Origin of the sequence: Serratia sp. FGI94 (genome assembly GCF_000330865.1) — a bacterium.
GTDB lineage: Bacteria > Pseudomonadota > Gammaproteobacteria > Enterobacterales > Enterobacteriaceae > Serratia_B > Serratia_B rubidaea.
The window spans coordinates 4,413,061-4,470,731 of record NC_020064.1 but is presented as its reverse complement, the minus strand read 5'-3'; the positions used below and the strand labels follow the sequence as shown (position 1 = coordinate 4,470,731).

44 protein-coding genes, 1 tRNA gene, 3 rRNA genes and 1 riboswitch (2 of these 49 only partly in view) are annotated in these 57,671 nt (G+C 61.1%); of the genes, 28 read left to right on the top strand and 20 right to left on the bottom strand.

What is annotated here, in order from left to right:
* The 8 genes from D781_RS20360 to aceK all read left to right on the top strand — a co-directional run.
* Positions 1 to 57, top strand: a 23S ribosomal RNA gene (locus D781_RS20360) (it extends 2,851 nt beyond the left edge of the window).
* A 193-nt stretch (positions 58 to 250) separates the two neighbouring features.
* Positions 251 to 366, top strand: a 5S ribosomal RNA gene (gene rrf / locus D781_RS20355).
* Between the two features lie 13 nt (positions 367 to 379).
* Positions 380 to 455: transfer RNA gene (locus D781_RS20350), tRNA-Thr, on the top strand.
* Positions 456 to 498: 43 nt separating this feature from the next.
* Positions 499 to 614: ribosomal RNA gene (gene rrf, locus D781_RS20345) — 5S ribosomal RNA — on the top strand.
* A 695-nt stretch (positions 615 to 1,309) separates the two neighbouring features.
* On the top strand, positions 1,310 to 2,239 hold the full coding sequence (gene metA / locus D781_RS20340; RefSeq protein WP_015962118.1) for a homoserine O-succinyltransferase: 930 nt from the start codon (positions 1,310 to 1,312) through the stop codon (positions 2,237 to 2,239).
* A 386-nt stretch (positions 2,240 to 2,625) separates the two neighbouring features.
* Positions 2,626 to 4,224, top strand: a complete 1,599-nt coding sequence (gene aceB, locus D781_RS20335) for a malate synthase A (protein WP_015962117.1) — start codon at positions 2,626 to 2,628, stop codon at positions 4,222 to 4,224.
* Positions 4,225 to 4,259: 35 nt separating this feature from the next.
* Positions 4,260 to 5,567: an isocitrate lyase gene (gene aceA / locus D781_RS20330; RefSeq protein ID WP_015962116.1), complete on the top strand. Its 1,308-nt coding sequence runs from the start codon at positions 4,260 to 4,262 to the stop codon at positions 5,565 to 5,567.
* 69 nt (positions 5,568 to 5,636) lie between these two features.
* Positions 5,637 to 7,382, top strand: coding sequence for a bifunctional isocitrate dehydrogenase kinase/phosphatase (gene aceK / locus D781_RS20325; protein ID WP_015962115.1), 1,746 nt, complete (start codon positions 5,637 to 5,639; stop codon positions 7,380 to 7,382).
* Positions 7,383 to 7,411: 29 nt separating this feature from the next.
* Here the strand turns inward: aceK and D781_RS20320 are convergent, their stop codons facing one another.
* The 5 genes from D781_RS20320 to iclR all read right to left on the bottom strand — a co-directional run bounded on the left by D781_RS20320 (position 7,412) and on the right by iclR (position 13,040).
* Complete coding sequence (locus D781_RS20320) at positions 7,412 to 8,053, bottom strand: bifunctional 4-hydroxy-2-oxoglutarate aldolase/2-dehydro-3-deoxy-phosphogluconate aldolase (protein ID WP_015962114.1); 642 nt, start codon at positions 8,051 to 8,053, stop codon at positions 7,412 to 7,414.
* A gap of 81 nt (positions 8,054 to 8,134) precedes the next feature.
* Positions 8,135 to 9,949, bottom strand: a complete 1,815-nt coding sequence (gene edd, locus D781_RS20315) for a phosphogluconate dehydratase (protein ID WP_015962113.1) — start codon at positions 9,947 to 9,949, stop codon at positions 8,135 to 8,137.
* A gap of 118 nt (positions 9,950 to 10,067) precedes the next feature.
* Positions 10,068 to 11,405, bottom strand: a complete 1,338-nt coding sequence (gntU, locus tag D781_RS20310) for a gluconate transporter (protein WP_015962112.1) — start codon at positions 11,403 to 11,405, stop codon at positions 10,068 to 10,070.
* Positions 11,402 to 11,941, bottom strand: coding sequence for a gluconokinase (gene gntK, locus D781_RS20305; protein ID WP_015962111.1), 540 nt, complete (start codon positions 11,939 to 11,941; stop codon positions 11,402 to 11,404). Before gntK ends, gntU begins: the two co-directional genes overlap by 4 nt.
* 268 nt (positions 11,942 to 12,209) lie before the next feature.
* Positions 12,210 to 13,040 carry a glyoxylate bypass operon transcriptional repressor IclR gene (gene iclR / locus D781_RS20300; protein ID WP_015962110.1) on the bottom strand — a complete coding sequence of 277 codons (831 nt, stop codon included), beginning with the start codon at positions 13,038 to 13,040 and terminating at the stop codon, positions 12,210 to 12,212.
* Between the two features lie 255 nt (positions 13,041 to 13,295).
* Between iclR and metH the strand changes: the two genes are divergently transcribed.
* Complete coding sequence (metH, locus tag D781_RS20295) at positions 13,296 to 16,976, top strand: methionine synthase (protein WP_015962109.1); 3,681 nt, start codon at positions 13,296 to 13,298, stop codon at positions 16,974 to 16,976.
* Between the two features lie 10 nt (positions 16,977 to 16,986).
* Here the strand turns inward: metH and D781_RS20290 are convergent, their stop codons facing one another.
* Complete coding sequence (locus tag D781_RS20290) at positions 16,987 to 17,733, bottom strand: SDR family oxidoreductase (protein WP_015962108.1); 747 nt, start codon at positions 17,731 to 17,733, stop codon at positions 16,987 to 16,989.
* 301 nt (positions 17,734 to 18,034) lie between these two features.
* On the opposite strand from D781_RS20290, the gene D781_RS20285 reads away from it, so the two are divergent.
* Positions 18,035 to 19,684, top strand: a complete 1,650-nt coding sequence (locus tag D781_RS20285; RefSeq protein ID WP_015962107.1) for a Na/Pi cotransporter family protein — start codon at positions 18,035 to 18,037, stop codon at positions 19,682 to 19,684.
* Positions 19,685 to 19,751: 67 nt separating this feature from the next.
* Here D781_RS20285 and panS read toward each other — a convergent pair whose 3' ends face one another.
* The 3 genes from panS to D781_RS20270 all read right to left on the bottom strand — a co-directional run bounded on the left by panS (position 19,752) and on the right by D781_RS20270 (position 24,344).
* Positions 19,752 to 20,675 carry a ketopantoate/pantoate/pantothenate transporter PanS gene (gene panS / locus D781_RS20280; protein ID WP_015962106.1) on the bottom strand — a complete coding sequence of 308 codons (924 nt, stop codon included), beginning with the start codon at positions 20,673 to 20,675 and terminating at the stop codon, positions 19,752 to 19,754.
* Positions 20,676 to 20,812: 137 nt separating this feature from the next.
* Positions 20,813 to 22,180, bottom strand: a complete 1,368-nt coding sequence (gene lysC / locus D781_RS20275; protein ID WP_015962105.1) for a lysine-sensitive aspartokinase 3 — start codon at positions 22,178 to 22,180, stop codon at positions 20,813 to 20,815.
* A gap of 107 nt (positions 22,181 to 22,287) precedes the next feature.
* Positions 22,288 to 22,483, bottom strand: a riboswitch (Lysine riboswitch).
* Positions 22,484 to 22,535: 52 nt separating this feature from the next.
* A complete protein-coding gene (locus tag D781_RS20270) occupies positions 22,536 to 24,344 on the bottom strand; it encodes a sodium:proton antiporter (protein ID WP_015962104.1) in 1,809 nt (602 codons plus the stop codon).
* 226 nt (positions 24,345 to 24,570) lie between these two features.
* Between D781_RS20270 and pgi the strand changes: the two genes are divergently transcribed.
* Entirely contained in the window at positions 24,571 to 26,217 is a 1,647-nt protein-coding gene (gene pgi, locus D781_RS20265; protein WP_015962103.1) for a glucose-6-phosphate isomerase, read from the top strand.
* A gap of 65 nt (positions 26,218 to 26,282) precedes the next feature.
* Here the strand turns inward: pgi and adhP are convergent, their stop codons facing one another.
* Together adhP and D781_RS20255 are read right to left on the bottom strand one after the other, a co-directional pair.
* Entirely contained in the window at positions 26,283 to 27,296 is a 1,014-nt protein-coding gene (adhP, locus tag D781_RS20260) for an alcohol dehydrogenase AdhP (RefSeq protein ID WP_015962102.1), read from the bottom strand.
* A gap of 142 nt (positions 27,297 to 27,438) precedes the next feature.
* On the bottom strand, positions 27,439 to 28,875 hold the full coding sequence (locus tag D781_RS20255) for a capsule assembly Wzi family protein (protein ID WP_015962101.1): 1,437 nt from the start codon (positions 28,873 to 28,875) through the stop codon (positions 27,439 to 27,441).
* Between the two features lie 225 nt (positions 28,876 to 29,100).
* Between D781_RS20255 and psiE the strand changes: the two genes are divergently transcribed.
* Positions 29,101 to 29,508 (top strand): phosphate-starvation-inducible protein PsiE, encoded by a 408-nt coding sequence (psiE, locus tag D781_RS20250; protein ID WP_015962100.1) that lies wholly within the window; start codon positions 29,101 to 29,103, stop codon positions 29,506 to 29,508.
* Positions 29,509 to 29,572: 64 nt separating this feature from the next.
* Here the strand turns inward: psiE and malG are convergent, their stop codons facing one another.
* Genes malG through malE form a run of 3 tightly spaced genes read right to left on the bottom strand, consistent with a single transcriptional unit; the run spans position 29,573 to position 33,312 of the window.
* Positions 29,573 to 30,463: a maltose ABC transporter permease MalG gene (gene malG / locus D781_RS20245; protein WP_015962099.1), complete on the bottom strand. Its 891-nt coding sequence runs from the start codon at positions 30,461 to 30,463 to the stop codon at positions 29,573 to 29,575.
* A gap of 11 nt (positions 30,464 to 30,474) precedes the next feature.
* Positions 30,475 to 32,055, bottom strand: coding sequence for a maltose ABC transporter permease MalF (gene malF, locus D781_RS20240; protein WP_015962098.1), 1,581 nt, complete (start codon positions 32,053 to 32,055; stop codon positions 30,475 to 30,477).
* A 60-nt stretch (positions 32,056 to 32,115) separates the two neighbouring features.
* Complete coding sequence (gene malE / locus D781_RS20235) at positions 32,116 to 33,312, bottom strand: maltose/maltodextrin ABC transporter substrate-binding protein MalE (protein ID WP_015962097.1); 1,197 nt, start codon at positions 33,310 to 33,312, stop codon at positions 32,116 to 32,118.
* Between the two features lie 404 nt (positions 33,313 to 33,716).
* Here malE and malK point away from each other — a divergent pair, with 404 nt between their 5' ends.
* The 5 genes from malK to ubiA all read left to right on the top strand — a co-directional run bounded on the left by malK (position 33,717) and on the right by ubiA (position 38,794).
* A complete protein-coding gene (gene malK / locus D781_RS20230) occupies positions 33,717 to 34,826 on the top strand; it encodes a maltose/maltodextrin ABC transporter ATP-binding protein MalK (protein WP_015962096.1) in 1,110 nt (369 codons plus the stop codon).
* A 70-nt stretch (positions 34,827 to 34,896) separates the two neighbouring features.
* Positions 34,897 to 36,189, top strand: coding sequence for a maltoporin (locus tag D781_RS20225; RefSeq protein WP_015962095.1), 1,293 nt, complete (start codon positions 34,897 to 34,899; stop codon positions 36,187 to 36,189).
* 99 nt (positions 36,190 to 36,288) lie between these two features.
* Positions 36,289 to 37,182, top strand: coding sequence for a maltose operon protein MalM (malM, locus tag D781_RS20220; protein ID WP_015962094.1), 894 nt, complete (start codon positions 36,289 to 36,291; stop codon positions 37,180 to 37,182).
* Between the two features lie 206 nt (positions 37,183 to 37,388).
* The gene (gene ubiC, locus D781_RS20215) at positions 37,389 to 37,913 is read left to right on the top strand and encodes a chorismate lyase (RefSeq protein ID WP_015962093.1); all 525 of its coding nucleotides are present in this window, start codon (positions 37,389 to 37,391) and stop codon (positions 37,911 to 37,913) included.
* Between the two features lie 14 nt (positions 37,914 to 37,927).
* Complete coding sequence (gene ubiA, locus D781_RS20210) at positions 37,928 to 38,794, top strand: 4-hydroxybenzoate octaprenyltransferase (protein WP_041411919.1); 867 nt, start codon at positions 37,928 to 37,930, stop codon at positions 38,792 to 38,794.
* 69 nt (positions 38,795 to 38,863) lie between these two features.
* On the opposite strand, the gene plsB is transcribed toward ubiA, so the two are convergent.
* Positions 38,864 to 41,332 carry a glycerol-3-phosphate 1-O-acyltransferase PlsB gene (gene plsB / locus D781_RS20205; RefSeq protein WP_015962091.1) on the bottom strand — a complete coding sequence of 823 codons (2,469 nt, stop codon included), beginning with the start codon at positions 41,330 to 41,332 and terminating at the stop codon, positions 38,864 to 38,866.
* A gap of 128 nt (positions 41,333 to 41,460) precedes the next feature.
* Between plsB and D781_RS20200 the strand changes: the two genes are divergently transcribed.
* The 3 genes from D781_RS20200 (at position 41,461) to dinF (ending at position 43,986) form a co-directional block, all read left to right on the top strand.
* A complete protein-coding gene (locus tag D781_RS20200) occupies positions 41,461 to 41,829 on the top strand; it encodes a diacylglycerol kinase (RefSeq protein WP_015962090.1) in 369 nt (122 codons plus the stop codon).
* Positions 41,830 to 41,937: 108 nt separating this feature from the next.
* A complete protein-coding gene (lexA, locus tag D781_RS20195) occupies positions 41,938 to 42,546 on the top strand; it encodes a transcriptional repressor LexA (protein WP_015962089.1) in 609 nt (202 codons plus the stop codon).
* 93 nt (positions 42,547 to 42,639) lie between these two features.
* Positions 42,640 to 43,986, top strand: a complete 1,347-nt coding sequence (dinF, locus tag D781_RS20190) for an MATE family efflux transporter DinF (RefSeq protein ID WP_015962088.1) — start codon at positions 42,640 to 42,642, stop codon at positions 43,984 to 43,986.
* Positions 43,987 to 44,009: 23 nt separating this feature from the next.
* Here dinF and zur read toward each other — a convergent pair whose 3' ends face one another.
* Positions 44,010 to 44,519 carry a zinc uptake transcriptional repressor Zur gene (zur, locus tag D781_RS20185; protein WP_015962087.1) on the bottom strand — a complete coding sequence of 170 codons (510 nt, stop codon included), beginning with the start codon at positions 44,517 to 44,519 and terminating at the stop codon, positions 44,010 to 44,012.
* Positions 44,520 to 44,728: 209 nt separating this feature from the next.
* Here zur and dusA point away from each other — a divergent pair, with 209 nt between their 5' ends.
* Together dusA and pspG are read left to right on the top strand one after the other, a co-directional pair.
* On the top strand, positions 44,729 to 45,775 hold the full coding sequence (gene dusA, locus D781_RS20180) for a tRNA dihydrouridine(20/20a) synthase DusA (protein ID WP_015962086.1): 1,047 nt from the start codon (positions 44,729 to 44,731) through the stop codon (positions 45,773 to 45,775).
* A 162-nt stretch (positions 45,776 to 45,937) separates the two neighbouring features.
* Positions 45,938 to 46,156: an envelope stress response protein PspG gene (gene pspG / locus D781_RS20175; protein WP_015962085.1), complete on the top strand. Its 219-nt coding sequence runs from the start codon at positions 45,938 to 45,940 to the stop codon at positions 46,154 to 46,156.
* Positions 46,157 to 46,456: 300 nt separating this feature from the next.
* Here the strand turns inward: pspG and D781_RS20170 are convergent, their stop codons facing one another.
* Positions 46,457 to 47,443 (bottom strand): quinone oxidoreductase, encoded by a 987-nt coding sequence (locus tag D781_RS20170; RefSeq protein WP_015962084.1) that lies wholly within the window; start codon positions 47,441 to 47,443, stop codon positions 46,457 to 46,459.
* A 238-nt stretch (positions 47,444 to 47,681) separates the two neighbouring features.
* Here D781_RS20170 and dnaB point away from each other — a divergent pair, with 238 nt between their 5' ends.
* Positions 47,682 to 49,097 (top strand): replicative DNA helicase, encoded by a 1,416-nt coding sequence (gene dnaB, locus D781_RS20165; RefSeq protein WP_015962083.1) that lies wholly within the window; start codon positions 47,682 to 47,684, stop codon positions 49,095 to 49,097.
* A gap of 24 nt (positions 49,098 to 49,121) precedes the next feature.
* Positions 49,122 to 50,201, top strand: a complete 1,080-nt coding sequence (gene alr / locus D781_RS20160; RefSeq protein ID WP_015962082.1) for an alanine racemase — start codon at positions 49,122 to 49,124, stop codon at positions 50,199 to 50,201.
* A gap of 35 nt (positions 50,202 to 50,236) precedes the next feature.
* Here alr and D781_RS20155 read toward each other — a convergent pair whose 3' ends face one another.
* The gene (locus tag D781_RS20155) at positions 50,237 to 51,241 is read right to left on the bottom strand and encodes a substrate-binding domain-containing protein (protein ID WP_015962081.1); all 1,005 of its coding nucleotides are present in this window, start codon (positions 51,239 to 51,241) and stop codon (positions 50,237 to 50,239) included.
* A 235-nt stretch (positions 51,242 to 51,476) separates the two neighbouring features.
* Here D781_RS20155 and D781_RS20150 point away from each other — a divergent pair, with 235 nt between their 5' ends.
* Positions 51,477 to 52,226 (top strand): SDR family oxidoreductase, encoded by a 750-nt coding sequence (locus D781_RS20150; RefSeq protein ID WP_015962080.1) that lies wholly within the window; start codon positions 51,477 to 51,479, stop codon positions 52,224 to 52,226.
* A gap of 28 nt (positions 52,227 to 52,254) precedes the next feature.
* Positions 52,255 to 53,871, top strand: coding sequence for an FGGY-family carbohydrate kinase (locus D781_RS20145; RefSeq protein WP_015962079.1), 1,617 nt, complete (start codon positions 52,255 to 52,257; stop codon positions 53,869 to 53,871).
* A gap of 31 nt (positions 53,872 to 53,902) precedes the next feature.
* Here D781_RS20145 and D781_RS20140 read toward each other — a convergent pair whose 3' ends face one another.
* On the bottom strand, positions 53,903 to 54,670 hold the full coding sequence (locus tag D781_RS20140) for a transporter substrate-binding domain-containing protein (RefSeq protein ID WP_041411917.1): 768 nt from the start codon (positions 54,668 to 54,670) through the stop codon (positions 53,903 to 53,905).
* 214 nt (positions 54,671 to 54,884) lie between these two features.
* Here D781_RS20140 and D781_RS20135 point away from each other — a divergent pair, with 214 nt between their 5' ends.
* Positions 54,885 to 55,352, top strand: a complete 468-nt coding sequence (locus D781_RS20135) for an Lrp/AsnC family transcriptional regulator (RefSeq protein WP_015962077.1) — start codon at positions 54,885 to 54,887, stop codon at positions 55,350 to 55,352.
* A 174-nt stretch (positions 55,353 to 55,526) separates the two neighbouring features.
* Positions 55,527 to 56,720 carry an amino acid aminotransferase gene (locus D781_RS20130; RefSeq protein WP_015962076.1) on the top strand — a complete coding sequence of 398 codons (1,194 nt, stop codon included), beginning with the start codon at positions 55,527 to 55,529 and terminating at the stop codon, positions 56,718 to 56,720.
* A 59-nt stretch (positions 56,721 to 56,779) separates the two neighbouring features.
* Here D781_RS20130 and D781_RS20125 read toward each other — a convergent pair whose 3' ends face one another.
* A protein-coding gene (locus tag D781_RS20125; protein ID WP_015962075.1) for a c-type cytochrome crosses the window boundary here: on the bottom strand, positions 56,780 to 57,671 show its 3' portion. Its footprint extends 431 nt past the window's final position; 892 of the gene's 1,323 nt are visible here — the last part of the coding sequence; the start codon falls outside the window, past its right edge — the gene reads right to left on this strand; its stop codon occupies positions 56,780 to 56,782.

Here is a 57,671-nt window from a genome sequence, read left to right as displayed (position 1 = left end):
GTAAGTGCAGCGATGCATTGAGCTAACCAGTACTAATGAACCGTGAGGCTTAACCTTACAACACCGAAGGTGTTTTAGAGAGATAGATATTTTCAGCCTGTTCTGTGATTGAAGTCCGAAGGATTTCGCGCTGAAGCAAGGCGGCAAGCGATGGCGGAGCAGGAGCATACATGAGTATGTGACTGTGACGACAGAGAGCGGCCAAGGCGGCAGCAGCGTGAAAGACACAGGACGGGTAAAAAAGAATTTGCCTGGCGGTAATAGCGCGGTGGTCCCACCTGACCCCATGCCGAACTCAGAAGTGAAACGCCGTAGCGCCGATGGTAGTGTGGGGTCTCCCCATGCGAGAGTAGGACACTGCCAGGCATCAAATTTGTGTGCTGATATGGCTCAGTTGGTAGAGCGCACCCTTGGTAAGGGTGAGGTCCCCAGTTCGACTCTGGGTATCAGCACCACTTTATTGAAGTGGGTTGAGAAGTTCGGCAGAAAAAGAATTTGCTTGGCGGCAATAGCGCGGTGGTCCCACCTGACCCCATGCCGAACTCAGAAGTGAAACGCCGTAGCGCCGATGGTAGTGTGGGGTCTCCCCATGCGAGAGTAGGACACTGCCAAGCATCAAATAAAGCAGAAAGCCCTGTGCATCAGCACAGGGCTTTTTGTTTTGTCCGCAAGTCAGGCAGGTTTCCGCTCAAATCGCTCTCTCTGCATTTCTAAAAGGGCGATGATTAATTAAAGTTAGCCCATCTGTCGATGTTCACAGGGGTGAACCTATGAAAATACGTCCTCTCTTCGCTATCTGTATGCTCCTCTCCGCCACAGCCTATGTGCCTGGCTGCCGCCGAATCAGGGTTGTTCTGACACGGTATGGAAGACGAGCAGCCGCAAGATCGTGCACAGCTGGCTGAAAATCTGGGTAAGCAATGACGGCCACCGTCAGCTGAAGATCACGGCTCGACAGGCTGAGTATCAGTTTATCGGCGGTGGCAGCGATCAGTACGGTATTTCCGTTTAGCGTACCGGCGAGCCAAATGGATGCCCAGCCGACCTCCCCACCGCCGACGGATGCTCCCTGCAAACTGAAACTGCATCGTTTAGGGGAGTATTTAATTATCACCAATGGCGAAAGCTGCGGCCTGATGAACGCTAACCCGGACGGGGTACTGCGTAAACGCTGAGTATTACCGTAGGAACGCGGACAGAAATGAAACATTTTCACCTTCCGGCTGAATGCTCGACAGCGGGTTTAAAAAACGCTATCGTCGGGCATCTAGAAGTCTAAACGTATAAACGGATGTGTGAGGATTAAGTAATGCCGATTCGTGTTCCTGATGAGCTACCTGCAGTCTGTTTCTTGCGTAATGAGAATGTCTTTGTGATGACATCCTCACGGGCAAAGACGCAGGAAATCAGGCCGTTAAAGGTTCTGATCCTTAACCTGATGCCAAAGAAAATAGAGACGGAAAACCAGTTCCTGCGTTTACTGTCCAACTCACCGCTGCAGATTGATATTCAACTGCTGCGCATCGACAGCCGCGAATCTAAAAATACGCCGGCCGAGCACCTGAATAACTTCTATTGCAACTTTGAAGATATCCAGCACGATAATTACGATGGCCTGATTGTTACCGGCGCGCCGTTGGGGCTGGTCGACTTCAGCGACGTTGCCTATTGGCCGCAGATCGAACGCATTATCGACTGGGCGAAAGAGCACGTGACCTCAACGCTATTTGTCTGTTGGGCGGTACAGGCGGCATTGAATATCCTGTATGGCATCCCGAAGATGACGCTCGACGAGAAGCTGTCAGGGGTATATCAGCACCAGACGCTGCAACAGCATGCATTGCTGACCCGGGGTTTTGATGAAACTTTCCTGGCGCCGCATTCACGCTATGCGGATTTCCCGACGGAGATTATCCGCCAGTACACCGACCTTGATATTCTGGCCGAATCCGAGCAGGCCGGCGCCTACCTGTTTGCCAGCAAGGATAAGCGCCTGGCCTTTGTGACGGGACACCCGGAGTATGATGCGCAGACGTTGGCGGGAGAGTATTGTCGTGATTACGATGCCGGCCTTAACCCTCGCGTACCCCTCAATTACTTCCCCGATGATAACCCTGATTTACCTCCAAAAGCCTCCTGGCGCAGTCACGGACACCTGTTGTTCTCCAATTGGCTGAACTATTACGTCTACCAGATCACGCCGTTTGATCTGCGCCACATGAACCCTACGCTCGAATAGTCATTTTCATTTTTTCCTGGCGGCTGAATCGAGGCCGCCACGCTTCTTTCCCCCTTTTACTTCCTCTTATCCCTGCGCGTAACTCGCGATAACACCTTTATTTACAAACGGTTAAGATCCTTTCTTTTGTTCTTTGGAATCGCTTTCCTTCATATCAATTATCACAATATTGCGTAACTTTTTGATATTTAAAATTTAAATAATTATTAATATTAAAAATGGAAATCGTTTTTGATTTTTGAGATTTGTTGGTTATTCTTAAATCACGTAGGGCGATAACTGACCAACTTACGGTGATTTTGTCCCGCAGAACCCGCGCAATATTGGGTGACCAGAGTGCGCCCGGTTAATAGCCACAGGCAGGCAAGATGGGAAGGAGCATGACGATGACGCAACAGATGGTAGGCACGGAGTTAACGTTTACTCAGGGGTTGAGTGCGAGCGACCGGCAGATACTGAGCGATGAAGCCATTGAGTTTCTGGCCGAACTGGTTGGCAAATTCACGCCGCAGCGTAATAAATTGCTGGCTGCGCGTGCGGACGTACAGGCAGAGATCGATCGCGGCGTGCTGCCTGATTTTATTTCGGAAACGGCTTCCATTCGTGATGGTGACTGGACGATCCGCGGCATTCCGGCGGACCTGCGCGACCGTCGCGTGGAGATCACCGGGCCGGTTGAGCGCAAGATGGTCATCAACGCGCTGAACGCCAATGTGAAAGTGTTTATGGCCGACTTTGAAGATTCACTGGCACCCAGCTGGGACAAAGTGATCGACGGCCAAATCAACCTGCGCGATGCGGTGAACGGCACCATCTCTTATACCAACGAAGCCGGGAAAATTTATCAGCTGAAGCCGGACCCGGCGGTATTGATTGCCCGCGTGCGCGGCCTGCACCTGCCGGAAAAGCATGTGCAATGGCGTGGTGAAGCCATCCCGGGCGGCCTGTTCGACTTTGCGCTCTACTTCTTCCATAACTACCGCCAGCTGTTGGCCAATGGCAGCGGCCCCTATTTCTATCTGCCGAAAACCCAGTCGTGGCAGGAAGCGGCCTGGTGGGGTGAGGTGTTCAGCTTTACGGAAGACCGTTTCGAGCTGCCGCGGGGCACCATCAAGGCGACCTTGCTGATCGAAACGCTGCCGGCGGTGTTCCAGATGGATGAAATCCTGTATCACCTGCGTGACCACATCGTCGGCCTGAACTGCGGCCGCTGGGACTATATTTTCAGCTATATCAAGACGCTGAAAAACCATGCCGATCGCGTATTGCCGGATCGTCAGTCGGTCACCATGGACAAACCTTTCCTGAGTGCTTACTCCCGGCTGCTGATTAAAACCTGTCACCGGCGCGGCGCCTTTGCCATGGGCGGCATGGCGGCGTTTATTCCGAGTAAAGATGCGGAAAAAAATGCCTGGGTGCTGGATAAGGTGCGGGCGGATAAACAGCTGGAGGCGGATAACGGCCATGACGGCACCTGGGTGGCGCATCCGGGGCTGGCCGACACCGTGATGGCGGTGTTTGACCAGGTGCTGGGCCAACGTCACAACCAACTGGAGGTGCTGCGGGAGCAGGATACGCCAATCACCGCCGCGCAGCTGCTGGAGCCGTGTGAGGGAGAGCGTACCGAAGCCGGGATGCGCGCCAACATCCGGGTGGCGGTGCAGTACATCGAAGCGTGGATCTCGGGCAACGGCTGCGTACCGATTTACGGCCTGATGGAAGATGCCGCCACGGCGGAAATCTCGCGCACTTCCATCTGGCAGTGGATCCACCATGAAAAATCCCTCAGCGACGGGCAACTGGTCACCAAGGCGCTGTTCCGTCAAGTGCTGAATGAAGAGATGCAGGTCATCCGTAAGGAAGTGGGAGAGGCGCGCTTTAACGCCGGCCGGTTCGAAGAGGCGGCGCGCCTGATGGAACGTATCACCACGCAGGATGAACTGATCGATTTCCTGACCCTGCCGGGTTATGAGCTCCTGGCCTGAACCATTCCTCACCCTACAACGCAAGGATAACAATTATGACCACCTCTCGTAGCCAACAGATTCAACAACTGGAACAGGAATGGAAGTCCGCACGCTGGGAAGGCATTACCCGCCCGTACAGCGCGGAAGATGTCATCAATCTGCGCGGCTCGGTAAATCCGGTATGCACGCTGGCGCAAAACGGCGCCGCCAAACTGTGGGAGCTGCTGCACGGCGGTGCGCGCAAGGGCTATATCAACTGTCTGGGGGCGCTGACCGGCGGCCAGGCGCTGCAGCAGGCCAAAGCCGGCGTGGAAGCCGTGTATCTGTCCGGCTGGCAGGTGGCGGCGGACGCCAATACCGCCTCCGCCATGTACCCGGACCAGTCGCTGTACCCGGTCGATTCCGTGCCGGCGGTGGTGGAGCGGATTAACAATACCTTCCGCCGCGCCGATCAGATCCAGTGGGCGAATAAAATCGAGCCGGGCAGTCAAGGCTATGTTGACTACTTCCTGCCGATCGTCGCCGATGCGGAAGCGGGCTTCGGCGGGGTGCTGAACGCCTTTGAGCTGATGAAGGCGATGATTGAGGCCGGCGCCGCCGGGGTACACTTTGAAGACCAGCTGGCGGCGGTGAAGAAATGCGGCCATATGGGCGGCAAGGTGCTGGTGCCGACGCAGGAAGCGATTCAGAAACTGGTGGCGGCGCGGCTGGCGGCCGACGTACTCGGCGTGCCGACGCTGCTGATTGCCCGCACCGACGCCGATGCGGCGGATCTGCTGACCTCAGACTGCGATCCTTACGACCGCGAGTTCGTGACCGGTGAACGCACCGTTGAAGGCTTCTTCCGCACGCAGGCGGGGATTGAACAGGCAATCAGCCGCGGGCTGGCCTATGCGCCTTATGCCGACCTGGTGTGGTGTGAAACCTCAACGCCGGATCTGGCGGCCGCCAGACGCTTTGCCGAGGCGATTCACGCCCGCTTCCCCGGCAAGCTGCTGGCCTATAACTGTTCGCCGTCGTTCAACTGGAAAAAGAACCTCGACGATCAAACCATCGCCCGTTTCCAGGAAGAGCTGTCGGCGATGGGCTACAAATACCAGTTTATTACCCTGGCCGGCATCCACAGCATGTGGTTCAACATGTTTGACCTGGCCCATGCGTACGCGCAGGGCGAGGGCATGAAGCACTACGTGGAGAAAGTGCAGCAGCCGGAGTTTGAATCCAGCAGCCGCGGCTATACCTTCGCCTCGCACCAGCAGGAAGTGGGAACCGGCTATTTTGACCGGGTGACCACGGTGATCCAGGGCGGCGTCTCCTCGGTTACCGCGCTGACCGGTTCCACCGAGGAGCAGCAGTTCTAGCCGATTGAAACGTTGTATCGCGTAGGGTCGGGCATCTGCCCGGCCCGACCGCGAGGGTGGGAGGACTCGATGGCAGCAAAAATGGAGTTGTTAATCGCGCAGACTATCCTGCAGGGCTTTGATGCGCAGTACGGGCGTTTTCTGGAGGTGACCGCCGGGGCGCAGCAGCGTTTCGAACGGGCGGACTGGCCTGCGGTGCAGCAGGCGATGAAACAGCGCATCCACCTTTACGATCACCACGTCGGGCTGGTGGTGGAGCAGTTGAAATGCATCACCGGGCAGAAATACTTCGACGCGGATTTCCCCTGCCGGGTCAAGGCGGTGTATACCGACCTGCTGCCGGAGTATCCGCGTTTTGAGATTGCCGAGAGTTTTTTTAACTCGGTCTACTGTCGGCTGTTTAAGCACCGCGATTTAACGCCGGAGAAGCTGTTTGTCTTCAGCTCGCAGCCGGAACGGCGCTTTCGCGATATTCCCCGCCCGCTGGCGCGCGACGTGACGCCGAACGGCGATCTCTGCGCCATGCTGCACTCCCTGCTGACCGATTTGCCGCTGCGCCTGCCTTGGGAAGATCTGGCGCGCGATATCCGCTACGTCACGGCGGCGCTGCAGCAGGCCTTCACGCCGGCGCAGCTGGCCGACGCCACCTTCCAGATCGCCAACGAACTGTTTTATCGCAATAAAGCCGCCTGGCTGGTAGGCAAGCTGCGCACCGCAGACGGCGTGTTTCCTTTTCTGCTGCCGATTCACCACAGCGAATCCGGCGCGCTGTTTATCGATACCTGCCTGACCAGCAAAGAGGAAGCCAGCATCGTCTTTGGCTTCGCCCGCTCCTACTTTATGGTGTATGCGCCGCTGCCGGCGGCGATGGTCGAATGGCTGCGGGAAATCTTGCCGGGCAAAACTACCGCCGAATTGTATATGGCGATCGGCTGCCAGAAGCACGGTAAAACCGAATGTTACCGCGAATACCTGACGTTTATGGCCCGCTCGCAGGAGCAGTTTATTATTGCGCCGGGGGTGAAGGGCATGGTGATGCTGGTATTTACCCTGCCGTCGTTCGATCGGGTCTTCAAGGTTATTAAAGACCGCTTCGCCCCGCAGAAAGAGGTGACGCCGGCGCAGGTGGTGGCCTGTTACCAGCTGGTGAAGGAGCATGACCGGGTGGGGAGAATGGCCGATACTCAGGAGTATGAGAACTTTGTCATCGACAAGGCGCGCATCAGCCCGGAACTGCTGGCGGAGCTGGTGCGGGAGGTGCCGGACAAGCTGGAGGATCTGGGTGACCGCATCATTATCCGCCATCTGTATATGGAACGCCGCATGACGCCGCTGAATCTGTATCTGGAGCAGGCCGACGAACGGCAGACGCATGACGCGATTGAAGAGTACGGCAACGCCATTAAACAGCTGGCGGCGGCGAACATTTTCCCGGGCGATATGCTGTTTAAAAACTTTGGCGTGACGCGCCACGGGCGGGTGGTGTTCTACGATTACGATGAAATTTGCTATATGACCGAGGTGAACTTCCGCGATATTCCGCCGCCGCGCTATCCGGAGGATGAATTGGCCAGCGAGCCGTGGTACAGCATCGCGCCCAACGATGTGTTTCCCGAGGAGTTTCGCCATTTTCTGTGCAGCGATCCGCGTATCCGCCAGGTTTTCGAAGCGCTGCACGGCGATCTGTTTGAAGCGGCGTATTGGCGCGGCCTGCAGCAGCGCATCCGTCAGGGGCATGTGGAGGACGTCTTCGCCTACCGTAAAAGGCGGCGCTTCAGCCAGCGCGGTGCGCCGCAGCTGTCTGCCACGGCGTAAGGGGCGCAGCCTGGCTGCGCCCGGGATGATTACGCGCCGGCGCCGGCCACGGCCGCACGCGCCAGTTCGGTAATGCGGCCGTAGTCGCCGCTTTCCAGCGCGTCCGCCGGCACCAGCCAGGAGCCGCCGATGCACAGCACGCTGCTCAGCGCCAGATAGTCGCGGTAGTTGTTCGGCGAAATGCCGCCGGTCGGGCAGAAACGCACCTGCGGGAACGGGCCGCCGATCGCCTGCAGCGCCTTCACGCCGCCGTTGGCTTCAGCCGGGAAGAATTTAAACTCGCGCAGGCCGTAGTCCATGCCCAGCATCAGTTCCGAGACGCTGCTGATCCCCGGGATCAGCGGGATGCTGCCGGCGGTGGCGGCCTGCAGCAGGGAGTCGGTCAGGCCGGGGCTGATGGCGAACTGCGCGCCGGCGTCGGTGACCGCCTGCAGCTGCTGGGCGTTAATCACGGTGCCCGCGCCGATAATGGCTTCCGGCACCTCATTGGCGATGGCGCGGATGGCCTCCAGCGCGCAGTCGGTGCGCAGCGTTACTTCCAGTACGCGCACGCCGCCGGCAACCAGCGCTTTCGCCAGCGGCACCGCATGCTCCAGTTTATTGATGACGATGACCGGGACGACCGGGCCGGACGTCAGGATCTGCTCAGCGCTTGTTTTCCAGTTATTCATAGACGGTTCCTCTCCAGAATTGACCGCAAACGGCAGACGGCGGCCGTGGTTGACGCCCCCGCCGCCGTCCGCCGCGTGCGGTTAAAATTTAATGCAGCAGGCGCCCTGTTCGGCGCCGGACAGTTGGCTACGCAGCGCGCCGAACAGTTCGCGGCCGCAGCCGATGTGTTCCGCGCTCAGATCCGGGTGATAGGCTTCACGCGCGGCCAGTTCGGCGTCATCGACCAGCAGCGTCAGCTCGCCGCTGCGGCCGTTCACGCGAATCATATCGCCGTTACGCACTTTCGCCAGCTCGCCGCCGGCGTAGGCTTCCGGCGTAACGTGGATGGCGGAAGGCACCTTGCCGGAGGCGCCGGACAGGCGGCCGTCGGTGACCAGCGCCACCTTGAAGCCGCGGTCCATCAGCACACCGAGCGGCGGCATCAGTTTGTGCAGCTCCGGCATGCCGTTGGCCTGCGGCCCCTGGAAACGCACCACCACCACGCAGTCCTTATCCAACTGGCCGGCTTCGAACGCCGGTACGATATCGTGCTGGCTTTCAAACACCACCGCCGGCGCTTCGATAATCTGGTTATCCGCCGGGACGGCGGAGGTTTTCATCACCGCGCGGCCGAGGTTGCCGGACATCACCTTGGTGCCGCCGTGGTGTTCAAACGGCTGGGCGATGCTGGCAATCACGCTGTCGTCGAGCGAGCGCTCTGCGCCGTCGCGCCAGGCCAGCTGGCCGTTGTCCAGCCACGGCTCCTGGGTATAGCGCTCCAGGCCGAAGCCGGCGACGGTATGCACATCCTGATGCAGCAGGCCATGCTGCAGCAGTTCACGCACCACCAGCTGCACGCCGCCGGCGGCCTGGAACTGGTTGATATCCGCCGGGCCGTTCGGGTAAATCCGGCACAGCAGCGGCACCGCTTCCGACAGCTCGGAAAAATCGTCCCAGTTGATGATAATGCCAGCCGCGCGGGCCATCGCTACCATATGCATGGTCAGGTTGGTGGAGCCGCCGGTCGCCAGCAGGGAGACAATGCCGTTAACCACCACTTTTTCATCCACCAGGCGGCCGATAGGCAGATAGTTGCCGGCGGTTTCGGTCAGGCGCGTCACCTGACGCGCCGCCGCGTCGTTCAGCGCGTCGCGCAGCGGGGTGTCCGGATGCACGAAAGAGGCGCCCGGCAGATGCAGGCCCATCACTTCCATGATCATCTGGTTGGTGTTGGCGGTGCCGTAAAAGGTGCAGGTGCCGATGCCGTGGTAAGAGGCGGCCTCGGCTTCCAGCAGCGCCTGGCGGTCGGCCTTGCCTTCGGCATACAGCTGGCGTACGCGCACTTTTTCTTTATTCGGCAGCCCGCTGCTCATCGGCCCGGCCGGGACGAACAGCGCCGGCAGGTGACCGAAGGAGAGGGCCGACATCACCAGCCCCGGCACGATTTTGTCGCAGATGCCGAGGAACAGCGCGCCGTCGAACATATTGTGCGACAGGCCGACCGCGGCGGACATGGCGATCACATCGCGGCTCATCAGCGACAGCTCCATACCGTCCTGGCCCTGGGTCACGCCGTCGCACATCGCCGGTACGCCGCCGGCCACCTGGCCGACCGCGCCCACGGCGTTCAGCGCCTGTTTCAGCCGTTGCGGGTAGTTTTCGTAAGGCTGGTGGGCGGACAGCATATCGTTGTAGGCGGTGATAATGGCGATATCGCTGCGCACCATATTTTTCAGCGCGGTTTTATCATCCGGCTGGCAGGCGGCGAAGCCGTGCGCCAGGTTGCCGCAGGCCAGCTGGGAGCGGTGTACGGTTTTGCAGCGTGCCGCGTCGATGCGCGCCAGATAGGCGGCGCGGCTTGGTTTGGAGCGTTCAATAATGCGTTGCGTTACACGGGATAGGGTTGAGTTAATCATACCTTCCTCACATTTTTCGTTATAGGCCCGCCGGATAGCGGGGCCCTCGCATGCGGCCGGTGGCCCAGAAGTGCAGCATGCCGAGGGCCGTTGCTGGTGTTGTGGTCAGTGTGTCGAATCAGAACAGGGTGAAGGCGATCATGCCGACAATCCCGCCGGTGGTGCCGAGGATGGTTTCCATCACCGTCCAGGTTTTCAGCGTCTGCATTTCGTTGGCGCCGGTGAACTTGCCGAACAGCCAGAAACCGGCGTCGTTAACGTGGCTCAGTACGATCGAGCCGCCGGCGATACAGATGGCCAGCGCCGCCAGCTGGCCGCCGCCGAGTCCCATCTGGCTGGTGATCGGCAGCACCAGGCCGACGGTGGTCAGACAGGCGACCGTGGCCGACCCCTGCAGCACGCGCACCAGCGCGGAAAGGGCGAAGCAGGCGACGGCGATGGGCAGGCCGGCGCCGATCATGGCGTCGCCCAGCGCCGGGCCGACGCCCGAATCCACCAGGATCTGTTTGAACACGCCGCCGGCGCCGGTCATCAGCAAAATAATCCCGGCCGGCTGTACCGCGGCGGAGCAGATGGCCAGCGTCTGTTCGTTGGTCATGCCGCGCGGTTTCGCCAGGCCGTAAATCACGATCAGACAGGCGATCAGAATGGCGGTGAACGGGTGGCCGATAAATTCCAGCCAGTCGTGCAGCGGCGTGCCCGGCGGCACCAAACGGGCGCCGATGGTTTTCATCCCGACCAGCACCAGTGGGCACAGCACCAGCGCCAGACTGAAGCCGAAGGAGGGCATCGTGCCTTTGAGTTTTACCGGCTCGGCTTCATCGGCCGGCATCTGCCAGTTGACAAAGCGGCTGATAAAGCCGCCGTACAGCGGCCCGGCGATCAGCATGCCGAGCACCGCCGCCACCAGGCCGATGGCGATCATCCAGCCGAAGTCGGCCTTCATCTGGGCGGCCAGCAGCATCGGCACCGGCCCCGGCAGCAGGAAGGAGGCGGCGGCGGCCACGCCGGCAAACAGCGGGATGGCCAGCTTGACGATATTGCCGTCGGTGCGGCGCGCCACGGCGAACACAATGCCGATCAGCAGCACGATGGCGACGTCGAAGAACAGCGGCAGCGCGCACACCAGCCCGGCGATGCCGAGCGCATAGTGCGCCTTGCTCTCGCCGAAGCGCTTCAGGAGGTAGGAGGCAATCTGGTCGAGCGCGCCGACCTCATGCAGAATCTTGCCGAACATCGCCCCCAGCGCCACGACGATCGCCAGAAAGCCCAGCGTATCGCCCATGCCTTTTTGCATGGTGTCAGCGATGGTGGTCAGCGGCATGCCGGAGAAAATACCGGCGGCGATGGAAACCAGCATCAGGGCGACGAAGGCGTGCATACGCGCCTTCATCACCAGGAACAGCAGTAACAGAACCGAGCCGACGGCGGTACCCACGAGTGTCAGGGTACTCACGCGCAGGCCTCCTGCGGCATAAAGCTGCGGATATGCTGCAGCGTATCGGCGATCACCGCTTCCAGCGGCTGGTTGATATCCACCGCCATCACGTCGCTCTCGTCCGCGCCCGGCTGCTCCAGCGCGTCAAACTGCGATACCAGCATCTGCGGCTTGAAGAAGTGGCCCTTGCGTGCGGCCATGCGCGCTTCGATCACCGAGAAGTCGCCGTGCAGATAGATAAACGACAGGTTGGCATTGCCGGCGCGCAGGCGGTCGCGGTAGTGCTTTTTCAGCGCCGAGCAGACGATGATGGAGACCTGATTGGTGCGCTGCATGGCGAAGGCGGCGTCGTTGAGCGCGGCCAGCCAGGGGGCGCGGTCGTCGTCGTTCAGCGCCACGCCTTCGGCCATTTTCATGATATTGCTGCGGGGATGCAGGAAGTCCCCGTCGAGGAAACCGGCGGACAATTGGCGGGCTGCCGCGGCGGCAACGGCGGATTTTCCGCTGCCGGAAACGCCCATGATGACGTAAATACGGTTTTGCTGATTGGTCATGGTGTAGCTCCCAAACCTGAAATTGACGTTACCGCCTTGCTGTTACCGGTAACATGTTATCGGTAACATTTTCGAGGCAAGGAGGATAGGAGGCAAACGGCTTTACCTTTGACGATCGTTAACTGTGATCGGCTTCAAGTTTTTACTTAGCAGGGAAACAATTTGTCAGCTTGATTTTACACGTGGTTAACATGTGTACGCCCTTGACGGCGGGGCATCAGCAAAAAGGCGCAGGAAACCCTCTCCTGGCGGAGAGGGTTGGAGGAGCTTAGCGGACGCCGCCGTAGGCCAGGCTGATCTCTTTGGCGGCGTGGATCACCAGCGCGCCCAGTTCGATCACCCGGTCGTCGGTAATGCGCGACACCGGGCCGGAAATGGAAATCGCGGCGAAGGCCTCACGGTGCTCGTCAAAAATACAGGCCGCGACGCAGCGCAGCCCCAGCGCGTGCTCTTCATCATCGAAGGAAAAGCCCTGCTTGCGGATCTGCGCCAGCCCTTCTTTCAGGTTATGCGGCGTCAGGGTGCGCGGCGTATAGGTATGCATCCCTTTCTGATGCAGCAGTTTGGTGACCTGCTCATCGGCCAGCGCGGCCAGAAACGCTTTGCCGGCGCCGGAGGCGTGCATCGGCAGCTTGCCGCCGATCGGCGCCGACATGCGCATCAGCGCGTTGCACTGCACCTGATCGATAATAATCGCCTGATATTCGGCTTTATCCATCACCGCCAGATTAACGGTTTCGCCGGACTCTTCCATCAGCCGGCGCAGCGTCGGGTGCACCATGGCCAACAGATTGCGGCTCTGCAGAAAGCTGCTGCCCACCACAAAGGCGTGGGAGCCGATGGTCCACAGGCCGAGATCGCCGACCTGGCGCACAAAGCCCTGCTGCTGCATGGTGGTCAGTAAACGGTGGGTGGTGGAATTGGGCAGGCCGGCCTGCTGCGCCAGATCGGTCAGCGCCACGTTGCCTTGCGCGTCAGCAATGTATTCCAGCAGTTTCAGCCCGCGGGTCAGAGACTGCACCTGGCCGGTGGCGCTGCCGGCGGCCGGCGCGGCGCTGCGGGGCTTCTTGCCGCGTTTGACGGGAACGGGTGTCGCCATGGTTACGCTTCCTTTTTCCGTATCATGGAATTTATTTTCGTTTTTTAAGTATGAATTGCAAGCGGCGTTTGCGCTCATCGGATGTGTCAACCGAACAACCTGAAAAACTCTCAACCAGCGGTCGACGCGATGCGGCGCGTTACTGTGCTAGGATGAATCGATTTTTGAGCGATTGGGTGATGGCAATATCTGCCCGACACCTGCCGGCAGGCTGTCTCTCGCCACCGGGAAAGGTCGGGGAATTAAGGGGTTACAGTGACGAATCGAGTGGAACAACTGCGCCGGCAGCTAGAGCAGCGTATTTTGGTGTTGGACGGCGGCATGGGCACCATGATCCAGAGTTACAAGCTGGAAGAACAGGATTACCGCGGTGCGCGTTTTGCCGACTGGCAGAGCGACCTGAAAGGCAATAACGATCTGCTGGTGCTGACCCAGCCGGACATCATCAGCGCGATCCATCACGGCTACCTGGAAGCGGGCGCGGATATCCTCGAAACCAACACCTTTAACGCCACCCCCATCGCGATGGCCGATTACCATATGGAAGCGCTGTCGGCCGAGATCAACCGTGAGGCCGCCCGTCTGGCGCGCCGCTGCGCTGACGAATGGACGGCGCGCACGCCGGGCAAACCGCGCTACGTGGCCGGCGTACTTGGCCCGACCAACCGCACCGCCTCGATTTCGCCGGACGTCAACGACCCGGCGTTCCGCAACATCTCCTTCAGCCAGCTGGTGGAGGCGTACCGCGAATCCACCCGCGCGCTGGTGGAAGGGGGCGTCGATCTGATCATGATCGAAACCATCTTCGATACGCTGAACGCCAAAGCCGCCGCGTTTGCGGTGGAAAGCGAGTTTGAGGCGCTGGGCGTTACGCTGCCGATCATGATCTCCGGCACCATTACCGATGCCTCCGGCCGCACCCTGTCCGGCCAGACCACCGAAGCGTTTTACAACTCGCTGCGCCACGTCAAACCGCTGAGCTTCGGCCTGAACTGCGCGCTGGGGCCGGATGAACTGCGTCAGTACGTGGCGGAGCTGTCGCGCATCTGTGAAGGCTACGTCAGCGCGCACCCGAACGCCGGCCTGCCCAACGCCTTCGGCGAATACGATCTCGATGCGCAGGAGATGGCGAGCCAGGTGGGCGAGTGGGCGCGGTCCGGCTTTCTGAATATTATCGGCGGCTGCTGCGGCACCACGCCGGCACATATCGCCGCCATGGCCAAAGCGGTGGAGGGCGTTGCGCCGCGTCCGTTGCCGCAGCTGCCGGTTGCCTGCCGCCTGTCCGGTCTGGAGCCGCTGAACATCGACGCCGATACGCTGTTCGTCAACGTGGGCGAACGCACCAACGTCACCGGTTCGGCCCGCTTCAAACGGCTGATCAAAGAGGACAAATACGCCGAGGCGCTGGAAGTGGCGCTGCAGCAGGTGGAAAGCGGCGCGCAGATTATCGATATCAATATGGATGAGGGGATGCTCGACGCGGAAGCGGCGATGGTGCGTTTCCTGAATCTGATCGCCGGCGAGCCGGATATCGCCCGCGTGCCGATTATGATCGACTCCTCGAAATGGGAGGTGATCGAGAAAGGGCTGCAGTGTATTCAGGGCAAGGGCATCGTTAACTCGATCTCGATGAAAGAGGGCGAAGAGGCCTTTATTCACCACGCCAGGCTGGTGCGCCGCTACGGCGCCGCGGTGGTGGTGATGGCGTTTGACGAAGTCGGCCAGGCGGACACCCGCGAGCGCAAATTTGCCATCTGCCGCCGCGCCTATCAGATCCTGACTGAGAAGGTCGGCTTCCCGCCGGAAGATATTATCTTCGACCCGAATATTTTCGCCGTGGCGACCGGCATCTATGAGCATAACAACTATGCCGTCGACTTTATTGAAGCCTGCGGCGACATCAAAAAGCATCTGCCGCACGCGATGATCTCCGGCGGCGTGTCCAACGTTTCATTTTCCTTCCGCGGCAACGATCCGGTGCGCGAGGCGATCCACGCGGTATTTCTTTACCACGCGATCCGCAACGGCATGGACATGGGCATCGTCAACGCCGGGCAGCTGGCGATCTATGACGATCTCTCCGATGAACTGCGCGAGGCGGTGGAGGATGTGATCCTCAACCGCCGCGACGACGGCACCGAGCGCCTGCTGGCGCTGGCGGAAAAATACCGCGGCAGCAAAGATAAAGACGCCGATATTCAGCAGGCGGAGTGGCGCGGCTGGCCAGTGGTGAAGCGGCTGGAATATGCGCTGGTGAAGGGCATTACCGAATTTATCGAACAGGACACCGAAGAGGCGCGTCAGCAGGCGGAGCGGCCGATCGAAGTGATCGAAGGGCCGCTGATGGCCGGCATGAACGTGGTGGGCGATCTGTTTGGCGAGGGTAAAATGTTCCTGCCGCAGGTGGTGAAGTCGGCGCGCGTAATGAAACAGGCGGTCGCCTATCTTGAGCCTTATATTCAGGCCAGCAAGCAGCAGGGCACCACCGCCGGCAAGGTGCTGCTGGCGACGGTGAAGGGAGACGTGCATGACATCGGCAAAAATATCGTCGGCGTGGTGCTGCAGTGCAACAACTATGAAATTATCGACCTCGGCGTGATGGTGCCGACCGAAAAGATCCTGAAAACCGCGCGTGAAGAGAACGTCGATATTATCGGCCTCTCCGGCCTGATCACGCCGTCGCTGGATGAGATGGTCAACGTGGCGAAAGAGATGGAGCGTCAGGGCTTTACCCTGCCGCTGCTGATCGGCGGCGCCACCACCTCCAAGGCGCACACCGCGGTGAAGATCGAGCAAAACTACAGCGGGCCGACCACCTACGTGCAGAACGCCTCACGCACCGTCGGGGTGGTGGCGGCGCTGCTGTCGGCGACGCAGCGCGACGAGTTCGTCGCCCGCACGCGCAAAGAGTATGAAACCGTGCGCATCCAGCACGCGCGTAAAAAGCCGCGCACGCCGCCGGTCAGCCTGAAGCAAGCGCGCGACAACGCCACCCGGCTGGACTGGGAAAGCTACACGCCGCCGGCGCCGCAGCGTCTCGGCGTCTTTCCGGCGCAGGCGGATATCGCCACCCTGCGGCCGTATATCGACTGGACGCCGTTCTTTATGACCTGGTCGCTGGCGGGCAAATACCCGCGCATTCTGGAAGACGAGGTGGTGGGGGAAGAGGCCAAACGGCTGTTCCATGACGCCAACCAGATGCTCGATAGCCTGGCAGCCTCCGGCCGTCTCAATCCACGCGGCGTCTACGGCCTGTTCCCGGCCAACCGGGTCGGCGACGACATCGAGATTTACCGCGATGAGCAGCGCGACGCGCCGCTGGCGGTGAGCCATCACCTGCGCCAGCAGACCGAAAAAACCGACTTTGCCAACTACTGCCTGGCGGACTTTATCGCGCCGAAAGATAGCGGCAAAGCGGACTACTTCGGCGCGTTCGCCGTCACCGGCGGCCTGGAGGAGGATGAACTGGCGGCGGCCTACGACGCGCAGCATGATGATTACAATAAAATCATGGTGAAGGCGCTGTCGGACCGCCTGGCGGAGGCGTTCGCCGAATACCTGCATGAACAGGTGCGCAAGCTGCACTGGGGCTATGCCGCGGATGAGAACCTGAGCAACGAAGAGCTGATCCGCGAGAACTATCAGGGCATCCGTCCGGCGCCGGGCTATCCGGCCTGTCCGGAGCATACCGAGAAGGCGCAGATCTGGCAGCTGTTGGACGTGGAGCGCCATACCGGCATGAAGCTGACCGAATCGTTCGCCATGTGGCCGGGCGCGTCGGTCTCCGGCTGGTACTTCAGCCATCCGCAGAGCAAGTATTTCGCCGTGGCGCAAATTCAGCGCGATCAGGTGGAAGACTATGCGGCGCGTAAAGGCATGAGCGTCGGTGAAGTAGAGCGCTGGCTGGCGCCGAACCTGGGGTACGACGCCGACTAGAGCTGCCGGGCTACTGCGCGGTGTAGCCGCCGTCAATCACCAGTTCCGTGCCGGTGGCGAACGCCGATTCATCGCTGGCCAGGAACAGCGCGGCGTTGGCGATATCCCGGGCTTCGCCCAGATGGCCGATCGGGTGCAGCGCCGTGAGCTGGCGCAGCATCTCCGGGTCATGGCCGATCATCGGCGTATGGATATAGCCGGGGTGCAGGCTGTTGATGCGGATGCCGTAGCGGCTGCGGGCGGCATGCAGCGCGGCGGACTTGGTCAGCAGGCGCACGCCGCCTTTGGCGGCGTTGTAGGCCGGCAGATTGGGGTCGCCCACCAGTCCTTCAATCGAGCTGATATTGATAATGCTGCCGCCGTGCGGCTTCATCGCCATAATGCCCTGGCGGGTGCCGAGAAACACGCCGTCCAGATTGACCGCCAGCATCTTTTTCCACTCCCGGTAGGAGGTCTGCTCGATATTCTTGTACAGGCTGACCCCGGCGTTGTTGACCAGAATATCCAGACGGGGCGCCCATTGCTGCAGCTGCGCAAACACCGTCTGCCACTCTTTTTCGCTGGTGACGTCGTGCGGCAGGAAGCGGACTTTTCCGCCGTAGGCGGCAAGCTGCGCCAGCGCCTGTTCCCCGCGGCGCGGGACGATGTCGGTGATGATTACCTGCGCCTGTTCTTCCAGAAAGCGCTGGGCGATAGCCAGGCCGATGCCCGATGCGCCGCCGGTGATCAGCGCGGTTTTATTCTCCAGTCTGCTCATCTTTCATCCTTGTTGTTGGTGGTGGTCGCTCTTCATAAGCGAGCCTTATATCCAGCCTGATAGTAAGGGCTTGTCGCCGGCTGCGCCAGCGCAATCGCGCCGCCTGCCGTTGAAGGGCGGTTAATTGATCTGCACGTTGAATCTGTTACATTACGGTAAGTTGCAGCATTTTCTCCGGGCCAGGGAAGCTGGCGCTGATCGCCTGGCGGATGTGGCCCGTCGCCGTTTTGCTGTCCTGCCTTTTTCACGCCCGGCAGGCAGGATGGCCCAGCTTGCCGGACGTTAAGGGAGCGTTCCTTCCGTGTTGACCCTTCTTCACCTGCTTTCCGCCGTGGCGCTGCTGGTGTGGGGCACCCACATCGTGCGCACCGGAATTATGCGGGTCTACGGCGCCAACCTGCGCCGTATCCTGAGCGACAGCGTAGAGAAAAAACCGCTGGCGTTCGTGTCCGGCATCGGCGTGACCGCGCTGGTGCAGAGCAGCAACGCCACCGCGCTGCTGGTCACCTCTTTTGTCGCCCAGGGGCTGGTGGGGCTGGCGCCTGCGCTGGTGATTATGCTGGGCGCCGACGTCGGCACCGCGCTGATGGCGCGGGTGCTGACCTTCGATCTCTCCTGGCTGTCGCCGCTGCTGATTTTCGTCGGCGTGATTTTATTCCTCAGTCGCAAACAGACGCGCGTGGGGCAGGTGGGGCGCGTGTTTATCGGCCTTGGCCTGATCGTGTTGGCGCTGGAGTTGATTGTGGCGGCGGCGACGCCGATCACTCAGGCGGCCGGCGTCAAAGTGCTGTTTTCCTCCCTGACCGGCGACGTGATGCTGGACGCGCTGACCGGCGCGCTGTTCGCCATCATCAGCTACTCAAGTCTGGCTGCGGTGCTGCTGACCGCCACGCTGACCGCCTCCGGCGTGATTTCGCTGAAGGTGGCGCTGTGTCTGGTGATTGGCGCCAACCTCGGCAGCGGCCTGCTGGCCACCATCAACAGCAGCGGGCAGAACGCGGCCGGACGGCGCGTGGCGCTGGGCAGTCTGCTGTTCAAACTGCTGGGCAGCGCGCTGCTGCTGCCGTTTGTCACCTATCTGGCGGACTGGATGGCCAGGCTGCCGGTGCAGGGCGAAGAGCTGGTGATCTATTTCCACGTGTTCTACAACCTGATCCGCTGCCTGCTGTTTATTCCGCTGGCCGATCCGATGGCGCGGTTGTGCCGCATGCTGATCGCCGATGCGCCGGAAGAAGATCCGCGCCTGCGCCCGCGCCACCTCGACAGCAGCGCGCTGGATACGCCGTCGCTGGCGCTGGCCAATGCGGCGCGCGAGACGCTGCGCATGGGCGACGTGGTGGAACATATGCTGATCCTGCAGCACGAGGTGCTGCACGGCAAGCTGGGGCAGGACAAAGAGGTGCGCCGGCTGGATGATGACGTCGATGTGCTGTACACCGCGATCAAACTCTATCTGGCGCAAATTCAGAAAGAAGATCTGGGCGAGGAAGATTCGCGCCGCTGGGCGGAGATTATCGAGATGGCGCTGAACCTGGAGCAGGCCGGCGACATTATCGAACGGATGACCGGCGACGTGGCGGGCAAGTCCCACGCGGCGCGGCGCGCGTTCTCACCGGAGGGGCTGGCGGAGCTGGACGCGCTGCACGAGCGGCTGGTGGCGAACCTGCGCCTGAGCCTGTCGGTATTCCTGTCGGCGGATCTCACCAGCGCCAAGCGCCTGCGCCGTTCCAAGCATCGTTTCCGCATTCTGGACCGGCGCTACGCCCACGCGCACGTCGATCGCCTGCATCAGCAGAACGTGCAGAGCATTGAGACCAGCTCGCTGCATCTGGGGCTGCTGGGAGATATGAAGCGTCTGAACTCGCTGTTCTGCGCGGTGGCGTACAACGTGCTGGATCAGGACGAGCGTGATGACGAGCGCGACTGGGAAGATACGCCGAGAACGCTATAGCGGCAAAAAGCGGGGCGCGGCGGCGCCCCCGTCACTGATTAACCTGATGTCGGCGCTTGCGCCGACATTATTTTTTTGCCGGTTTAATCGGCTGTCCGGACCAGTAGCCCGCCAGCAGCGAGCCGGAGAGGTTGTGCCACACCGAGAACAGCGCGCCCGGCAGGGCGGCCAGCGGCGTAAAGTAGATTTTGCCCAGCGTCGCCGCCAGCCCGGAGTTCTGCATGCCGACTTCAATCGCCAGCGTGCGGCAGGTGGATTCGTCAAAGCCGAACAGCTTGCCGCCCCAGTAGCCGCTCAGCAGGCCGATGGCGTTGTGAAGAATCACCGCGATAATCACCACCAGACCGACGGAGGCGATATGGCTTTGGCTACCGGCCACCACGGCGCTGATGATCGCCAGAATACACACCATCGACAGCGGCGGCAGCAGCGGCTCAAGACGTTTGACGGCGTTGCTGAACAGATGGTGGACGATCAGGCCGAGGCCGATTGGGATCACCACGATCTGCAGAATGCTCAGCAGCATGCCGACAATATCCACGCTGATATCGGCGTCAACGTACAGACGCGTCAGCAGCGGCGTGGCGAATACGCCGACCAGGGTGGAAACGGCGGAGATGGTTACCGACAGCGCCACGTCCCCTTTGGCCAGATAGATCATCACGTTGGAGGCGGTGCCGCTGGCGACGCTGCCGACCAGCACCATCCCGGCGGACAGGTCCGGCGGCATATGAAACAGCATCGCTAGCAGCCAGGCCGCCAGCGGCATAATCAGATAGTGCAGAAAGATGCCGGCCGCCACCGGGCCGGGGCGAGCCAGCACGCGTTTAAAATCGTCCAGCCGCAGCGTGACGCCCATGGCGAACATAATCAGCATCAGCAGCGGACTGACGTAAGGGCTGATGCCGGTAAAGGTAGCGGGGGTGTAGTAGGCGGCGACGGAGAGCAGCACCGCCCACAGCGGGAATAATCGGGTGAAGGTTGCCAACATGATTCGGGTTTTCCTTGGGCCAAATAACGCGGATGATTGTTGTGTTGTGTTGTGTTGTGTTGTTTTAGTCAGGTAGCAGGCAGGCGGGTAGTCAGCCGTGGGCGCCGCCTGCCGCGCCCACGGCCTGTCAGTATGGCTTATTCGAACAGGTTATGGTGCAGGGTGCGCACCACCTGCTCGGCATCGGCGCCCGGCACCAGGAAGCACAGGTTGTAGTTGCTGGCGCCGTAGCAAATCATGCGGATATTGAACGGGTCCATCACGCCGAACACCTCTTTGCCGACGCCGCAGGCGCGCGACAGCTTATTGCCGATCAGCGCAATCAGCGCCAGATCTTCTTCCACTTCCACCCGGCACAGCGAGGAGAGCTCGGTCAGCAGCGCGGTGGTCAGCAGGCTGCGGCCGCTGGAGGTGGTGCCGGTGGTGTCCATGGTCAGCGCGATGCTGACTTCAGAGGTGGTGATCAGATCGACCGAGATATCGTGGCGCGCCAGAATGCTGAACACTTCCGCCAGGAAGCCGCGGGCGTGCAGCATGTTCAGGCTGTGCAGCGTCAGCAGTGTCTGCTTGCGGCGCAGCGCCAGCGCACGGAACAGCGGCGGGTTTTCGGTGGTGTTGCATACCAGCGTGCCGCCGGCGGCCGGATCTTTGCTGGAGCCGACAAATACCGGAATGTCGCTGCGCACCGCCGGCAGCAGGGTGGCCGGGTGCAGCACCTTGGCGCCGAAGGTGGCCATCTCCGCCGCCTCTTCAAAGGCGATTTTGTCGATGCGCTTGGCGGCCGGCACCACGCGCGGGTCGGTGGTGTAAATGCCGGGCACGTCGGTCCAGATATCCACCCGGCTGAGGTTCAGCGCTTCGCCCAGCAGCGCTGCAGTGTAGTCGCTGCCGCCGCGGCCCAGCGTGGTGGTGCGGCCTTTCGCCTCGCTGCCGATAAAGCCCTGGGTGACTACCAGCGACGCCTGCAGGCGCGGCTGCAGTAGCGTCTGTGCCAGCTCTTTCAGCACCGCGCCGTCCGGCGTCGCCCGGCCGAAGTGGTCGTCGGTGTGCATCACCTTGCGCACGTCGAACCATTCGGCCTGCGCCTGACGCTGGCGCAGGATCTCCACAAACAGCAGGGTGGACATCAGTTCGCCGTGGCTGACCAGCTCATCGGTCAGCGCCGTGGAGGTGGCCAGCGCGGCCGCTTCCGACAGCATGGCGATATTTTCCAGCATGCGATCGATCTCCTCGCGGACGACCGAAGGGTTGTCCAGGCGATCGAGAATGGCGTATTGGATACGGCGGATTTCATCGAGCTGGTAGCTGCGCTGCTCGCTTTCGCTGCCTGCGGCCAGCGCCACCAGCAGATTGGTGACGCCCGCCGAGGCGGAAAGCACCACCAGGCGTACGTCAGGGTTGCCCAGTACCACGTCGGCGCTGCGGTTCATGGCCTCAAAATCGGCGACGCTGGTGCCGCCGAACTTTGCCACCACATGGGAAGATTGGGGTGCTGCTTGATTCATGTAAAAAAACCTCGTGTCAGGGATATCGTATCTGACGACTCTATCGCTAATAAGCCTTGGCACGGGGAGAGCGGTAAACAGGGAGCAGACGTAGAGGTGGCTACGATACACCCAGAAGCGCCCCACCTTGCCGACCGTCCGTTAGGGACGATCATGGTGACAACCCAGGGGATTCAGCCCCTGTAGCCGACACGTCGCTTAGCCGAATGGGCGACATACCTCGGCGTCGCTCCCCCTCCAGTGCCGTCATGGGATAACGGCTCCTCCGACACTGTACCTGGGCGACGCGCCTCTTCTGGCTTGCGCACCGGGTGCGCAAGTTGGCTGATAGGAATAGCCGGTTTAACCGCTGCTGTCAACGGCCGGGCGCTGAGGGTTTTTCATCTTGCACCAGCGCAATCAGCGTACAGGGCATAGTTGGCGTAGAACCTGCACCTATCGGCTGCAAACTGCCGTCTTCTCGCTGATAAAAAAGCGGGATGACGCCGCGGTTTTTCTCCAGGTATTCCGGCCAGCCGAAGTTGTCGTTCAGGCGGGTCACCTTAATGACGGCGCCTTTGGCGATCAGGCTGCTCAGGCGGGCGTAGGTCGCCTCGTGGTTGAACAGCACTTCATGACGGCGGAAGCGGGAGCTTTCCGCGCTGTTGGCGCGCCCCTTCAGCGGCGCCCCGGAGCGGATGGCGAACACGTGATCGTCGCCGAAGAGATGGCCGAAATGGTACACCGCCAGCGCGTTTTGATGGCGGTTGGGCGACAGCGCCAGCACCTGGGCGGTGTCGCTCAGGTCGAGGGTGTTTTCGGCGTGTTCCGAGTAGGCATGGCCGTAGTAGGCGGGAATGCCCTCCATCCGCGCCTGGCGGTAATACTCCCAGCTGCTGTCGGTGACCATCACCGGCACGTTCATTTTCATCAGCGCCTGCGCCAGCGTGCGCGCCACGCTGTTGGCGCCGACGATCAGCACGCCGCGCGGCTTCTGCTGCTGCACCCGCAGCCAGCGGGCGATCATGCCGCTGGTCAGGCTTTGCAGCACCACGGTGCCAATAATAATGGCGAACACCACCGTCACCAGCCGGTCTGCGCCCTGATAGCCGCTGCGCTGCAGGGTCAGCGCAAACAGCGAGCTGACCGCCGCCGCCACGATGCCGCGCGGCGCAATCCAGCACAGCAGCAGGCGATCGCGCCAGTGCAGGCTGGAGCGCCAGGTCGACAGCGCAATGCACAGCGGACGGGCGATAAACTGCACCACCAGCAGTAAAAGCAGCAGCGGCCAGCCCATCTGCCACAGCGCCTGGATATCCAGCCGGGCGGCCAGAATAATAAACAGCGCCGAAATCAGAATTGCCGACAGCTCTTCCTTAAAGGCCAGAATATCGCTGGTATCCACGTCGCGCATGTTGGCCAGCCAGATGCCCATCACCGTGACGGTCAGCAGGCCGGACTCGTCGGCCAGCGCGTTGGATAGGCCAAACGCGGTAAGCATAATCGCCAGCACCGCCAGGTTCTGCAGATAGCGCGGCAGCCAGACGCGGCGCAGCGCGATGCCCAACAGATAGCCGAACAGCGCGCCGACGATCAGGCCGACGGCGGCGGTGACGCCCAGCGTCCAGAGCAGATGGGTATACGATTCGGCGTTCTGCCGCAGCACGATAAATTCAAACACCAGCAGGGTAAAAATGGCGCCGACCGGGTCGATCACAATCCCTTCCCAGCGCAGAACCTGGTTAATTCTGGCGTTCGGCCGCACCACGCGCATCAGCGGGGCGATCACCGTGGGGCCGGTGACCACCGTCACCGCGCCGATCAGCGCCGCCAGCTCCGGCGGAAAGTCCAGCAGCCACCAGCAGGCGACGCCGATGGTGACAAAGGTCGCCAGCATGCCGACGGTGACCAGATTACGCACCACGCCGCCCAGCCCGCGGATCTCCTCCACCCGCAGCGTCAGCGCGCCTTCGAACAGGATGATCGCCACCGACAGCGACACCAGCGGAAACAGCAAATCGCCGAATAGCCCGTCCGGCTGCACCAGATGCACCACCGGGCCCAACACAATGCCAAACAGCAACAGCGGCAGTATTGCCGGCAGCCGCAATAACCAGGCCAGCCACTGCGCCAGCAGCGAGCTCAGGCCGATAACCACCAACATCAACGGGGCGGAGAGTTCCATGAGTGCGATCCCTTTCAACAACGACAGGTCAACAATGACACAATTTGATGACAACCAGATCGGCCTGATAACAGACCGTTAGCTCAATTATAGGGAAAAAGCTGAAACGATGCGGCTGCGCGTTGACAGTTAACGCCTATCGCAAGAAAAGAGATCATAATCACGGTCTAACAGGCTACAATCGGACAATCACGTCAAATTCATTCTCATGCATAAGAGCGTTGCTATGAAAAATATCAATCCTAGTCAAACCGCTGCTTGGCAAGCCCTGCAGCAACATTTTGAACAAATGAAAGACGTACAGATCGGCGATCTGTTTGCCCAGGATAGCGAGCGTTTTTCCAAGTTCTCCGCCACCTTCGACGACCAGATGCTGGTGGATTATTCCAAAAACCGCATCACCGCAGAGACATTGGCAAAGCTGCAGACGCTGGCGCAAGAGACGGATTTGCAGGGTGCGATCAAGGCCATGTTCTCCGGCGAAAAAATCAACCGCACGGAAGATCGCGCGGTGCTGCACGTGGCGTTGCGCAACCGCAGCAACACGCCGATTGTGGTTGACGGCAAAGACGTGATGCCGGAAGTGAACGCGGTGCTGGCCAAGATGAAGCAGTTCTGCGAGCGGGTGATCGGCGGCGCATGGACCGGCTATACCGGCAAACCGATTACCGACGTGGTCAACATCGGTATCGGCGGCTCCGATCTGGGCCCGTATATGGTGACCGAGGCGCTGCGTCCGTATAAAAACCACCTGAACATGCACTTTGTCTCCAACGTGGACGGCACTCATATCGCCGAAACGCTCAAGCCGCTGAACCCGGAAACCACCCTGTTCCTGGTGGCCTCCAAAACCTTCACCACTCAGGAAACCATGACCAACGCCCACAGCGCGCGCGACTGGTTCCTGCAGGCGGCGGCCGATCAGCAGCACGTGGCCAAACACTTCGCCGCGCTGTCGACCAACGCCAAGGCGGTCAGCGAGTTCGGCATCGACACCGCCAACATGTTCGAGTTCTGGGACTGGGTCGGCGGTCGTTACTCCCTGTGGTCCGCCATCGGCCTGTCGATTGCGCTGTCCATCGGCTTTGACAACTTCGAGCAGCTGCTGAGCGGCGCGCATGCGATGGACAAACACTTCGCGCAGACGCCGGCGGAGCAGAACCTGCCGGTACTGCTGGCGCTGATCGGCATCTGGTACAACAACTTCTTCGGCGCCGAAACCGAAGCCATTCTGCCGTACGACCAGTATATGCACCGTTTTGCCGCTTACTTCCAGCAGGGCAATATGGAATCCAACGGCAAGTATGTCGACCGCAACGGCAACCCGGTGGATTACCAGACCGGCCCAATCATCTGGGGCGAGCCGGGCACCAACGGCCAGCATGCGTTCTATCAGCTGATTCACCAGGGCACCAAACTGGTTCCTTGCGACTTTATCGCGCCGGCGGTCAGCCACAACCCGCTGAGCGACCACCACGCCAAGCTGCTGTCGAACTTCTTCGCCCAGACCGAAGCGCTGGCGTTCGGCAAGTCGCTGGAAACGGTTGAAGCGGAATTCGCCGCCCAAGGCAAAAAGCCGGAAGAGGTGCAGCACGTGGCGCCGTTCAAGGTGTTCGAGGGCAACCGTCCGACCAACTCCATCCTGCTGCGTGAAATCACGCCGTTCAGCCTGGGCAGCCTGATCGCGCTGTATGAGCACAAGATCTTCACCCAGGGCGCCATCCTGAATATCTTCACCTTTGACCAGTGGGGCGTGGAGCTGGGTAAGCAGCTGGCTAACCGTATCCTGCCGGAACTGGCGGGCGGTGAGCAGGTCAGCAGCCACGACAGCTCCACCAACGGCCTGATCAACCGCTTTAAAGCGTGGCGCTAAGGCGCACCGGCTGCGGTTAATGATAAAAAAACCCGCCGCGGCGGGTTTTTTCTTGCTTGCCGCACTCAGCGGGACTGGAAGTCGATCACCATGCGGCCTTTAATCTTGCCCTGTTCCATCTCCTGGAAAATGGCGTTGATATCCTCTACCGGACGCTTGGTCACGGTGGGCACCACCTTGCCCTCGGCGGCAAACTGAAACGCCTCTTTTAAATCTTCGCGGGTGCCGACCAGCGAGCCGACCACCTGGATACCGTCCAGTACCAGCCGTGGAATATTCAGGCTCATCGACTCCGGCGGCAGCCCGACGGCGACGATGCGGCCGCCGGCGCGCATGGCGTCCACCGCCGAGTTAAACGCCGCTTTGGCGACCGCGGTGACCACCGCGGCGTGCGCGCCCTGAACCTTATCCTGGATAATCTGCGCCGCGTCTTCCGTGCGGGAGTTAATCACCAGATCGGCGCCCATTTCGCTGGCGAATGTCAGTTGGGCGTCATTGACGTCAATGGCGATCACCTTGGCGTTAAAGACGTTTTTCGCATACTGCAGCGCCAGGTTGCCGAGGCCGCCCAGGCCGTAAATGGCGATCCACTGGCCGGGCGCAATGCCCGATATTTTCACCGCCTTGTAGGTGGTGACGCCGGCGCAGGTAATGCTGCTGGCGGCCGCCGGATCCAGCCCGTCCGGCACTTTTACCGCATAGTCGGCCACCACGATGCACTCTTCCGCCATCCCGCCGTCCACGCTGTAGCCGGCGTTCTTCACCGCGCGGCACAGGGTTTCATTGCCGCTGTTGCAGTATTCACAGTGCCCGCAGCCCTGGTAAAACCAGGCGACGCTGGCGCGGTCGCCAACCTTCAGCGAACTGACGCCGGGGCCGACCGCTTTTACCACACCGATGCCTTCATGCCCGAGGATAACGCCGGTCTTGTCGCCGAAATCACCGTTTTTGACGTGCAGATCGGTATGGCAGACGCCGCAGCACTCCATGCTGAGCAGCGCCTCGCCGTGCTCCAGCGGGCGCAGCTGTTTATCCACGATGCCGACCGAGTGATCCTGATTAACAACCGCAGCTTTCATTTTGAGCCTCCTGAACGATCGCAAATTTAAAAGATAGCGCAGAATCGGCGCGGCAGCCGGAGGCAGGGCGAAAGAAAGCGGGATAAAAAAATGCCGGTCGGTGAGACACCGGCCGGCAGGATAACGCGGAGAAGATCGACGCTTACAGGTTGATTGGCACTTCCAGGCTGATGCCGGCGCCAACGTCGTCTGCGGTGCTGTTGTTGTTATCGGTGTACCACAGGCTGGTATCGAATTTCACCTGCGAATCGAAGTCATAACCCCAGCCCAGCTGCACGCCTTTCAGCGTATCCGAACGCGGGAAGGCCTGGTTGATCGACATATTCAGCGGGTTAACTTTGGCGTACACCAAACGGGTGCTCCAGCGCTGGCCGTCGTCCAACACCAGCTCTACGCGGCCGGACAGCATCTGACCGTCGCCGCCCATCGCGTGGCCCAGCGGGTAACCCTGCTGGTAGTAACCGCCGCGGTAGGTATAGTGGTTGTATACATAGCCTTTACGATCGCGGTCTGCGCGGGTGTCGGCGCCTTCGATATACCAGTTGATGGTGTTCGGGCCCCACTCAGGGTGGCCTTCCAGGCCCAGCAGGTAGGTATTTTTCGACGGCAGCAGGCCGGCTTCATCTTCACCGATCAACTGACCGTACAGGCTGACCGGCAGGCCGATCAGCGGCTGCATTTTCAGTTTGAAGTCGAAGCCTGCCAGCTGGTTACCCGGATCGTTGCCGCTGCCGGAGTCATCGTTATCTTTACCGGTAAAGCCGTCCCAGAATGAGCTCCAGGACTGAGGACGTCCTTTGCCGCCCCACTGCATCACGCGGGAGGCGCCCAGCTCGACAAAGTCGGTCGGCATCATAGTGAAACGCCCGCCAATCAGCTTGGTGTGCGGTACTGAAGTGTATTGGGAGAGCTGGCCGGCGGTAATCTGGTACTGCCAACGGCCAATCCAGGACAGCCACGGGGTTTCAAACGGCGACTGGTCGGCGCGCTGCATCATAAAGCCGGTCACCGGACGCGCGGCGTCGGAACGGATCAGGCTGCCGTCGTAGCCCGGGCCCCACCATTGAGAGACTTCACCGAAGGAGATCCACTGGTTCCACACTTTCAGCGCGCCGTAAGAACCCTGCATATTGAAGTTGGAGCCGTCGCTGACGCGCTGGTCGCCTTCCACGGAACCTTGCAGACGCACATCCCAGTATTCGCCGCTGCCGCCGACGCCGACGGTCAGGCGATCGTCCGCATACTCATTCTGGCCGAAGCCCTGCGGGGTGCCGGGTTTATCGGTGGAGGCGTAGCCGCTGATGCGGATATTGGCTTTCAGTTCGCCGACGCGGCGCTGAACGCGGTCAATCACGTTCTTTTCGGTATTGGTGACCGGTTTGGCCTGCGACAGAACGGAGTTGATCTCTTCCTGGCTGAGCGGCCAGGTGGACAGACTGACGTTGATCACGCCGCGATCGGACAGCCAGGCCAGATCGTTGCGCAGATCGTTATCAGGGGTGACCAGACCGCTGGCGTGGCTGGTCAAGGCACAGGTAAACAAGCCTGCGGCGACCAGTCCATTGAGTTTAGCGCGCATAAAAAGTTCCTTTCCTGAGTCAGGGAATTGTAGATTTTATGTAAAGTTCTGTGCCCCATGATAGATGACATTTCAATTTGCTACAAATATATCCAACGGCGAGAGTCTGTTGTAATTTATTGTTATTTATGGACTTATATTGCGTGGTAGCATTGGGGCAATTTTTAAGATAATACCTATATTTAGATGCGGTTCATTCTTTTGGGGTTTAGGTTGGAGAGAAATATGGCAAAGACGTCGCGGTCGATAGCAATCGCTAAAGGCTTACAGCGGGTACTGAACGTCGGGCTGCTGCTGCTGGCGGCGATCCTGGTGGTGTTCCTGGTGAAGGAAACCATACATCTGGCGAAGGTGTTATTTATCAACAACGAGGAGTCTTCATCGTATCTGCTGATTGAAGGCATTGTGATCTACTTCCTGTACTTTGAATTTATTGCCTTGATTGTTAAATATTTTGAGTCGGGCTACCACTTCCCGCTGCGCTACTTTATCTATATCGGCATTACCGCGATTATCCGGCTGATTATCGTCGATCATAAGAATCCCTTTGATACCTTGATTTATGCCGGCGCGATTCTGCTGCTGGTGGTGACGTTGTATCTGGCCAATACCGATCGGCTCAAGCGCGAATAGCGGCCTAAAAAAGGCGTCCCGTCAGGGACGCCAAAGACACAGGCACAGCGTGAATCCTCTTGCGTTATCCCTTTACCCCGCCGGCGGTCAGCCCGCCTACCAGCCAGCGCTGCGCCAGCAGGAACACGGCGGTGATCGGAATCGCCGACAGCACCGCCGCCGCGGCAAAATCCCCCCACAGATAGTTCTGCGGATTCAGGTACTGCTGCATGCCCACCGCCAGCGTGTAACTGTTCACATCGCGTAGCAGCAGCGAGGCGACCGGCACTTCGGTGATGGCGGCAATAAACGACAGAATAAACACCACCGCCAGAATCGGCACCGACAGCGGCAGCAGCACCAGGCGGAAGGCCTGCCACGGCGTCGCACCGTCCAGCGCCGCCGCCTCCTCGAGCGAATTGTCGATGGTTTCGAAGTAGCCCTTGATGGTCCAGACGTGCAGGGCGATGCCGCCCATATAGGCGAAAATCACGCCGCCGTGGGTATTGAGGCCGATAAACGGCAGGTATTGGCCCAGCCGGTCAAACAGCGCGTACAGGGCGACCAGCGACAGCACCGCCGGGAACATCTGAAAAATCAGCATGCTTTTCAGCAGGGCGCTTTTGCCGCGAAAGCGCAGGCGCGCAAAGGCATAGGCGCAGGTGGTGGACAGCGTAACGATGCCGATGGCGGTGATCGCCGCCACCTTTACCGAGTTCCACAGCCACAGCAGCACCGGGAAGGGCGGCGGCGTGACGCTGCCGTCGGCGTGGGTGACGCTCAGGCCCAGCGCCAGCCGCCAGTGGTCGAAGGAGACCTGATCCGGGATCAGGCTGCCGGTGGCGAAGTTGCCGGCGCGCAGTGAAATCGCCACCACCATCAGCAGCGGAAACATGATCAGGGCGATAAAGCACAGCATTGCCAGATGGGTCAGCCACAGGCGCAGACGCTGGGATTTTGGTTGGACCATAGCCATGGGTGTTCTCCCTAATCAAAGTTCATTTTGCTGGCTTTCAGATTCAGGATCGCCAGCGCGCCGACCAACAGGAAAATCAGCGTGGCGATGGCGGCCGCCAGCCCGAAGTCCTGCCCGCCGCCGCCTTCAAAGGCGATGCGGTAGGTATAGCTGACCAGCAGGTCGGTATAGCCGGCCGGCGTGGTGGTGCCGATCATGTCCGGGCCGCCGTTGGTCAGCAGCTGGATCAGCACGAAGTTGTTAAAGTTGAAGGCGAAGCTGGCGATCATCAGCGGCGTCAGCGGTTTGATCAGCAGCGGGAAGGTGATGCGGAAAAAGTTCTGCAGCGGCCCGGCGCCGTCAAGCGCCGAGGCTTCATACAGATCGTCCGGGATCGCCTTGAGCAGGCCCATGCACAGGATCATCATGTAGGGGTAGCCGAGCCAGGTGTTGACGATCAGGATCATGCTCTTGGCGGTTAGCGGATCGCTGAACCAGGCCGGCTTGATGCCGAACAGCGTGCTGAGCATCATGTTGATTTCGCCGAAGCTCTGGTTGAACAACCCCTTGAAGATCAGGATGGAAATAAACGACGGCACGGCGTAGGGCAGGATCAGCAGTACACGGTAAACCGCCTTGCCCTTCAGCGCCTCCCACTGCACTACGCAGGCCAGCACCATGCCCACCGCGACGGTCAGCGCCACTGACAGCAGCGAAAACACCAGGGTCCAGACAAAGATCGAAATAAACGGTTGCTTGATGCCTTCATCCTGCGCCACCCGCAGGAAGTTTTTCCAGCCGCTGACCACGGTATAGCCCGGGCTGAGAGTTTCCTGTCCCCACTGGCCGTCGGCGTTTACCGCCTGATAGAAGCCGGTGTTGTCGTTTGGCCGGTACTGCACCTGGGTCTGGTTGTTGGTCAGCGTTTTGCCGTCGTCGGCCAGCGTGTACAGCGGGCCGGTGCCGGAGAACTGGCGCAGCGAACTCATGCGCAGTATGCCGCCGTCCGGCAGTTGGGCGGAGAGTTGGCTTAACGCCTGACGGTGCTGGGTAATCACGCGCAGCGTAGCGCGTTCGCCGGCGGGCGCGGTGGCGTCGGCCGTCAGCGTCACCTGCTGCGGCGCACCGCCGTTATTCAGGCTGAAGGGGGCGGAAAGCAGTGACTCGCCGCTGTCCGGGTGCGTCAGCAGCAGCTGCCACTGCCGGTCGGCCGTCGGATAGAGGCCGAAGGTAAAGGTTTTGCCGGTTTGGAACTGGCGCTGCATCAGCACCGACTGCGCGCGCTCAAAGGTGAGCTGGTTGGTGCTGCTGTAGTTGGTAAAGGCGATGGCGATGGTGCAAATCAGCGGAAACAGGACAAACAGCCCCATGCCGGCGATACCGGGATAGACGTAGCGCCAGGCATAAGCGCGGCGGTTGGCGAAAATATACAGGCCGGCGCTGACCAGGATCAGCGTCATAATGGCGAAAAGATATTCCCCCTGTGCATACATCAACACAATCAGATAGCAGCTAATCAGGCTGAACAGGCCGATCGTCAGCCATTTCAGCCCGTCATGCTGCCACCACTTCGATTTCTGGCGCGTCGGCAAGCCGGCGTGGGCGAATTGCATAGGGTGTTCCCTCAGTCTACGTAACCTACTCCCTCTCCCGCGGGGAGAGGGAGGCCGGGCTTATTTATTGATGCGGGTCTGGGCGTCTTTCAGCGCGGCGTCCACCGTCTGGCGGCCGCTGATGGTGTTGAGCACGGCGCTGCGCATCGCATACCAGAAGGCGCTCATCTGCGGAATATTCGGCATGATTTCGCCGTTCTGCGAGTTCTGCATGGTGGCGGCGATTTTTTCATCCTGCGCCAGCTGCTGCTGGAAGGACTTCAGCGCCACCGCGCCCAGCGGTTTGTCTTTGTTGACGTCCGCCAGCCCCTGGTCGGTCAGCAGATAGTTTTCCAGGAACTCGGTCGCCAGTTCTTTATTCGGGCTGGCGGCGTTGATGCCGGCGGTCAGCACGCCGACGAACGCCTTCGACGGCTTGCCTTTGAAGGTCGGCAGCACGGCGACGCCATAGTTGATTTTGCTCTGGTCGATATTGCTCCAGGCCCACGGACCGTTGATGGTCATCGCGGTCTGCCCCTTGTTAAAGGCGGCTTCGGCGATCGAGTAATCGGTATCGGCGTTGATGTGCTTGTTCTTCACCAGATCGACGATAAACTGCAGGCCGGCCCGCGACCCGGCGTTATCGACGCCGACGTCTTTCAGATCATATTTGCCGTTAAGCTGCTTAAAGGCATAGCCGCCGTCGGCGGCAATCACCGGCCAGGTGAAGTAGGGCTCCTGCAGGTTCCACATGATGGCGCTCTTGCCTTTGGCACGCAGCTGCTTATCCAGCGCCGGGATCTCTTCCCAGGTTTTCGGCGGCTGTTTGATCAGGTCTTTGTTATAAATCAGCGACAGCGCTTCCACGGCGATCGGGTAACCGATCAGTTTGCCGTCGTAGCGCACCGCATCCCAGGTGAACGGGAAGATCTTGTCCTGCAGCGCTTTGGAAGGGTGGATCTCCGCCAGCAGGCCGGACTGCGCATAGCCGCCGAAACGGTCGTGCGCCCAGAAGATAATGTCCGGGCCGTCGCCGGTCGCCGCCACCTGCGGGTATTTTTCTTCCAGCTTGTCAGGGTGTTCGACGGTGACCTTGATGCCGGTGTCCTGCTCAAATTTTTTGCCGACCTCGGCCAGGCCGTTATAGCCTTTATCGCCGTTGATCCAGATGACCAGTTTGCCTTCTTCGATTTTGGCGAACGCCGAGGATGAAAGCGCCAACGTCGTCAGCGCCGACAGCACCAGCGTGCGGGCGGCGGTAGTCATAGTACGAGTCATAGTCCAATCCTTCTGTAGGCACTGCGGTAAGTTGGCAAATAGTGGGCCACAACCGGCGTGCCGCTCATCCTCCTGCGCTCTACGCCCCACGGCTGAGTTATGTGATCCAGTTAACACTACGTTCCATTCTGTGGCCTCAGACACAAAAAATGCCGGCCGTTTTTGCCAAATAGATCACAGATTTGTCTGACCCGCGCCGCGGCTCCTCCCCGCGTTGCTTTCCTCATCCTCCCGCCTCCTCCCCCATGAAAAATCCGGTTGCGGATGATTACCCGCGGCGGTGATTCGCCCACCATCGCTGCATGACTTTGATTAGCCGGGAACATCCCGCACGGCGCGGGGGGACGGAGCTCGCTTCGTCATTTTCACCCGGCACAGTAACTGCGAAAGCAGGGGAGTTACGCATGGCTAGCGTCACACTGCGCAGCGTTTATAAGGCCTTTGGCGAGGCCGTGATCTCCAGGGACGTCAACCTGACCATCGACGACGGCGAATTTGTGGTGTTTGTCGGGCCGTCGGGCTGCGGCAAATCGACGCTGCTGCGCATGATTGCCGGGCTGGAGGACATCACCTCCGGCGATCTGCTGATCGGCGAGCGGCGGATGAACGAGGTGCCGCCGTCGGAGCGCGGCATCGGCATGGTGTTTCAGTCTTATGCGCTGTATCCGCACCTGTCGGTGGCGGACAACATGTCGTTCGGCCTGAAGCTGGCCGGCGCGAACAAGGGGCAGATCGGCCAGCGGGTCAACCAGGTTGCGGAAGTGCTGCAGCTGGCGCATTTGCTGGATCGGCGGCCAAAGGCGCTGTCCGGCGGCCAGCGGCAGCGGGTGGCGATCGGCCGCACGCTGGTGGCGGAGCCGGAGGTTTTCCTGCTTGATGAGCCGCTGTCCAACCTCGACGCCGCGCTGCGGGTGCAGATGCGCATTGAGATCTCCCGCCTGCACAAGCGCCTGCGGCGCACCATGATTTACGTCACTCACGATCAGGTCGAGGCGATGACGCTGGCGGACAAAATCGTGGTGCTGGACGCCGGGCGCGTGGCGCAGGTCGGCAGGCCGCTGGAGCTGTACCACTATCCGGCCAACCGCTTCGTCGCCGGCTTTATCGGCTCGCCGAAGATGAACTTCCTGCCGGTGAAAGTCACCGCGGTGGAGCCGCAGCAGGTGCAGGTTGAGCTGCCTAACCGGCAGTGGGTCTGGCTGCCGGTGGACGGCGAGCGGGTGGAGGTCGGCGCCAATATGTCGCTCGGCATTCGGCCGGAACACCTGCTGCCGAGCGGCGAGAGCGACGTGCAGCTCAGCGGCGAGGTGCAGGTGGTGGAGCAGCTCGGCCACGAAACGCAGATTCATATCCAAATCCCGGCAATTCGTCAGAACCTGGTTTACCGCCAGAACGACGTGGTGCTGGTAGAAGAAGGCGCCACATTCGCCATCGGCTTGCCGCTACAGCGCTGCCACCTGTTCCGTGAGGACGGAACCGCCTGCCAGCGCCGCTATCGCGAGCCGGGCGTTTAAAGCGCCACGCCCCCGGCCTGTCCCGCGCGTGGTCGCTGCGGGCGCCGGTCTGTATAACAGGAGAATAATGATGACTACTCTGCGCAAACTTCCTCTGGCGTTGGCTGTCGCCGCCGGCGTGCTGACCACGCAGGCAATGGCGGTCGATTTTAAAGGCTACGCCCGTTCCGGCATCGGCTGGAGCGGCAGCGGCGGGGAGCAGCAATGCTTCCAGGCCACCGGCGCCGGCAGTAAATACCGCCTTGGCAACGAATGTGAAACCTATGCCGAGCTGAAGCTGGGGCAGGAAGTGTGGAAAGACGGCGATAAAAGCTTCTACTTCGATACCAACCTGGCCTATTCGGTGTCGCAGCGCAGCGACTGGGAAGACACCACGCCGGGCTTTCGTGAAGTGAACGTGCAGGGTAAAAACCTGATTGAATGGCTGCCCGGCTCCACCCTGTGGGCCGGTAAGCGCTTCTATCAGCGTCACGACGTCCATATGATCGACTTCTACTACTGGGATATCTCCGGCCCGGGCGCCGGTCTGGAAAACGTCGATCTGGGCTTCGGCAAACTGTCGATGGCGGTGACCCGCAACGGCGAATCCGGCGGATCTTACGGCTATCTGTATAACGAGTGGGATGAGCGTCCGACGGTTAACGACGTGTTTGACGTGCGGCTGGCCGGGCTGGAAACCAACCCCGGCGGTACGCTGGAGTTAGGGGTGGACTACGGCCGCGCCAACGTGCAGGACGGCTACCACCTGGCGGACGGCGCGTCGAAGGACGGCTGGATGTTCACCGCCGAGCATACCCAGAGCATCCTGAACGGCTACAACAAGTTTGTCGTGCAGTACGCATCCGACGCCATGAGCTCGCAGAATAACGGCCGCAACGAAGGCTCTTCGGTTAACAACAACGGCAATATGTTCCGCGTGCTGGATCACGGTGCCATCGACTTTAACGATAAATGGGCGCTGATGTATGTGGCGATGTATCAGGACGTCGACCGCGATAACGACAACGGCAGCACCTGGTACACCGTGGGCGTGCGGCCGATGTACAAATGGACGCCGATCATGAGCACCCTGCTGGAAGCGGGCTACGACAACGTGAAATCCCAGCGCACCGGCGACCGCAACAGTCAGTACAAGATTACCCTGGCGCAGCAGTGGCAGGCGGGCGACAGCATCTGGTCGCGTCCGGCGATCCGCCTGTTCGCCACCTATGCCAAGTGGGATGAGAAATGGGGCTACGCCACCGACGATTCCGGCGCGGCTTACACCTCCGGCACCGCCTACCGCGACAGCAGCGCGCACACCTTCAGCCGCGGCAACGACGATGAAGTCACCTTCGGCGCGCAGATGGAAATCTGGTGGTAATGAGCGTACGTGGGGAAGGGGCTGCCGCCTCTTCCCCTCTCTGATTACCGGCGGCGCGGCGCTTGCCTGCCGACCGCCGGAAAGTATGGGGATATAACAATGAACAAAACGCTGTTGTCATTTTATCTGTCCGCCGCGCTGGCCGTCAGCCTGTCGCCGATTGCCAAAGCGGCTACGCCCGCCGATGTCGCCGTCGCGCCGGCGGTGAGCGCCGCCACGCTGCAAAATCTGCCCTGGCAGCCGCTGGTGCCGCCTGCGACGCAGCAGGTGACGCTGAATGAGGCCAGCCCGCAGATTCACCAGGGCGATATCCAGGGCGCGGTGGCGGCGTATACGCTGCCGGCCGATCGCGGCTCGCTGGAGATTACCCTGAGCAGCATCGCCCGGGATAATACGCTGTATGCGCCGAGCGTGCTGGTGCTGGACGAGCAGCGGCGTCCGGCAGCCTACTACCCCAGCAGCTATTTTCCGTACCAGCCGCCGGGCGTAATGTCGGCGGACCGGCTGGAGGGCACCATGAAGCTGACGCCGGCGCTGGGGCAAAAACAGATCTATCTGCTGGTGTACACCACGCGGCAGGACTTGGGTAAAACCACGCAACTGACCAATCCGGCGAAGGCCTATGCGCGCGGCGTCGGCAACGCGGTGCCGGATATTCCCGATCCTGTCGCCCGCCATACCGCCGGCGGCCAGCTGAAGCTGAAGGTCAGCGCCGAGCAGGGCAGCGGCAATATCATGATCGGCATGCTGCCGAGCGCGCCGAGCACGCCGCCGGTTACGGTCGGGGCGCAGCCGCAGCCGGCCAGCGTGGCGCCGTCAACACCGGCGGAGCCGATGCTGAACGACACCGAAAGTTACTTCAATAACGGCATCAGACAGGCGGTGAAGGCGGGAGATATCGATAAAGCGCTGAAACTGATGAATGAAGCGGAAAAATTGGGTTCCACCACTGCGCGTAACACCTTTATCAGCAGTGTGAAAGGCAAGGGGTAATCCCCACGCTGCCGATGCTGGCTCGATGATTGGTGCGCTGCGGCGCACCTTTTTTCGTTTGGCGGCGGCGCGTTCTCCCGCCGGCGGGATACCACGAATCATTCTGCCGCTTTTAATTTTCTGCGTTACAATGGCCGCCTGTTAACCGTTTGTAGTGTCGATGATGTACGTTGTTGACGTATGTTGCCGACCGTTGGAGTAGAACAATGCCAGGCAATAGCGAATCCATTTTGCCCCCGCTGGAATGGCTCACCGAGCAACATCCTCCCGTACCCGCCGCGATCAACGACTGGCTGATGGAGCTGGGATCGATGACCCGGCGTTTCGAGCAGCACTGCCGCTGCGTGCGGGTTGAACCGCAGCGCGAGGGCTTTGTCAGCCGCGAGGAGCTGGGCGAAGAGGCGGATCACCTGCCGGAGAGCCAGCGTTACTGGCTGCGCGAGATTGTGCTGTTGGGTGACGACCAGCCCTGGCTGCTCGGCAGAACGGTGATCCCGTTGGAAACCCTGACCGGCCCCGATCAGGCGCTGGTGGATCTGGGCACCGTGCCGCTGGGGCGTTACCTGTTCAGCAGCGATGCGCTGACCCGCGACTATATCGTGGTCGGCAGACAGGAGCAGCAGTGGGCGCGCCGTTCCCGCCTGCGCCTGGCGGGCAAACCGCTGCTGCTGACCGAACTGTTTTTACCCGCTGCGCCGCTGTATCAGGCGGACGGCAGCGCACCGGCCTGAGGGGGAAAGCAAACTTGGAAGGAAGTATGAGCCAAAGTAAGTGGCGGGCCTATTGCCACCTGATGCGCATTGATAAACCCATTGGCACGCTGCTGCTGCTGTGGCCGACGCTATGGGCGCTGTGGCTGGCGGGCGAAGGCGTGCCGTCGTTCCCTATTTTGCTGGTGTTTGTGCTGGGCGTCTTTTTGATGCGCGCAGCGGGCTGCGTGGTGAATGACTTTGCCGATCGCGCCTTCGACGGCCATGTGAAACGCACCGCCAACCGTCCGCTGCCCAGCGGCCGGGTCTCGGAGAAAGAGGCGAAGGTGGTGTTTGTGGTGCTGGTGCTGCTCTCTTTTGCGCTGGTGCTGACGCTCAATACCATGACCATCGCCCTGTCGCTGGCCGGGCTGGCGCTGGCGTGGATCTATCCGTTTATGAAGCGGGTGACGAATCTGCCGCAGCTGGTGCTGGGCGCGGCCTTCGGCTGGGGCATCCCGATGGCCTATGCCGCGGTGAGCGAGTCGCTGCCGCTGAGCTGCTGGCTGCTGCTGCTGGCGAACATCTGCTGGACGGTGGCGTACGACACGCTGTACGCGATGGTGGACCGTGACGACGATCTGAAGATCGGCGTGAAGTCCACCGCGGTGCTGTTCGGCCGCTTCGACAAGCTGATTGTCGGCCTGCTGCAGTTCGCCACGCTGCTGCTGCTGTTATGGATTGGCTATCTGTCGCAGCTGGGCGGGGCGTTTTACTGGTCGCTGCTGCTGGCGGGGGCGCTGTTTATTCATCAGCAACAGCAGATCGCCGGGCGCGACCGCGACGCCTGTTTCCGCGCCTTCCTGCACAACAACTACGTGGGGCTGGTGGTGTTTATCGGCGTGGCGCTGAGCTTTATCTGATGAGGCGGCGGCAACGCGCATAAAAAAGGCACCCGATTGATGGGTGCCTTTTTCGTTATGGCGGGCGGGTTATCCGGCGCTGTTGCCGTCTGCTTCCGCCTTGGCCGGCAGCGCTTCAGGCTCCGCCGGCGTGCTGACGCTTTCAATCGTCAGCTTGATCTCCGGGGTGATCAGGTCGCTCAGCATGGTGTAAACCTCCATGGTGTGCTCGCGGATCGCATCGCCGATATCGTTGATATAGCCCTCTTCACGCAGCGTCGCCACCAGGGTGGAGAACACCGCCTTGTCGAAGAACTCCGGCGCGTTGATGCCGTGCAGCACCGACAGGCGCTGGGCCATAATCCGGCTCTCTTTTTCCAGCGCGCCGCGGTTGATGCTCGGGTTGGCGCTGAGGATCGACATGGTGATAGCGTAGCGCTGCAGGGTTTCGCGCACGCCGGCCGCCAACAGCTGCAGCGGACGGATGCGCCCGGCGTTGAGCGACAGCTCGTCGCCGTTGACGCAAATCAGCGCCTGACGCGCCATTTCGTCGGTTAGCGTTTGCAGCACCTCCGGCAGCTGTTCCTTGTCGTAGTGCAGGAACAGCTCGGCCTTCAGCATCGGATAAATCAGGCCGATCTGGCGCAGCAGTTCGGCGCGCGAGACGTGGCGGTGATGCATCACAATGCTGGCGATCAGCGACGGTAGCACCAGCAGGTGGTGAATGTTATTACGGTAATAGGTCATCAGCACCGCCTGCTCGCGCGGCAGAATGATGATATCGCCGATATTGTCCTGCTCCACCTCGAACTTATCCATATTGAGCGCGTGGTCCAGCAGCTCGCCCGGCGTATGGTCCGGCACCGTCACGTCGTCGGCGTACGGCGCGTTGCGCATCAGCTGCAGGTAGCAGTCCAGCTGCTCGATCAGCTGCTCGCGGGTCAGCGAACGCTGGCGCGAGGCCAGCAGCGCGGTTGAACACAGGTTCATGGCGTTGGCGGCGGCGGCGTTGTTGATGCGCACCATGATCTTGCCGGCCAGATCGTTCACCGTCGGCGTCAGCCAGCTCGGGCGCTGCGCTTCGATCGGGTCGATGGACTCGCGCCACTGCGGCACGTGCTGGTTCAGGTAGGCGGTCAGCGGCAGCGGTTCGCCGAAGTTGACATAGCCCTGGCCCAGATTGCGCAGCTTGCGCAGGCCGCGCATCATCTGCAGCAGGTTCTCTTTCTCTTTGGTCGCGCCGCGCAGCTCTTTGGCGTAGGTGCCCACTTCCATCACGTGCTCGTAGCCGATGTAGATCGGCACCAGGGTGATCGGCCGGGTGCCGCCGCGCAGCATCGCCTGAATGGTCATCGACAGGGTGCCGGTTTTCGGCTCCAACAGACGCCCGGTGCGCGAACGGCCGCCTTCGACGAAGTACTCCACCGAGTAGCCGCGGGTAAACAGCTCGCCGAGGTATTCGCGGAACACCGTGGAGTAGAGCTTGTTGCCCTTGAAGGTGCGGCGGATAAAGAACGCCCCCAGCCGGCGGAAAATCGGCCCGGCCGGCCAGAAGTTCAGGTTGATGCCGGCGGCGATATGCGGCGGCACCAGGCCCTGGTGATACAGCACGTAGGACAGCAGCAGATAGTCCATATGGCTGCGGTGGCAGGGCACGTAGACGATTTCGTGGCCGTCCTGCGCCAGCTGACGCACGCGCTCGGCGTTGGTGACGTTGATGCCCTGATACAGCCGGTTCCAGGTCCAGCTCAGCACGCGGTCCGACAGGCGGACGGTTTCATAGGAGAAGTCGGCGGCGATCTCTTCCATCAGCGCGATGGCGTTTTGCTGCGCCTTCTCGTGGGAGATCTTCTTGCTGCGCGCTTCGTCTTCCACCGCTTTTTCAATCGCCTTGGAGGCCAGCAGTTTATTGAACAGATCCTGCCGCGCCGGCAGGCTCGGGCCTACCGCCGCCAGACGCTGGCGTGAGAAGTGCATGCGCGCGACGCGCGCCAGCTTCTGCGCGATAATTTTATCGGTGCCGTGCTCGGTCGCCATCTTGCGCAGCGACACGGTGTTGGAGAAGCGCACGAAGCTGTCGCGTCCCAGCCACAAAATGGCGAAGAATTTCTGCACGCCGTTCAGCAGGCGCAGGTGCGGGGTGCCCTGGCCTTCACGTCCCGGAGAGCGGCCGAACATCACCGACGCCGGCAGCATCTGGATATCCAGCCCCGGGTTATTGCGGTGCAGGTCCAGATAGTCGTGGAACAGTTTTACCGACTCTTCCTTCGGGGTGTAATAGCGGAAGACGCGCGGGCCGTCGTGAATAAACACGTAGCTTGGCAATACCGCCCCGTCGATCTCCAGCGGGTCGAGCGGGTCGGGCAGATCCTGTGCCAGGCACTGGGTGCGCAGCGTCAGCAAATCCGCCTTGGAATGGTAAGGTAAAACGTACAAAATCGGTCGTGAGGGATCGAGCCCCAGCTCCGTGACCGGATCTGCGGGGATAGCTTTGCTTCTTACCAGCAGTTTGAGTGGTAGATTCAATAATTTATAATAAATTTTACGCCAACCTGACATAACTATGTGAAGCCTCTTGTTAGCAATGCGCCGCAAGCATACCAGAAAGCGGGTGACAGATCTGTGGTGTTAAAGACCCCCAAACCGTTAAAATTATGACTTACCTCTTGTAAAAGGCACACAGCAAAATGGCAAATCAGACGACCGGCTTGACCCGCATCATCAAAGCGGCGGGTTATTCATATAAAGGATTAACGGCGGCATGGCGTAATGAGGCGGCGTTCCGCCAAGAGTCGGTGGCGGCGGTGGTTGCGGTCATTGTGGCGCTGTGGCTGGACGTCGACGCCGTGGCGCGCATTTTACTGATTGGCTCGGTGCTGCTGGTGCTGATTGTCGAGGTGCTCAACAGCGCCATTGAGGCGATTGTCGACCGCGTCGGCACCGACTTCCACGAGCTGTCCGGCCGCGCCAAGGATATGGGGTCGGCGGCGGTGTCGCTGAGCATTATCCTGGCGCTGCTGGTCTGGGTAACGCTGCTGTGGCGGCATTTCGCCTGATTTGCGCAGCGGCACGCTAATCCCTGATTTTTATTCATTCTCCGGTTCCCAATCCGCGTTCACCTGTATATACTCACAGCAAGACTGTATAAACAAACAGGGGGCGGAATGAAAGCACTAACTACCAGACAGCAAGAGGTCTACGATCTGATTCGCGAGCATATTTCGCAAACCGGCATGCCGCCAACGCGCGCCGAGATCGCATTGCGTCTGGGGTTCCGCTCGCCGAACGCCGCCGAAGAACACCTGAAGGCGCTGGCCCGCAAGGGCGTGATCGAAATCGTCTCCGGCGCCTCGCGCGGCATCCGCCTGCTGATGGAAGACGAAGACGGCCTGCCGCTGATCGGCCGGGTCGCCGCCGGCGAACCGCTGCTGGCGCAGCAGCATATCGAAGGGCACTACAAGGTGGATCCGTCGCTGTTTAAACCAAACGCGGATTTCTTGCTGCGGGTTAACGGCATGTCGATGCGTGATATCGGCATTCTGGACGGCGACCTGCTGGCGGTGCATAAAACGCAGGACGTGCGCAACGGTCAGGTGGTGGTGGCGCGCATCGAAGACGAAGTGACGGTGAAGCGTTTGAAGCGCAACGGCAATATGGTTGAGCTGCTGCCGGAAAACAGCGAGTTCACGCCGATCAAGGTTGACCTGCGCGAGCAGAACTTCACCATTGAAGGGCTGGCCGTCGGCGTTATCCGCAACGGTGACTGGATCTAAACCGCATTCCCCCGCGTTTAATCGCCCCGGCCACGTCCGGGGCGATGTTATTTCTTATCTGACTCCTCTTTTCAGCTACGGGAACATATGACTATGCGCCTGTTTGCCTCCTTGACCAGCGACACGGATAAAGCCTTGTGGCGTTTGGCGCTGCCGATGATCTTCTCCAACATTACCGTGCCGCTGCTGGGGCTGGTGGATACCGCAGTGATCGGTCACCTCGACAGCCCGGTCTATCTGGGCGGCGTGGCGGTGGGGGCGATGGTCACCAGCTTCCTGTTTATGCTGCTGCTGTTCCTGCGTATGAGCACCACCGGGCTGACGGCGCAGGCGCTCGGAGCGCAGAACCCGCAGGCGCTGGCGCGCGCCTTTATGCAGCCGCTGCTGCTGGCGCTGCTGGCCGGGCTGGCGATTGTGCTGCTGCGCCATCCGCTGATCGACCTCGCGCTGCAGATCGTCGGCGGTGACGGCGAGGTGCTGACGCAGGCGCGGGCGTTTCTGGAAATCCGCTGGCTCAGCGCGCCGGCGGCGCTGGCGAACATGGTGCTGCTGGGCTGGCTGCTGGGCGTGCAGTACGTGCGCGCGCCGGTGATCCTGCTGATTGTCGGCAACCTGCTGAATATCGTGCTGGATCTGTGGCTGGTGATGGGGCTGGGCTGGAACGTGCAGGGCGCGGCTACGGCCACCGCGCTGTCGGAATATGCCACCCTGCTGCTCGGGCTGTGGCTTAGCTGGCGCGTGATGCGCATGCGCGGTATTTCGCCGCCGATGCTGCGCCACGCCTGGCGCGGCAACGTACGCCGCTTGCTGGCGCTCAACCGCGATATCATGCTGCGCTCTCTGCTGCTGCAGCTGTGCTTCGCTTCGCTGACCATTTTCGCCGCCCGGTTGGGCAGCGAGGTGGTGGCGGTCAACGCGGTGCTGATGAATCTGCTGACCTTTACCGCCTACGCGCTGGATGGCTTCGCCTATGCGGTTGAGGCGCACTCCGGCCATGCCTACGGCGCGCGCGACGACAGCCAGCTGCGTCTGGTGTGGCGCGCCGCCTGTCGTCAGTCCTGTCTGGTGGCGCTGGGTTTTGCGCTGGTGTACGCCTGTGCGGGGCAGCAGATCGTTAATATGCTGACCTCCCTGCCGGAGCTGCGCGCGCTGGCGGCCGACTATCTGCCGTGGCAGGTGGTGCTGCCGCTGGTTGGCGTCTGGTGCTACCTGCTGGACGGCATGTTTATCGGTGCGACGCGCGGCGCCGAGATGCGTAACAGCATGGCGGTGGCGGCGGCGGGCTACGGCCTGACGCTGTTGAGTTTGCCGCTGCTGGGCAACCATGGGTTATGGCTAGCGCTGTGCGTCTTTCTGGGGCTGCGCGGCGTATCGCTCGGCTGGATCTGGCACCGGCACCGGATCAACGGCACCTGGTTTACGCAGGGAAAGGCGGCTTAACGCGCGTTAAGCCGCTGGGCGGGTTACTTCTTTTTCACCACGATGCTGTGGTCGTGGTCGCAGTCATGCTGGCTGTCGCAGGCTTCCACCTCCACGCAGCCGGCGCACAGGCCGTGCGCTTCCACCACGCTGTGGCGCAGCGCAAAGCCGGATTCCTGCGCCAGCTTCTGCAGCGTCTCTTCCACGCCTTCCGTCGGGCGCTCGGTGACCTGGCCGCAGCGGTCACAGATAAACAGCGCCGAGGTGTGCATCGGCTTCTCGAAGTGGTGGCACAGCACGTAGCTGTTGGCCGACTCCACGCGGTGGATAAAGCCCTGTTCCAGCAGAAAATCCAGCGCGCGATAGACCGTCGGCGGTTTGGCTTGCGGTTCCACGACGCGCAGCAGGTCGAGCAGATCGTAAGCGCTGATCGCACCGGGCTGTTGCGCCATCAGGCGTAACACTTCCAGCCGTTGCGGCGTCAGGCGCACATTGCGTTGCTGGCAGAGTCGTTCTGCCTGCGCGAGCAGCTTTTCCTGGTTGGTTGGGTTCATGGCGAATATCCCGGTACGTTAAAAATGCGATTTTACCATGTCTGCGGCAAATCACCGATAGCCGGTGGTTTTTCTTGTCGCTTCGGCCACAAAAATGGCCGTTTTTCAGCGGGATAGTGCCGGACGGCGCGGTGGTTTCGCCTCGGCGGCGGTTTACGTTATAATCAGCGATTACTTTTTTGTCCGCCTGATGCTGAATAGATACCGCAATGACCGATTCGTTAAAACCAGAACACACTCCGCATGCCGGCTCAAACGGCGCTGAACGGCCGTTTAACGCCAGCCGCTTTTCCATCGCGCCGATGCTCGACTGGACCGATCGTCATTGCCGTTATTTCCACCGCCTGCTGAGCAAAGAGACGCTGCTGTATACCGAAATGGTCACCACCGGCGCGATTATTCACGGCAAAGGGGACTATCTGGCGTACAGCGAACAGGAACACCCGCTGGCGCTGCAGCTGGGCGGCAGCGATCCGGCGGCGCTGGCGCACTGCGCCAAACTGGCGGAGCAGCGCGGCTACGATGAGATCAACCTGAACGTCGGCTGCCCGTCCGACCGGGTGCAGAACGGCATGTTCGGCGCCTGCCTGATGGGACAGGCCGCGCTGGTGGCGGATTGCATCAAGGCGATGCGCGACGCGGTGTCGATTCCGGTCACGGTAAAAACCCGTATCGGCATCGATGACCAGGACAGCTACGCCTTCCTGTGCGACTTTATCGACACCGTTTCCGGCCGCGGCGAGTGCGAGATGTTTATCATCCACGCGCGCAAAGCCTGGCTCTCCGGCCTGAGCCCGAAAGAGAACCGCGAAGTACCGCCGCTGGACTATCCGCGCGTCTACCAGCTCAAGCGCGATTTCCCGGCGCTGACCATCGCCATTAACGGCGGCGTCAAATCCCTGGCCGAGGCGCAGCAGCACCTGCAGCACGTCGACGGCGTGATGATGGGGCGTGAAGCCTACCAGAATCCGGGGATTCTGGCGCAGGTGGACCGCGAGCTGTTTGGTTCGCAGGCGGCGGTGCGCAACAGCGTGGAGGTGGTCGAGGCGCTGTATCCGTATATCGAACGCGAACTGGCGAACGGCACCTACCTGGGCCATATCACCCGCCATATTCTGGGCCTGTTCCAGGGGATCCCGGGGGCGCGCCAGTGGCGACGCCATCTGAGTGAAAACGCCCACAAGGCGGGCGCCGACGTGCGCGTGGTGGAGCAGGCGCTGAGCCTGGTGCGCCAGCCGCGCAGCGAAGTGGCGTAATTCGCCGCTTTTTACGCTAACTGTTAGCTATTCTCGCCAGCTGTGCCGCTCCCTGCGGCGCAGCTTTCATTGTATTTCAACGGGTTGCCGACACCGCCAAGGTTGGCACGCTTCTTGTAATAATGCTGGCAGATGCCTGTTTTACCGAGGAGCTTCCTTATCATGTTAGAAATTTTCTTTTTTATCGGCTTTGTGCTGATGTTGCTGGTCACCGGCGTGTCGCTGCTTGGCGTGCTGGCCGCGTTGTTTGTCGCCGCCGCCTTTATGCTGCTGGGCGGCCTGTTTGCGATGGTGATTAAGCTGTTGCCGTGGCTGATTCTGGCGGTGGTTGGCGTATGGATATATCGCTCGCTGCAAAAACCGCAGATACGGCGCTATTGATTTTTGCTGATTAATCAGTCAGTCATGATGAAAATGCCGTAACAAACAAGAGAGTGAATGCGGCAGAGATCACACCTTGAGCGATAAAACGCCGTAGCGACGCGTTTAACGTTCTTTTTGCGTTTGGCGGCTGCTAGGATGTGCGCCGTAGCAGTGAAGTGATGCTGACAATTTCATCACCGTACGGGGCAGCCTTAATAATAATCGTGTTGCAACAGCAACCTCTGTCCCGGGCGGACTCTGCTCTACCCTACAAAACGCAGTATCAGAAAGGGCTCCGTCAGGAGCCCTTTTCTGTTATCAGCCGGGGATCAGCAGGCTGGAGCCGCTGGTCTGGCGGCTTTCCAACCGCTGGTGCGCGCGCTGCGCGTCAGCCAGCGCAAATTTTTGCTCGTCGTTCACTTCCACCTTGATGGCGCCGCTGCCAATCAGCGCAAACAGCTCGTTGCTGGCGTATTCCAGCTCGGCGCGGTTGGTGATGTAGCCGTTGAGGGAAGGGCGGGTGACATACAGCGAACCTTTCTGATTCAGCAGCGCCAAATCGACGCCGGTTACCGGCCCGGAGGCGTTGCCGAAGCTGACCATCAGGCCGCGGCGCTTCAGGCAGTTAAGCGAAGCCTGCCAGGTGCTCTTGCCGACCGAATCATACACCACGCTGACCTTCTCGCCGTTGGTCAGCGCCGCCACGCGCTCGGCAATATCTTCCTGCTGATAGTTGATGGTCGCCCAGGCGCCGGCCTGCTGCGCCAGCGCCGCTTTTTCCGCCGAGCCGACGCTGCCGATCAGTCTGGCGCCCAGCGCCTTCGCCCATTGGCAGGCAATCAGCCCGACGCCGCCGGCGGCGGCGTGGAACAGGAAGGTTTCCCCCGGCTGCAGGTTATAGGTCTGCCGCAGCAGATAGTGGACGGTCAGCCCCTTGAGGAAGGAGGCCGCGCCCTGTTCGAAACTGATGTTGGACGGCAGCAGCGCCACTTTCTCTTCCGGCACGTTATGCACTTCGCTGTAGGCGCCCAGCGGCGCCTGCGCATACACCACGCGGTCGCCCGGCTTCAGCGCGCTGACGCCGGCGCCGACTTTGCTCACCACGCCCGCCGCTTCGGTGCCCAGCCCGCTCGGCAGCGACGGCGGCGCGTATAAACCGCTGCGCACATAGGTATCAATGTAGTTGATGCCGATGGCCCGGTTTTCAATCTGTACCTCGCCGGCGGCCGGATCGCGCGGTGTAAAATCAACGAATTGTAAAACTTCCGCTCCACCGGTGGCGGAAAACTGAATGCGCTTGGCCATGGCTCCTCCTCGTGTGCACTGTCGCCGTTAGATCCTAATGTTAGGACATCGTTATGGGTCATTAATGTATAGCCGTCATACTTCAGGTTACAGCGGGCGTTGGCTGCGCTCAGTCAGCCGAATCACCGGCCTGAGTCAGCCCATCGGGATTTCTTCCCTTGCCGCCCGCCTGTAACTGGAATTATTTAGGGTATATACTGCCGCGTTGTCACTTCATAACAGGTAATGCGTCCCCACTATGGCAGGAAAGAAACCCACCAACAAATCTAACGAGGCGCAGGCACCGCGCGATCGCCAAATGGAAGGGCTGAAGATGCCGCCGCATTCGCTGGAGGCGGAACAGTCCGTGTTGGGCGGTTTAATGCTGGATAACGAGCGCTGGGACAACGTGGCGGAACGCGTGGTCGCCAACGACTTCTTCAGCCGTCCGCACCGCTTGATCTTTACCGAGATGCAGCGCCTGCTGGAAATGAGCAAGCCGATTGACCTGATCACCCTGTCCGAATCGCTGGAACAGCGGGATGAGCTGGATTCCGTCGGCGGCTTCGCCTATCTGGCCGAGCTGGCGAAGAACACGCCGAGCGCCGCCAACATCGGCGCCTATGCCGATATCGTGCGCGAACGCGCGGTGGTGCGCGAGATGATCGCGGTGGCCAATGAGATCGCCGACGCCGGTTACGATCCGCAGGGGCGCACCAGCGAAGACCTGCTCGACCTGGCGGAATCGCGGGTGTTCCAGATTGCGGAAAACCGCGCCAATAAGGATGAAGGACCGAAAAGCGTCGACCAGATCCTGGAAGCCACCGTATCCCGTATTGAATCGCTGTACCAGACGCCGCACGACGGCGTCACCGGGGTGGACACCGGCTATCAGGATCTGAACAAGAAAACCGCCGGCCTGCAGCGATCGGATCTGATCATCGTGGCGGCGCGTCCGTCGATGGGTAAAACCACCTTTGCGATGAACCTGTGTGAAAACGCCGCGATGCTGCAGGACAAACCGGTGCTGATCTTCAGCCTGGAGATGCCCGGCGAGCAGATCATGATGCGTATGCTGGCCTCGCTGTCGCGCGTCGACCAGACTCGCATCCGTACCGGCCAGTTGGACGATGAGGACTGGGCGCGCATTTCCAGCACCATGGGCATCCTGCTGGAGAAGCGCAATATGTATATCGACGACTCCTCCGGCCTGACGCCGACCGAGGTGCGCTCGCGCGCCCGCCGTATTTTCCGTGAAAATGACGGCCTGAGCCTGATCATGATCGACTACCTGCAGCTGATGCGCGTGCCGTCGCTGTCGGACAACCGAACGCTGGAAATCGCCGAAATCTCGCGCTCGCTGAAGGCGCTGGCGAAGGAACTGCAGGTGCCGGTGGTGGCGCTGTCGCAGCTGAACCGCTCTCTGGAGCAGCGCGCCGACAAACGCCCGGTCAACTCCGACCTGCGTGAATCCGGCTCCATCGAGCAGGATGCCGACCTTATCATGTTTATCTACCGTGATGAGGTGTACCACGAGAACAGCGATCTGAAAGGGATCGCCGAAATTATTATTGGTAAGCAGCGTAACGGCCCGATCGGTACGGTACGCCTGACCTTTAACGGCCAGTGGTCGCGCTTTGACAACTACGCCGGCCCGCAATACGACGACGAATAATTAATACTCAGCCAAGGAACTGAAATGAAAGCGGCAACCGCTGTCATCGACCGCCGCGCTCTGCGACACAACCTGCAACAGGTACGCCGTCAGGCGCCGAACAGCCGCCTGATTGCGGTTGTCAAAGCAAACGCTTATGGACATGGCCTGCTGGAAACGGCCCACACCCTGCAAGACGCCGATGGCTACGGCGTCGCGCGCATCGGCGAGGCGCTGATGCTGCGCTCCGGCGGCATCGTTAAACCGATCCTGCTGCTGGAAGGCTTCTTCTGCGCGGACGATTTGCCGGTTCTGGCGGCAAATCATCTCGAAACCGCGGTACACAGCATCGAACAGCTTGAAGCGCTGGAGCAGGCGGCTCTGCCGCACCCGGTGACGGTGTGGATGAAACTCGATACCGGCATGCACCGTCTGGGCGTGCGCCCGGAGCAGGCGGAAGCGTTTTACCAGCGCCTGTGCGCCTGCCGCAACGTGGCGCAGCCGGTAAATATTATCAGCCATTTCAGCCGGGCGGATGAGCCGGAGTCCGACGCGACGCTGCGGCAGATCACCTGTTTTGAACAGTTTGCCCGCGGCAAGCCGGGGCAGCGTTCCATCGCCGCCTCCGGCGGCACGTTGCTGTGGCCGGATGCGCATAACGAATGGGTGCGGCCGGGGATTATCCTGTACGGCGTCTCGCCGCTGGAAACCCGCGATGCCAGCGCGTTCGATCTGCGGCCGGCGATGACGCTGAAATCCAGCCTGATTGCGGTGCGCGAGCACCGGGCCGGCGAGCCGGTCGGCTACGGCGGCAGCTGGGTCAGCGAGCGCGATACCCGCCTGGGCGTGGTGGCGATGGGGTACGGCGACGGCTACCCGCGCAGCGCGCCGAGCGGCACGCCGATCTGGCTGAACGGCCGTGAAGTGCCGATCGTCGGCCGGGTGTCGATGGATATGATCTCCGTCGATCTGGGGCCGAATGCCGGGGATAAAGTGGGCGACGAGGCGATACTGTGGGGCGCCGAACTGCCGGTGGAACGCGTCGCCGCCGCAACCGGCATCAGCGCCTATGAGCTGATCACCAAGCTGACCCAGCGCGTGGCGATGGAGTATATCGGCGACTGAGCCGTCCCGCTCAGGCTGTCTGAGCGGGAGGCTGTTCACGCCATCAGCTGCACCGGGATCTCCGTCAGCGCGGTGCCGCTGATGCCGCTCTCCACCTGGCGGAACACCTCCGTCATCATCGCGCCGACATCCTGTTTCACCATCATGATCTCGTCACCCAGCATGGCGACGAACGGATCCCAGTCAAAACAGCCGATCGCCCGCCGCGGCTCCCCGCGCAGCATGCCCTGGCCGCTGAGAAAGCGGACTACGCCTTCCAGCGAAATGGTGGAGTTGACGAAAAACCCGCTCTGCGCGTCGCCGCTGCGGTGAAAATAGTCCGCCAGCGCCGCTTCCGCCTTCTCCGCCCGATAGCCGCACAGCAAAATATGCGTTTCCGGCACCGTCAGGCCGGCTTCCTGATGCGCGGCCAGAAAGCCCCGTAGGCGCTCCCGGGTATTGTGATCGCTGCCGCGGCCGCCGATAAACAGCAGCGGGGCGTTCGCCGGGTTGTTGTGCAGCAGCCGGCGGGTCAGGGCGCGGGCGCCGTCAAAGTTGGCGGAAATCACCGACGGCGCGCGGCTGCCGGGCAGGTCCAGATTCAGCGCCGGCACGCCCGCATTGGCGCAGATCTCGGCGATTTTGTCCGGATCGGTGGCGCCGGTGACGATCATGCAGTCGACCTGCCAGGAGAGCATGGTTTTGGCGGCCTCCGCTTCCAGCGCCGGATCGCGCCGGGTGCAGGTAATCACCGGGAACAGGCCGCGTTCGCGCGCCATCTCCTCGAATTTCTCGACGATCGAGCCGAAATAGCGGTTATCGTACTTCGGCACGATCATGCCGATGGTTTTGGAGCGTGCGCTGCGCAGTAGGCTGGCCTGCCGGTTGACCGCGTAGCCCTGCTCTTCGGCAATCCGCGTCACCTTTTCCGCCAGGCTGGCGCTGATGCGGCGCTTTTTCCAGCTGCCGTTCAGGATCGCACTGACCGCGCTGGCGGATACGCCGCTGAGCGCCGCCAGATCGTAGATGGTGGTTTTCTTGTTTTTGCCGATCTCGGTCACAGATCCCAATCCTCTAATCACATTTCTTTTGCTGATTGTCGCGAGTGATGATAATTAAGCTTCATCGATTGAGCAACGTGTTGCGCACCCTGCGCCAAACGGCGCACCGCGGCGGCGCAGCCGGGCGACGGACTCGCGTATCACGGCTGAATCTCAATATTTTCATTGTGTTAAACACGCCCTGCGCGCTGCTGCCGCGCGCTCTGCGACTTGATAACGGTATAAGGATTATAAGATGAACGCTTCTGTCTTCTCTATGAATACTTCCCTGGCGGGCAAAGTTGCCGCCGTCACGGGTGCCGCATCCGGTATCGGGCTGGAGTGCGCCAAAATCATGCTGCAGGCCGGCGCCAAAGTGGTGCTGATCGACCGCGACGCGGACAAACTGCGCGAGGTGGTCGGCGAACTGGGTGAGCACGCGCTGCCGCTGCAGGTTGACCTGATGGACGGCGCGCAGGTGGACGGCATTCTGACGCAGATCCTGCAACTGGCCGGGCGGCTGGATATTTTCCACGCCAACGCCGGCGCCTACATCGGCGGCGCGGTGGAAGAGGGCGATCCTGACGTGTGGGAGCGGGTGCTGAAGCTCAACACCAGCGCAGCGTTTCGCAGCGTGCGCGCGGTGCTGCCGCACCTGATTGCGCAGAAGTCCGGCGACATCATTTTCACCAGCTCTATCGCCGGCGTGGTGCCGGTGGTGTGGGAACCCATCTATACTGCTTCTAAATTCGCCGTGCAGGCGTTCGTCCACTCCACCCGTCGGCAGGTGGCGCAGCACGGCGTACGCGTCGGCGCGGTGCTGCCCGGCCCGGTGGTGACCTCGCTGCTGGACGACTGGCCAAAAGAGAAAATGGAAGAGGCGCTGGCGAACGGCAGCCTGATGCAGCCGATTGAAGTCGCCGAATCGGTGCTGTTTATGGTGACGCGCTCGCCGAACGTCACGGTGCGCGATCTGGTCATTCTGCCGAACAGCGTCGATCTCTGAGCCACTATTTAGCGAAAGGTAACCCGATATGAGCAGTACAGCCAGATACCTGATCGGCGTTGACGTCGGTTCCGCCAGCGCACGGGCGGGAGTGTTTGATGCAGACGGGAATCTGCTCGCCTCCGCCAAAAAGAATATTGCCACCTTCCACGCCAGCGGCCACCGGGTCGAACAGTCCGGTAATGATATCTGGCGCGCGGTGTGCCACTGCGTCAGACGCGCCGTCACCCAGTCCGGCATTGAGCCTGCCGCGGTGGCGGGCATCGGCTTCGACGCCACCTGTTCGCTGGTGGTGGTCGGCGAGAACGGCGCGCCGCTGCCGGTCAGCCCGGGCGGCGAGGCGGAGCGCAATATTATCGTTTGGATGGATCACCGCGCCGCGCAGCAGGCGGACGCCATCAACGCCACGGCGCATCCGGTGCTGAAGTACGTCGGCGGGCGCATCTCGCCGGAAATGGAGGTCCCCAAGCTGCTGTGGCTGAAGCAGCATCACCCGGAAACTTTCACCCAGGCGCAGCAGTTCTTCGATCTGACGGACTACCTGACCTGGCGTTCCACCGGCGATCTGGCGCGTTCCCAGTGTACGGTCACCTGCAAGTGGAACTACCTGGCCCATGAAAACCGCTGGGACGCCGACTATTTCCACACCGTTGGCCTGCCCGAGCTGGCGACGGAGTCGTTCAGCCGCATCGGCCAGCGCATCGTCGAGCCGGGAACGCCGTGCGGGCAGGGGCTGTCGGCCCAGGCCGCCGAAGATATGGGGCTGCCGGAGCATACGCCGGTGGCGGCCGGTATGATCGACGCGCACGCCGGCGGCATCGGTACGCTGGGGGTCGACGGCTCACCGGAAGAGAAGCTGGCCTACGTGTTCGGCACCTCCTCCTGCACCATGACCTCCACCCGTAAGCCGGCCTTTGTGCCGGGCGTCTGGGGGCCGTACTATGCGGCGATGGTGCCGGGGTTCTGGCTGAGCGAAGGCGGCCAGAGCGCGGCGGGCGCGGCGATCGACCGCCTGCTGGAGCTGCATCCGGCGTCGGCGCAGCTGAAGGTGCAGGCCGAGGAAGAGGGGCTGCCGCTGCCGGTGTATCTGGCGGATTTGGCAATGAACAAGTTCGATGCGCTGTCCGACGCGGTGCAGTGCGCCCGCGAGATGCATGTGGTGCCGGAGTTTGCCGGCAACCGCGCGCCGTTGGCGGATCCTTACGCCCGCGCGCTGATCTACGGCCTGGATATGGATCGCGATCTGGACAGCCTGGTGGCGCTGTATATTGCCGGCGTGTGCAGCCTGGGCTACGGGCTGCGGCAGATTATCGACGCGCAGCGTGACAACGGCATTGAGACGCGCGATATCGTCATCAGCGGCGGCGCCGGCCAGCATCCGCTGGTGCGCCAGCTGATCGCCGACGCCTGCGGCTGCTCGGTGCTGGCGACCAAATCGGAAGAGCCGGTGCTGCTCGGTTCCGCCATCCTGGCCGCGGTTGCCGGCGGCCAGCGGGCATCGGTGACCGACGCCATGCAGGCGATGACCGCCCGCGAGTGTGAATATTCGCCCAACGCGGCCTACACCTCGCTGCATCGCCGCCGCTATCAGGCGTTCCAACTGCTGCAGCAGACGGCGAAAAATATCCGCGAAGAGCGCTATTAACGCGCCGTCCGGCGCCGGGGCGGTGGGGACGTTACTTCTTCACCGCCAGCCACTTATCGATAATCTGCTGATACTCGCCGCTGGCCTTGGTCAGGTGCAGCCACTGGTCGACGTACAGCTTCCAGCTTAGGTCGTCGCGCGGCAGCATATAAGCCTTCTCGCCGTACTGCATGGGTTTTTTCGGGTTGACGGCGCACAGCTTCGGGTAGCGCTTTTGTTGATACAGCGCTTCGGAGGCGTCGGTGATCATCACGTCGGCCTTGCGATCGACCAGCTGTTGGAAGATCCCCATATTGTCGTGCGACAGCGTCAGCTTCGCTTTCGGCAGGTGCGCGCGGGCAAAGGCCTCGTTGGTGCCGCCGGCCGGTTCGATCACCCGCACCGACGGTTTGTTGATCTGGGCGATGGTGCGGTATTTCTTCACGTCGCTGCAGCGCACCAGCGGGATTTTGCCGTCGGTATCCAGTTTTTCCGCGAAGAACGCCTGTTTTTGCCGTTCCAGCGTCACGGAGATACCGCCCATCGCGATATCGCACTTGCCGGCGTTAAAGTCCTGCATCAGCGTTTTCCAACTGGTTTTCACCCACTTCACCTCGGCGCCGAGGCTTTTGGCCAGCGACTGGGCCATCTCGATATCGATGCCTTCGTAGCCGCCTTTTTCCGGCAGAAAGGTGTAGGGCTTGTAGTCACCGGTGGTGCACACTTCCAGCGTCTTTTGCTGGGTGACCTTATCCAGGTGCGACTGGGCGCTGGCGCCGCCGGCGACGGCCAGTAAAACGAGAGGCGCGAATTTTTTCATCATTTTCCCTTCTTATACATTCGTGGTTTTATGCGTCGGTTAGCCGCGGGTTGTGGCTGGTTTGCGAAAATTATCCGTTTTTTATGTCGCCGTGAAACGGCGTCAGTCTGATTTGCTGCTACGCAACGCGCATTCTCTGACGCGGAACGATAACAACGCGAAAAAAACTGATAGTCTGAACGTCAATATTTCTTAACACAGTTTACAGGTGGCTATGTACAACATTGACGATTTTGATATGAAAATCCTGACGCTGCTACAAGCCAACGGCCGACTGACCAATCAGGAGCTGAGCGAGCTGGTGGGACTGTCCGCGTCGCAGTGCTCCCGGCGACGCATCAGCCTGGAGCAGGCGCAGCTGATCCGCGGCTACCATGCGCGGCTGGCCCCGGAGGCGGTAGGGCTGGGGATGGTCGGGCTGATTGAAGTCAGCCTGACCAACCACGGGCCGGAACAGGTGGACAGTTTTCATTACATGCTGGAGCATACGGAAGCGGTGCTTGACGCCTATAAAACCACCGGCGACGCCGACTATCTGCTGAAGGTGGCGGTCGCCGATCTGGCCGCGCTGAGCGAGTTTATCAGCCAGACGCTGCTGACCCACCACAGCGTGGCGCACGTTAAGACCGCGGTGGTGCTGAACCGCATCAAAGAGAACGGCCTGTTGCCGGTGGCGCGTTAAGCCGCCCTGTCGTTGAGAACTTTTCGCCGCGGCGGTCCGGCAAAGTGACCATATTGTTTGTGGTGGATATTTCCCCGCGGATAGCGTCTATATTAGGTGCATTGGCGCGTGCGTATGCTGTCGGCGCGCCGGTCTCTGTACCTTAAAAATAACTAAAGCAAGGAGAACAACACCGTGTTCCAGAACGTTGATGCCTATGCCGGCGACCCGATACTGTCGCTGATGGAGAAGTTCAAACAGGATCCGCGCGAGCATAAGGTAAACCTGAGCATCGGCCTGTACTATAACGAGCAGGCGATTATCCCGCAGCTGCAGGCGGTGGCCGCCGCAGAAGCACAGCTGGGCAGCGCCGATCGCGGCGCCTCGCTGTATCTGCCGATGGAAGGCCTGCAGCCTTACCGTAGCGCTATTCAGCAGCTGCTGTTCGGCGCCGATCACCCGATGCTGCAGCAGGAGCGCATTGCGACGGTGCAGACCGTCGGCGGCTCCGGCGCGCTGAAGGTAGGGGCCGACTTCCTGCATTACTACTTCCCGAATTCGCAGGTGTGGGTCAGCGATCCGACCTGGGAAAACCACGTGGCGATCTTCAGCGGCGCGGGCTTCAAGGTAAACACCTATCCGTACTTCGACGGCGAAAGCCTGGGCGTGCGCTTCGACGCCATGCTGAGCACGCTGAAAACGCTGCCGGCGCAGAGCATCGTGCTGCTGCACCCGTGCTGTCATAACCCGACCGGCTCCGATCTGACGCCGGCGCAGTGGGATGAAGTGGTGAAGGTGCTGGCCGAGCGCGAGCTGATCCCGTTCCTCGACATCGCCTATCAGGGCTTCGGCGCCGGCATGGAGCAGGACGCCTACGCTATTCGCGCCATTGCCGCCGCAGGGCTGCCGTGCCTGGTAAGCAACTCGTTCTCGAAAATCTTCTCGCTGTACGGCGAGCGCGTGGGCGGGCTGTCGGTAGTGTGTGAAAGCAGCGAAGCCGCCGGCCGCGTGCTGGGCCAGCTGAAGGCGACCGTGCGCCGCAACTACTCCAGCCCGCCGAACTTTGGCGCGCAGGTGGTGGCCAAGGTGCTGAACGACGCGCAGCTGAAGCAGCAGTGGCTGGATGAAGTGGAGAGCATGCGCACCCGCATTCTGGAGATGCGTCAGACGCTGGTGAATGCGCTGAAGAGCGCGCTGCCGCAGCGTAATTTCGATTACCTGCTGCAACAGCGCGGCATGTTCAGCTACACCGGCTTAAACGCGCAGCAGGTTGACCGCCTGCGCGAAGAGTTCGGCGTGTACCTGATCCACAGCGGCCGCATGTGCGTCGCCGGCCTGAACCACCGCAATGTGCATCAGGTGGCGGAGGCGATCGCCGCCGTGCAGTAAGCCACAAAATAAAGCGGGGGACGATATTGCTATCGTCCCCCGTCCCGTCCGCTGCGCCGCTATTTGTCGGCGCTGTCTTGCGCCATCTGCGGCGGCAGCTGCAGCAGGCTGCGTTTCTCCGCCACGTCTTGTGCTTCGATAGCCGGCGCCGCATTGCCCCAGCTATTGCGGATGTAGCTCGTCACCGCCGCCACCTGTTCGTCCGACAGCTTCCAGGCAAAGCTTGGCATCGCGCCGCTGGTGGGGTTGCCCACGGTCACCGCGCCCCGGCCGCCCTGCAGAACGGTGGTTACCAGCGATGCGGCGTCCGGCGCCACGATCGCCGGGTTGCCGGCCAGGCTGGTCGCCAGGTTCGGGATCCCCTTGCCGTTGCTGTTATGGCAGGCGGTGCAGTTGGCGGAATAGACGTTGGCGCCCATCTTCATCTGCGCATCGTCTGCGGCCAGCGGCGCCGGTTTCTGCCGATCCGATCCCGGCAGGGATTTCAGATACACCGCGATGGCGCGCAGATCCTGCTCCGTCAGGTGCTGGGTGGAGTTGCTGACCGCCTCCGCCATCGGCCCGGAGGCGACGGCGACGTGGTTGCTGCCCAGTTTGAGATAGTCCACCAGCTGATCTTCCGTCCAGTCGCCGATGCCGGTGTAGCGATTGCCGGTGATTTCAGGCGCGTACCACTCGCCCAGATTGCCGCCCTGCAGATAGGCAGAGGTATCGCCGCCGATCGGGTTCTTCGGCGTATGGCAGGCCGCGCAGTGCTCCAGCCCCTGCACCAGATAGGCGCCGCGGTTCCACTGCGCCGAGCGGCCGGCCTCCGGCGTAAAGCCGCTGTTGTCGAAGAACAGCAGGTTCCAGCCCATCATCGCCAGGCGAATGTTGTACGGGAACGGCAGTTGGGTTTCCGGCACCTTATTTTTCACCGGTTTGACCGAACGCATATACATCCACAGGTCA

Coding starts and splice junctions, on each gene's coding strand:
- metA (WP_015962118.1), top strand. CDS start 1,310: ATGCCGATTCGTGTTCCTGATGAGCTACCTGCAGTCTGTTTCTTGCGT.
- aceB (WP_015962117.1), top strand. CDS start 2,626: ATGACGCAACAGATGGTAGGCACGGAGTTAACGTTTACTCAGGGGTTG.
- D781_RS20145 (WP_015962079.1), top strand. CDS start 52,255: ATGAGCAGTACAGCCAGATACCTGATCGGCGTTGACGTCGGTTCCGCC.
- dinF (WP_015962088.1), top strand. CDS start 42,640: ATGCGCCTGTTTGCCTCCTTGACCAGCGACACGGATAAAGCCTTGTGG.
- D781_RS20270 (WP_015962104.1), bottom strand. CDS start 24,344: ATGGAACTCTCCGCCCCGTTGATGTTGGTGGTTATCGGCCTGAGCTCG.
- D781_RS20290 (WP_015962108.1), bottom strand. CDS start 17,733: ATGAGCAGACTGGAGAATAAAACCGCGCTGATCACCGGCGGCGCATCG.
- plsB (WP_015962091.1), bottom strand. CDS start 41,332: ATGTCAGGTTGGCGTAAAATTTATTATAAATTATTGAATCTACCACTC.
- ubiC (WP_015962093.1), top strand. CDS start 37,389: ATGCCAGGCAATAGCGAATCCATTTTGCCCCCGCTGGAATGGCTCACC.
- adhP (WP_015962102.1), bottom strand. CDS start 27,296: ATGAAAGCTGCGGTTGTTAATCAGGATCACTCGGTCGGCATCGTGGAT.
- malF (WP_015962098.1), bottom strand. CDS start 32,055: ATGCAATTCGCCCACGCCGGCTTGCCGACGCGCCAGAAATCGAAGTGG.
- dusA (WP_015962086.1), top strand. CDS start 44,729: ATGACCGATTCGTTAAAACCAGAACACACTCCGCATGCCGGCTCAAAC.
- malK (WP_015962096.1), top strand. CDS start 33,717: ATGGCTAGCGTCACACTGCGCAGCGTTTATAAGGCCTTTGGCGAGGCC.
- pspG (WP_015962085.1), top strand. CDS start 45,938: ATGTTAGAAATTTTCTTTTTTATCGGCTTTGTGCTGATGTTGCTGGTC.
- aceK (WP_015962115.1), top strand. CDS start 5,637: ATGGCAGCAAAAATGGAGTTGTTAATCGCGCAGACTATCCTGCAGGGC.
- lexA (WP_015962089.1), top strand. CDS start 41,938: ATGAAAGCACTAACTACCAGACAGCAAGAGGTCTACGATCTGATTCGC.
- malM (WP_015962094.1), top strand. CDS start 36,289: ATGAACAAAACGCTGTTGTCATTTTATCTGTCCGCCGCGCTGGCCGTC.
- psiE (WP_015962100.1), top strand. CDS start 29,101: ATGGCAAAGACGTCGCGGTCGATAGCAATCGCTAAAGGCTTACAGCGG.
- alr (WP_015962082.1), top strand. CDS start 49,122: ATGAAAGCGGCAACCGCTGTCATCGACCGCCGCGCTCTGCGACACAAC.
- aceA (WP_015962116.1), top strand. CDS start 4,260: ATGACCACCTCTCGTAGCCAACAGATTCAACAACTGGAACAGGAATGG.
- D781_RS20170 (WP_015962084.1), bottom strand. CDS start 47,443: ATGGCCAAGCGCATTCAGTTTTCCGCCACCGGTGGAGCGGAAGTTTTA.
- iclR (WP_015962110.1), bottom strand. CDS start 13,040: ATGGCGACACCCGTTCCCGTCAAACGCGGCAAGAAGCCCCGCAGCGCC.
- lysC (WP_015962105.1), bottom strand. CDS start 22,180: ATGAATCAAGCAGCACCCCAATCTTCCCATGTGGTGGCAAAGTTCGGC.
- malG (WP_015962099.1), bottom strand. CDS start 30,463: ATGGCTATGGTCCAACCAAAATCCCAGCGTCTGCGCCTGTGGCTGACC.
- D781_RS20150 (WP_015962080.1), top strand. CDS start 51,477: ATGAACGCTTCTGTCTTCTCTATGAATACTTCCCTGGCGGGCAAAGTT.
- D781_RS20225 (WP_015962095.1), top strand. CDS start 34,897: ATGACTACTCTGCGCAAACTTCCTCTGGCGTTGGCTGTCGCCGCCGGC.
- D781_RS20135 (WP_015962077.1), top strand. CDS start 54,885: ATGTACAACATTGACGATTTTGATATGAAAATCCTGACGCTGCTACAA.
- D781_RS20255 (WP_015962101.1), bottom strand. CDS start 28,875: ATGCGCGCTAAACTCAATGGACTGGTCGCCGCAGGCTTGTTTACCTGT.
- zur (WP_015962087.1), bottom strand. CDS start 44,519: ATGAACCCAACCAACCAGGAAAAGCTGCTCGCGCAGGCAGAACGACTC.
- D781_RS20200 (WP_015962090.1), top strand. CDS start 41,461: ATGGCAAATCAGACGACCGGCTTGACCCGCATCATCAAAGCGGCGGGT.
- malE (WP_015962097.1), bottom strand. CDS start 33,312: ATGACTCGTACTATGACTACCGCCGCCCGCACGCTGGTGCTGTCGGCG.
- dnaB (WP_015962083.1), top strand. CDS start 47,682: ATGGCAGGAAAGAAACCCACCAACAAATCTAACGAGGCGCAGGCACCG.
- D781_RS20320 (WP_015962114.1), bottom strand. CDS start 8,053: ATGAATAACTGGAAAACAAGCGCTGAGCAGATCCTGACGTCCGGCCCG.
- D781_RS20140 (WP_041411917.1), bottom strand. CDS start 54,670: ATGAAAAAATTCGCGCCTCTCGTTTTACTGGCCGTCGCCGGCGGCGCC.
- pgi (WP_015962103.1), top strand. CDS start 24,571: ATGAAAAATATCAATCCTAGTCAAACCGCTGCTTGGCAAGCCCTGCAG.
- gntK (WP_015962111.1), bottom strand. CDS start 11,941: ATGACCAATCAGCAAAACCGTATTTACGTCATCATGGGCGTTTCCGGC.
- panS (WP_015962106.1), bottom strand. CDS start 20,675: ATGTTGGCAACCTTCACCCGATTATTCCCGCTGTGGGCGGTGCTGCTC.
- edd (WP_015962113.1), bottom strand. CDS start 9,949: ATGATTAACTCAACCCTATCCCGTGTAACGCAACGCATTATTGAACGC.